Source organism: Candidatus Clostridium helianthi, assembly GCF_045310795.1.
Taxonomy (GTDB): Bacteria; Bacillota; Clostridia; order Clostridiales; family Clostridiaceae; genus Clostridium; species Clostridium helianthi.
This window is the reverse complement of record NZ_JBJIAB010000014.1, coordinates 1-57671: the sequence shown is the minus strand read 5'-3', so window position 1 is coordinate 57671 and position 57671 is coordinate 1. Positions and strand designations below refer to the sequence as shown.

General features: G+C 30.2%; 56 protein-coding genes, 1 pseudogene and 1 riboswitch (1 of these 58 running past the window's edge). Of the genes and pseudogenes, 11 read left to right on the top strand and 46 right to left on the bottom strand.

From position 1 onward, the window contains the following. The 9 genes from ACJDTP_RS12515 to ACJDTP_RS12475 all read right to left on the bottom strand — a co-directional run. Positions 1–427, bottom strand: partial view of a molybdenum cofactor guanylyltransferase gene (locus ACJDTP_RS12515; protein WP_406761376.1) — the 5' portion only. The gene continues 185 nt to the left of window position 1, outside the view; 427 of the gene's 612 nt are visible here — the first part of the coding sequence; it begins with the start codon at positions 425–427; its stop codon lies off the left edge, out of view. A gap of 4 nt (positions 428–431) precedes the next feature. Then, complete coding sequence (locus tag ACJDTP_RS12510; protein ID WP_406761375.1) at positions 432–1001, bottom strand: 4Fe-4S dicluster domain-containing protein; 570 nt, start codon at positions 999–1001, stop codon at positions 432–434. Continuing rightward, the gene (locus ACJDTP_RS12505; protein WP_406761374.1) at positions 1002–2387 is read right to left on the bottom strand and encodes a [FeFe] hydrogenase, group A; all 1386 of its coding nucleotides are present in this window, start codon (positions 2385–2387) and stop codon (positions 1002–1004) included. It abuts the gene before it with no gap. Between the two features lie 367 nt (positions 2388–2754). Next, positions 2755–3309, bottom strand: a complete 555-nt coding sequence (locus tag ACJDTP_RS12500) for a 4Fe-4S dicluster domain-containing protein (RefSeq protein ID WP_023975235.1) — start codon at positions 3307–3309, stop codon at positions 2755–2757. A gap of 423 nt (positions 3310–3732) precedes the next feature. Continuing rightward, positions 3733–4524 carry a formate dehydrogenase accessory sulfurtransferase FdhD gene (gene fdhD / locus ACJDTP_RS12495; RefSeq protein WP_406761373.1) on the bottom strand — a complete coding sequence of 264 codons (792 nt, stop codon included), beginning with the start codon at positions 4522–4524 and terminating at the stop codon, positions 3733–3735. Next, the gene (gene mobB / locus ACJDTP_RS12490; RefSeq protein WP_406761372.1) at positions 4502–5080 is read right to left on the bottom strand and encodes a molybdopterin-guanine dinucleotide biosynthesis protein B; all 579 of its coding nucleotides are present in this window, start codon (positions 5078–5080) and stop codon (positions 4502–4504) included. The genes fdhD and mobB overlap by 23 nt, the downstream gene beginning before the upstream one ends. Further along, positions 5058–6269, bottom strand: a complete 1212-nt coding sequence (locus ACJDTP_RS12485; RefSeq protein WP_023975238.1) for a molybdopterin molybdotransferase MoeA — start codon at positions 6267–6269, stop codon at positions 5058–5060. Before ACJDTP_RS12485 ends, mobB begins: the two co-directional genes overlap by 23 nt. A gap of 225 nt (positions 6270–6494) precedes the next feature. Continuing rightward, positions 6495–8636, bottom strand: a complete 2142-nt coding sequence (gene fdhF, locus ACJDTP_RS12480) for a formate dehydrogenase subunit alpha (protein ID WP_406761371.1) — start codon at positions 8634–8636, stop codon at positions 6495–6497. 273 nt (positions 8637–8909) lie between these two features. Then, the gene (locus tag ACJDTP_RS12475; protein WP_023975240.1) at positions 8910–9260 is read right to left on the bottom strand and encodes a Na-translocating system protein MpsC family protein; all 351 of its coding nucleotides are present in this window, start codon (positions 9258–9260) and stop codon (positions 8910–8912) included. A gap of 276 nt (positions 9261–9536) precedes the next feature. Here ACJDTP_RS12475 and ACJDTP_RS12470 point away from each other — a divergent pair, with 276 nt between their 5' ends. Then, positions 9537–10025, top strand: a complete 489-nt coding sequence (locus tag ACJDTP_RS12470) for a MogA/MoaB family molybdenum cofactor biosynthesis protein (RefSeq protein ID WP_406761370.1) — start codon at positions 9537–9539, stop codon at positions 10023–10025. A 179-nt stretch (positions 10026–10204) separates the two neighbouring features. Here the strand turns inward: ACJDTP_RS12470 and ACJDTP_RS12465 are convergent, their stop codons facing one another. Next, positions 10205–11896, bottom strand: a complete 1692-nt coding sequence (locus ACJDTP_RS12465; RefSeq protein ID WP_406761369.1) for a methyl-accepting chemotaxis protein — start codon at positions 11894–11896, stop codon at positions 10205–10207. A gap of 84 nt (positions 11897–11980) precedes the next feature. Further along, positions 11981–12064: riboswitch (cyclic di-GMP riboswitch) on the bottom strand. Positions 12065–12594: 530 nt separating this feature from the next. Between ACJDTP_RS12465 and ACJDTP_RS12460 the strand changes: the two genes are divergently transcribed. Both ACJDTP_RS12460 and ACJDTP_RS12455 read left to right on the top strand, forming a co-directional pair. Next, a complete protein-coding gene (locus ACJDTP_RS12460; protein WP_406761368.1) occupies positions 12595–14046 on the top strand; it encodes a hypothetical protein in 1452 nt (483 codons plus the stop codon). A 323-nt stretch (positions 14047–14369) separates the two neighbouring features. Next, positions 14370–15905, top strand: coding sequence for a methyl-accepting chemotaxis protein (locus tag ACJDTP_RS12455; RefSeq protein ID WP_051144948.1), 1536 nt, complete (start codon positions 14370–14372; stop codon positions 15903–15905). Positions 15906–16299: 394 nt separating this feature from the next. On the opposite strand, the gene ACJDTP_RS12450 is transcribed toward ACJDTP_RS12455, so the two are convergent. The 5 genes from ACJDTP_RS12450 to ACJDTP_RS12430 form a co-directional block, all read right to left on the bottom strand. Further along, complete coding sequence (locus tag ACJDTP_RS12450) at positions 16300–17193, bottom strand: ROK family protein (RefSeq protein ID WP_023975626.1); 894 nt, start codon at positions 17191–17193, stop codon at positions 16300–16302. A 157-nt stretch (positions 17194–17350) separates the two neighbouring features. Next, on the bottom strand, positions 17351–17674 hold the full coding sequence (locus ACJDTP_RS12445) for a PTS sugar transporter subunit IIA (protein ID WP_023975627.1): 324 nt from the start codon (positions 17672–17674) through the stop codon (positions 17351–17353). Positions 17675–17685: 11 nt separating this feature from the next. Next, entirely contained in the window at positions 17686–17988 is a 303-nt protein-coding gene (locus tag ACJDTP_RS12440; protein WP_041898798.1) for a PTS sugar transporter subunit IIB, read from the bottom strand. A 38-nt stretch (positions 17989–18026) separates the two neighbouring features. Continuing rightward, positions 18027–19328 carry a PTS sugar transporter subunit IIC gene (locus tag ACJDTP_RS12435; RefSeq protein WP_023975629.1) on the bottom strand — a complete coding sequence of 434 codons (1302 nt, stop codon included), beginning with the start codon at positions 19326–19328 and terminating at the stop codon, positions 18027–18029. A gap of 16 nt (positions 19329–19344) precedes the next feature. Beyond that, on the bottom strand, positions 19345–20733 hold the full coding sequence (locus ACJDTP_RS12430; RefSeq protein ID WP_023975630.1) for a glycoside hydrolase family 1 protein: 1389 nt from the start codon (positions 20731–20733) through the stop codon (positions 19345–19347). Between the two features lie 210 nt (positions 20734–20943). Between ACJDTP_RS12430 and ACJDTP_RS12425 the strand changes: the two genes are divergently transcribed. From ACJDTP_RS12425 to ACJDTP_RS12395, 7 genes are all read left to right on the top strand, one after another. After that, on the top strand, positions 20944–21654 hold the full coding sequence (locus tag ACJDTP_RS12425) for a GntR family transcriptional regulator (RefSeq protein ID WP_012059980.1): 711 nt from the start codon (positions 20944–20946) through the stop codon (positions 21652–21654). A gap of 271 nt (positions 21655–21925) precedes the next feature. Beyond that, positions 21926–23581, top strand: coding sequence for a sensor histidine kinase (locus tag ACJDTP_RS12420; RefSeq protein ID WP_171780461.1), 1656 nt, complete (start codon positions 21926–21928; stop codon positions 23579–23581). A gap of 4 nt (positions 23582–23585) precedes the next feature. Continuing rightward, positions 23586–24308, top strand: coding sequence for a LytR/AlgR family response regulator transcription factor (locus ACJDTP_RS12415; protein WP_039773735.1), 723 nt, complete (start codon positions 23586–23588; stop codon positions 24306–24308). A gap of 173 nt (positions 24309–24481) precedes the next feature. Further along, positions 24482–25708 carry an L-lactate MFS transporter gene (locus tag ACJDTP_RS12410; protein ID WP_039773734.1) on the top strand — a complete coding sequence of 409 codons (1227 nt, stop codon included), beginning with the start codon at positions 24482–24484 and terminating at the stop codon, positions 25706–25708. A 288-nt stretch (positions 25709–25996) separates the two neighbouring features. After that, on the top strand, positions 25997–26677 hold the full coding sequence (locus tag ACJDTP_RS12405) for a helix-turn-helix domain-containing protein (protein WP_406761367.1): 681 nt from the start codon (positions 25997–25999) through the stop codon (positions 26675–26677). After that, positions 26650–27246: an IS3 family transposase gene (locus tag ACJDTP_RS12400; RefSeq protein ID WP_105411306.1), complete on the top strand. Its 597-nt coding sequence runs from the start codon at positions 26650–26652 to the stop codon at positions 27244–27246. The genes ACJDTP_RS12405 and ACJDTP_RS12400 overlap by 28 nt, the downstream gene beginning before the upstream one ends. Before the next feature lie 28 nt (positions 27247–27274). After that, the gene (locus ACJDTP_RS12395; protein WP_077836902.1) at positions 27275–27490 is read left to right on the top strand and encodes an IS3 family transposase; all 216 of its coding nucleotides are present in this window, start codon (positions 27275–27277) and stop codon (positions 27488–27490) included. Positions 27491–27638: 148 nt separating this feature from the next. Here the strand turns inward: ACJDTP_RS12395 and ACJDTP_RS12390 are convergent, their stop codons facing one another. The 27 genes and pseudogenes from ACJDTP_RS12390 to ACJDTP_RS12260 all read right to left on the bottom strand — a co-directional run bounded on the left by ACJDTP_RS12390 (position 27639) and on the right by ACJDTP_RS12260 (position 54283). Then, on the bottom strand, positions 27639–29057 hold the full coding sequence (locus tag ACJDTP_RS12390; RefSeq protein ID WP_105411308.1) for a sigma-54-dependent transcriptional regulator: 1419 nt from the start codon (positions 29055–29057) through the stop codon (positions 27639–27641). A gap of 154 nt (positions 29058–29211) precedes the next feature. Further along, positions 29212–31182, bottom strand: a complete 1971-nt coding sequence (locus ACJDTP_RS12385; RefSeq protein ID WP_031276040.1) for a methyl-accepting chemotaxis protein — start codon at positions 31180–31182, stop codon at positions 29212–29214. Between the two features lie 346 nt (positions 31183–31528). After that, positions 31529–33352 carry a two-component system sensor histidine kinase AtoS gene (gene atoS, locus ACJDTP_RS12380; protein WP_406761366.1) on the bottom strand — a complete coding sequence of 608 codons (1824 nt, stop codon included), beginning with the start codon at positions 33350–33352 and terminating at the stop codon, positions 31529–31531. Between the two features lie 210 nt (positions 33353–33562). Then, entirely contained in the window at positions 33563–35089 is a 1527-nt protein-coding gene (locus tag ACJDTP_RS12375) for an acyl CoA:acetate/3-ketoacid CoA transferase (RefSeq protein ID WP_406761365.1), read from the bottom strand. Between the two features lie 58 nt (positions 35090–35147). Further along, positions 35148–36086 (bottom strand): 3-hydroxyacyl-CoA dehydrogenase family protein, encoded by a 939-nt coding sequence (locus tag ACJDTP_RS12370; RefSeq protein ID WP_406761364.1) that lies wholly within the window; start codon positions 36084–36086, stop codon positions 35148–35150. Positions 36087–36273: 187 nt separating this feature from the next. Further along, positions 36274–37599: a TIGR00366 family protein gene (locus ACJDTP_RS12365; protein ID WP_406761363.1), complete on the bottom strand. Its 1326-nt coding sequence runs from the start codon at positions 37597–37599 to the stop codon at positions 36274–36276. A gap of 380 nt (positions 37600–37979) precedes the next feature. Continuing rightward, positions 37980–38333, bottom strand: a complete 354-nt coding sequence (locus tag ACJDTP_RS12360) for a hypothetical protein (protein WP_406761362.1) — start codon at positions 38331–38333, stop codon at positions 37980–37982. A 577-nt stretch (positions 38334–38910) separates the two neighbouring features. Beyond that, positions 38911–39756 (bottom strand): methyl-accepting chemotaxis protein, encoded by an 846-nt coding sequence (locus ACJDTP_RS12355; RefSeq protein WP_406761361.1) that lies wholly within the window; start codon positions 39754–39756, stop codon positions 38911–38913. Between the two features lie 413 nt (positions 39757–40169). Next, positions 40170–40718, bottom strand: a complete 549-nt coding sequence (locus tag ACJDTP_RS12350) for a GNAT family N-acetyltransferase (RefSeq protein ID WP_406761360.1) — start codon at positions 40716–40718, stop codon at positions 40170–40172. Between the two features lie 329 nt (positions 40719–41047). Continuing rightward, a complete protein-coding gene (locus tag ACJDTP_RS12345; protein WP_406761359.1) occupies positions 41048–41842 on the bottom strand; it encodes an ABC transporter permease subunit in 795 nt (264 codons plus the stop codon). Between the two features lie 18 nt (positions 41843–41860). Further along, entirely contained in the window at positions 41861–42778 is a 918-nt protein-coding gene (locus ACJDTP_RS12340; protein ID WP_406761422.1) for an ABC transporter ATP-binding protein, read from the bottom strand. A 1-nt stretch (position 42779) separates the two neighbouring features. Then, positions 42780–43895 (bottom strand): helix-turn-helix domain-containing protein, encoded by a 1116-nt coding sequence (locus ACJDTP_RS12335; protein WP_406761358.1) that lies wholly within the window; start codon positions 43893–43895, stop codon positions 42780–42782. A 531-nt stretch (positions 43896–44426) separates the two neighbouring features. Then, positions 44427–44678, bottom strand: coding sequence for a kinase to dihydroxyacetone kinase (locus ACJDTP_RS12330; protein WP_406761357.1), 252 nt, complete (start codon positions 44676–44678; stop codon positions 44427–44429). Positions 44679–44971: 293 nt separating this feature from the next. Then, positions 44972–45550, bottom strand: coding sequence for a DJ-1/PfpI family protein (locus ACJDTP_RS12325; protein WP_406761356.1), 579 nt, complete (start codon positions 45548–45550; stop codon positions 44972–44974). Positions 45551–45800: 250 nt separating this feature from the next. Next, complete coding sequence (locus tag ACJDTP_RS12320; RefSeq protein ID WP_406761355.1) at positions 45801–46193, bottom strand: hypothetical protein; 393 nt, start codon at positions 46191–46193, stop codon at positions 45801–45803. Positions 46194–46849: 656 nt separating this feature from the next. After that, positions 46850–47494 carry a tRNA-uridine aminocarboxypropyltransferase gene (locus ACJDTP_RS12315; RefSeq protein ID WP_406761354.1) on the bottom strand — a complete coding sequence of 215 codons (645 nt, stop codon included), beginning with the start codon at positions 47492–47494 and terminating at the stop codon, positions 46850–46852. Continuing rightward, entirely contained in the window at positions 47484–47930 is a 447-nt protein-coding gene (locus ACJDTP_RS12310; protein WP_270562840.1) for a GNAT family N-acetyltransferase, read from the bottom strand. Before ACJDTP_RS12310 ends, ACJDTP_RS12315 begins: the two co-directional genes overlap by 11 nt. A gap of 61 nt (positions 47931–47991) precedes the next feature. Beyond that, positions 47992–48651 (bottom strand): DUF975 family protein, encoded by a 660-nt coding sequence (locus ACJDTP_RS12305; RefSeq protein WP_406761353.1) that lies wholly within the window; start codon positions 48649–48651, stop codon positions 47992–47994. Positions 48652–48894: 243 nt separating this feature from the next. Then, positions 48895–49350 (bottom strand): GNAT family N-acetyltransferase, encoded by a 456-nt coding sequence (locus tag ACJDTP_RS12300; protein ID WP_406761352.1) that lies wholly within the window; start codon positions 49348–49350, stop codon positions 48895–48897. A 117-nt stretch (positions 49351–49467) separates the two neighbouring features. Next, complete coding sequence (gene plsY, locus ACJDTP_RS12295) at positions 49468–50061, bottom strand: glycerol-3-phosphate 1-O-acyltransferase PlsY (protein WP_406761351.1); 594 nt, start codon at positions 50059–50061, stop codon at positions 49468–49470. Between the two features lie 57 nt (positions 50062–50118). Beyond that, complete coding sequence (locus ACJDTP_RS12290; protein ID WP_406761350.1) at positions 50119–50430, bottom strand: DUF3784 domain-containing protein; 312 nt, start codon at positions 50428–50430, stop codon at positions 50119–50121. 317 nt (positions 50431–50747) lie between these two features. Beyond that, the gene (locus tag ACJDTP_RS12285) at positions 50748–51035 is read right to left on the bottom strand and encodes a YciI family protein (protein WP_406761349.1); all 288 of its coding nucleotides are present in this window, start codon (positions 51033–51035) and stop codon (positions 50748–50750) included. A gap of 151 nt (positions 51036–51186) precedes the next feature. Next, positions 51187–51624 (bottom strand): annotated as a pseudogene (locus ACJDTP_RS12280) (sugar O-acetyltransferase); the annotation flags it as partial. Continuing rightward, on the bottom strand, positions 51606–52079 hold the full coding sequence (locus ACJDTP_RS12275) for a GNAT family N-acetyltransferase (protein ID WP_406761348.1): 474 nt from the start codon (positions 52077–52079) through the stop codon (positions 51606–51608). The pseudogene ACJDTP_RS12280 and the gene ACJDTP_RS12275, both read right to left, overlap by 19 nt. 107 nt (positions 52080–52186) lie before the next feature. After that, complete coding sequence (locus ACJDTP_RS12270; RefSeq protein WP_406761347.1) at positions 52187–53095, bottom strand: hypothetical protein; 909 nt, start codon at positions 53093–53095, stop codon at positions 52187–52189. A gap of 118 nt (positions 53096–53213) precedes the next feature. Next, positions 53214–53495 (bottom strand): hypothetical protein, encoded by a 282-nt coding sequence (locus ACJDTP_RS12265; protein WP_406761346.1) that lies wholly within the window; start codon positions 53493–53495, stop codon positions 53214–53216. A gap of 371 nt (positions 53496–53866) precedes the next feature. Further along, entirely contained in the window at positions 53867–54283 is a 417-nt protein-coding gene (locus ACJDTP_RS12260) for a DUF5673 domain-containing protein (RefSeq protein WP_406761345.1), read from the bottom strand. A gap of 132 nt (positions 54284–54415) precedes the next feature. Between ACJDTP_RS12260 and ACJDTP_RS12255 the strand changes: the two genes are divergently transcribed. Next, the gene (locus ACJDTP_RS12255) at positions 54416–54661 is read left to right on the top strand and encodes a hypothetical protein (protein WP_406761344.1); all 246 of its coding nucleotides are present in this window, start codon (positions 54416–54418) and stop codon (positions 54659–54661) included. Between the two features lie 243 nt (positions 54662–54904). Here the strand turns inward: ACJDTP_RS12255 and ACJDTP_RS12250 are convergent, their stop codons facing one another. From ACJDTP_RS12250 to ACJDTP_RS12235, 4 genes are all read right to left on the bottom strand, one after another. Next, positions 54905–55762 carry an AraC family transcriptional regulator gene (locus ACJDTP_RS12250; protein ID WP_406761343.1) on the bottom strand — a complete coding sequence of 286 codons (858 nt, stop codon included), beginning with the start codon at positions 55760–55762 and terminating at the stop codon, positions 54905–54907. A 200-nt stretch (positions 55763–55962) separates the two neighbouring features. Then, the gene (locus ACJDTP_RS12245; protein WP_406761342.1) at positions 55963–56781 is read right to left on the bottom strand and encodes an EFR1 family ferrodoxin; all 819 of its coding nucleotides are present in this window, start codon (positions 56779–56781) and stop codon (positions 55963–55965) included. Between the two features lie 18 nt (positions 56782–56799). After that, on the bottom strand, positions 56800–56976 hold the full coding sequence (locus ACJDTP_RS12240; RefSeq protein WP_406761341.1) for an HAD hydrolase-like protein: 177 nt from the start codon (positions 56974–56976) through the stop codon (positions 56800–56802). Between the two features lie 137 nt (positions 56977–57113). Then, positions 57114–57569 (bottom strand): hypothetical protein, encoded by a 456-nt coding sequence (locus tag ACJDTP_RS12235; protein ID WP_078117205.1) that lies wholly within the window; start codon positions 57567–57569, stop codon positions 57114–57116. Positions 57570–57671 lie beyond the last annotated feature (102 nt).

Here is a 57671-nt window from a genome sequence, read left to right as displayed (position 1 = left end):
TATCTACAGAATAAAAAGCATTAAAAGGCTCAAACTTACTCTCCCTTTTAGCAACACAAGCATTTGCTTTACTATTTGTAAGCACTTTCTTAATATACTTAATATACTTTAAGTTTACATTAGGCATATCACAAGCTATAAAGTATACATATTGGCTCTTACTTTCTTTAAGCCCACCATAGATTCCAGATAGAGGACCAATATCTTTTATTTCATCGCTAATTATTCTTATTCCGTTTTCTGCTGTTTTATACTCTTCTGGCTTATTTGTGACAATAATTATGTCTTCAAATTCTTTACTTAGTTCATGAATTAAGCTTTCCATAATTCTTACTTCATTAATTTTTAAAAACTGCTTATCAAAACCCATTCGTGAACTTTTTCCACCTGCAAGTATCACTGCTGTTTTAAAACTTTCCACATTCATACACTTATAATATATTTACTAAATTAGCTGCAGCATTTTTTCTCTTTTCCGAAATGTCTTCATCTATAATTTTAGATTCAACTAATCTTAATGCTTCTGTAGGACATACCTCTACGCAAGCAGGACCATTTTCCCTACCTATACATAAATCGCATTTGTTTGCAACTAATCTTTCTTTATGTTCTAGCTTTCCGTCTTTATCACACATTAACCCCTTTTGAATAACTTTCTCTCCAGCTTTATGTTCAACTATTATATCTATGGCACCAAAAGGACAAACTATTGCGCAAGATTTGCATCCTATGCAAGTATCTTTATTTATTAACACTACTCCGTCTTTATTTATAATTGAACCATTTGGACATGCATTAGCACACGGAGCATTTTCACAATGTCTACATTGAATTGGAGCACTCACCTCTGCTGTTTTAATAACTTTTAAGCGAGGATTAAAATTAACCTTATCTTTACTTTGCACTAGTATATTTTCTTCAGAGTGTGCAACAACACATGCAGCCTCACAAGTTCTACAGCCTATACATCTTTTGGGATTTGCTATAACAAAATTATTCATTTATATTTCCTCCTTTTTTCTTGAAACGAACTTTGTATGTAGTAGATGATGAGATTTTTCACCAAGAGGTTCTATTAAAAACTCTTCATATAATTTTTTTATAAAAGGATTTTCATGAGATTTTCTTATTTCAAGTTCAGAATCATGTTTATAAATACCTTTTTTTCTGCTCACCAAAGCATTTCTTCTATCTGTATCCAAGATAAACTTAGGTTGCCCACCACCGCTTACACAGCCTTCTGGGCAAGTCATAACTTCAATAAAATCAAATTCACAGTTTCCTTCTTTTATATCTTCAAGTATTTGAACTACATTTTTCAAACCTGAAACTACTGCTACCTTTAATGTTATCTTTGGCAATTTCACTTCTGCAACCCTAATTCCTTCACTGCCTCGTACAAAGTTAAGCTCCAAATTAGGAATAGATTTCTTTGTAAGCATCTCATAGCCGCTTCTAAGTGCTGCTTCCATTACACCACCAGTTACTCCAAAAATATTACCAGCTCCAGTATAACTTCCAAGTGGTAAATCGAACTCTTCATCCTTTAAATTTTTAAAATCTATGCCCTTATCTCTTATAAGCTGAGCAAATTCCCTTGTAGTAATAACTATATCTACATCCTTAAAACCACTATCTTGCATTTCTTCTCTATCACATTCAAATTGCTTGCAAGTACATGGCATTATAGCTACATTATATATTTTCTTAGGGTCAACCTTGTCTATTTTAGCACCATAAGTTTTGAAAATTGTTCCAGCCATTTGTTGTGGTGATTTACAGCTTGAAAGATGATTCAAAAGCTCTGGATAGCTTTGTTCCATAAATTTCACCCAGGCAGGACAACAAGAAGTAAACATTGGTAATTTTCCACCTTCTGTTACCCTTTTTATAAGTTCACTGCCTTCTTCCATTATAGTTAAATCCGCACCAAAGTTAGTATCGTAAACCCTGTTAAAACCTAATCTTCGTAATGCTGCTGCCATTTTACCAGCCGTTAAACTACCAGGCTTAAGCCCAAATTCTTCACCTAAAGAAACTCTTACAGCTGGTGCACATTGAACTATAGTAAATAATTCTTCATTATGTAAAGCCTCTTTCACTTTAGCTGTATTTCCTTTGTTAAACGCTGCAAAAACCGGTTCCTTTACACTTTCAAGTAAGCCTCTAGCTCTTCTTTTTTCTTCTATTGCATAGCTGTTTTCTCTATTTTCAAATGCATAAGAATTACATACCTGTATGCATTGTCCACAAGAAACACAAACATCATAATCAATCTCTTGAGGTTGTCCCGCTTTACCTTGTATTGCATTTACAGGGCATACTTCAACACATTGCTGACACCCAGTACATAACTCTTTATCAATATTTACAAAACCAATATCCATAAACTAAATTCCTTTCTTTTATAATATATATCAAAAACTTTATATTTCCTTAAATATATATCTACACTAGAAATAAGTGACATGTTGTGTGTAGTGTTTCATTGAAATTTAAAATCACCCATTTAAATTCCAAACTAATTTTTCGACTTATACCTAAAAATATATCTCGCCTAGAAATTGAATACATGTTTGTGAAGTTGGCATTAGAAAATGAACTGCCAATGTCACTTAATGGCTGGTTGTTCCATTTTGGTTTGTCCTAAGCTTGTCTTAGGAGCAAACTGAAATGGATGCAACCTGACATTTAGTGACATTCAGTGAAATTTTCTTAGTCCAACGGAATAAACATGTATTCAATTTCGGTTAGTTATATATTTAAGTTGCTCACCGCTCTTATGTTTCTTATTCTTTTTTCTTCTATGACATCGAATAATTTAAGAGCATCTTTAGGACAGGCTTTTACACAAGCTGGTTCACCTTGTTCCTTACATAAATCACATTTATATGCAACCTTTGTTTCTTTCTCTTCTAGCACTTCTTCAAATAATTCCTTTTGCAAATTTTGCATAACTGCTTTTCCAGCCTTATATTTAGTTCCCATTTCAATAGCTCCAAACGGGCAAGCTACTGCACATGCTTTGCAACCTATACAAATTTCTTCATCAATTATTATTGCATTATCTTCATTTTTAATTGCATTTATAGGACAGACCTTTGCGCAAGGTGCATTTTCACAATGTCTACATTGAACCGGAACTGTAAAGTCCTTCTCTTTAATAACATGTATTCTAGAAATTATTGGTGTTTGTATATTTCCAACAGTGACTGATTCATTATGAGCCTTAAAGCAAGCTATTTCACAAGCCTTACACCCAACGCACTTATTAGCATCTCCCACAATAAAAGAATTGTAATTTTCCATATTAATTTCACTCCTTTGTACGCTCAAGGCACTCCCAAGAAAATAATAGACCACCCAAACGCCGTATGACATAAAATAGCAAACATATTGATCTAATATTCCTGGGGTTTGTACCTAATACTTATAGCTATCCAAATTTAAACATAGACTTATGTAGTATCTTCCCAAAATCATAAATATACCCACAACTTAAATTTCACTTATATTTTGAAATATACACATACCAGAAATGAGAGGTACTCTTTTGTGTAGTGTTACATTAGAGAACAAGTTGCTGGCATTTCTTCTGTAGAAGTTGTTCCATTTTCGCTTGTCCTGAAGCTTGTCTTTAGGAGCATGCAGAAATGGTGCAACTTCTACTGTTAGAAATCCTCAACTTATTCTCAGTAACCGAAACAACTGAGTACCTGTCATTTCGGTGAATTATTTCATAATTCTATATCCATTAGCATATATATTCATTTTATTCCCTCTTACAAATCCAACTAAGGTAATATTTAATCTTTTTGCAAGAGCTACAGAAAGACTTGTAGGCGCTGATTTAGATATAATTATTGGTATCTCTAGCTTTGCCGCCTTTAGTATCATTTCAAGAGAGACTCTTCCGCTAAGTATAACCGCTTTATCCTTAAGGAATATTCCTTTCATAAGTGATTCTCCAATAACCTTGTCCAAGGCATTATGTCTAGCTACATCTTCATACACTACAAGCATTTCATTGCTATCACATAATGCAACGCAGTGAACTCCTCCTGTGTTCTTAAAAACATCCGAATAATCTAAATTTGTTCTCATAAATTCGAATATCTTTTCAGTATGCATTTTAGCATCACTTTCAACAGGCTTGCAGTTTAAGGAATCTAAGAAATTATCAATTCCATCAATTGATTGATCCTTTATACTTTCTAAATCAATTTTCTTAGAGAAAAAGCTTTCGCGAGCAGCATCTTTATTCTTAGTCTCAACCTCTGCAATTCCTTTTTCTTCATTTAAATTAAAAGATATTATATCTTCACTAGTATTTATTAAACCTTCTGTTCTTAAAAAGCCAACTGACAATGCTTTTAAGTTTTCTGGGCTACATAAAAGTGTAGCTAATTTTTTTCCATTAAGAAAAATTGTTAGTGGGTATTCTCTAACTAGAAGTTCATCTACATCTGCTTTACAAATGCCGTCTTCTATTTTAAAAACTTTACATTCTAATGTTTTTTCCATTATTTATTTCTCCTTTGCGCACTTTAAAAATAACTTTGTCCTCAATAAATTCAGCTATCTTATTCACATCATTGATATCTAATTGTTCTATGTCTAGATTTAGCTTTTCGTCAGTAGCTACCGCTAAAAATTTCGTTCTATCCGAACTTTCATTTTCACATAGAAGCTTTGAATCAACTTCTTTTCTATGAACTTCTATTTTAGGGTATCCATTATTTTTATATCCCTCTATGATTACCAAATCCATACCTACAAATAGTTCTAGTATTTCTTCAAGATCTTTTTCTTCCTTTAGCTTTTCTATCATAGCTATTTTTTCTTTTGATGAAATAACCATTTTGTCTGCTCCAGCTTTTACAAACCTATAACTGTCTTTTCCCTCTTTATCAATTTCAAATTTATGAGCATCATGTTTTAGGACTCCTATGTTATAGTTTTTTTCTTTTAATATAGGTATTAATGCTTCTATGAGCGTTGTCTTCCCTGTTCCAGATTTAGTTGCAACTATAGATATTACTTTAAGTTTACTTGATTTATTTAAAGATGAATTTTCCACTTAAAACTTCTCCTGCCTTTTTATATCCAATTCCTGCTGGCATTATTATTATTCCATTTGCCTTACTCATAGTAATTAACTGGTTAGAACTTTGAGATCCAACCTTATATGCATATAACTTTCCGTTCTCAGCTTTTATATTTACATATATGTATTTACTTCTGCCTTCTTTTTCTTTAAAGTCTTCAGCTAGTATAACTTGGAGAGTATCATCACTCTCCATATTTTTACCAAGCATTTTTTCACAAGCTGGCTTTACGAATTCTTCAAAGGTAGTTATTGCAGATAATGGATTACCTGGTAAGCTAAAAAATAGTTTTTTATCAATGACTGCAAAACTTATTGGCTTCCCTGGCTTTATAGCTACAGATTGAAATTTTATATCAGCATTTATTTCATTCAACACTTGTTCTACAAAATCAAAATCACCAACAGAAGCACCACCTGAAGTTATAACTATATCTGATTTTTCTAATGCTTCTTTAACTTTACTTTTTAACGTATCTTTTTTATCTTCAACAATTCCTAGGCATAAAGCTTCTAATCCTAAATTCTGAATTAATGCTTTTAGTGAATATTCATTGCTATTTCTTATTTGTCCAAACTTAGGAGTTTCATTTATATCCACAAGTTCATCACCTGTTGTAAGTATTGATATTACCGGATCTCTATGAACTTTAATTTTGCTATAACCTAAAGAAGCTAAAACTCCAATTTCAGTTGGCCTAATCATTGTTCCTTTTCTTAAAGCAATATCTCCTACTTTAATTTCTTCACCAAGTTTTATTACATTGCATCCATCTTTAACTTTCTCAGAAATATAAAGAGTATCTTCACGAACTTCTACTTTCTCAATTTGTATTACTGCATTTGCACCTTTAGGCACTGGTGCTCCTGTCATTATCTTCATTGCTTGCCCGTTTTTTAATTCTTTATCACTAAACTCTCCAGCTTTTATAAGATCAACTATCTCAAGCTCTATTGAAACTCCATCTTCATATAAATCAGTATCCTCACTTTTTATGGCATATCCATCCATTGCTGATTTATCAAATGGTGGAAGATTATCTCTAGAATATATATCTTCTGCTAATGCCTTATTTAAACAAGATAAAATATCCTTCTCTTCACATTCTAAGGCCTTAGATTCTTCCGAAATTATTCTTAAAGCTTCTTCTACACTAATCATTGCTGTTTCCTCCCTATAATGTTCACCTGATTGGCCCTATTTGGTAAACATCTCTCATCATATGAAGTAAAATATACAAGCATACTTATCTATTTTTTTGCTTGTGCCTTATCATTTTCTTTTAAATTCCTAATATATATATTGATATTGCAAAAATAATTCTTCAGCATAATTTTAAAAATATTAAAAGAATTTTAGCTGTAATTGTGAATTGCAACATATATACTATTTTTCAGATGTTATTCTCATTTTCTTTCTTATGTTTTCATATTCAGTTATTATATATTCCTCAGCTGATTTTTGATCTTCGATTCTTTCAACCTTAATTGCACAATATTTAAATTCAGGAGTTTTTGAAATAGGATCAAGACTATCATTAGTTAACTCATTACATGCACCAATCCACCATTGATATGTCATAAAAGTAGAACCCTTTTTAACTCTTTCAGTAATAAGTGCTCTTGATAATACACTTCCTCTTCTAGATGTTATTCTTACAAGTTCTTGATCTTTTATATTTAACTCCTCTGCATCTTCAATACTCATTTGTATAAAGCCTGGTTCATCTGCAAGCTTTTGAAGGGCACGACAATTTCCTGTCATTGTTCTTACTGAATAATGTCCAACTTCTCTTACTGTTGATAAACTTAAAGGATATTCTTCATCTGTTAATTCAACTGGTGGTCTCCATTCACAAGCAAATAATCTTCCTTTACCGCTAGGAGTAGTAAATTTATTTCCTTCATATAAATAAGAAGTTCCTTTGTGATCTTTTGTAGGACAAGGCCATCTAACAATTCCTTGTTCTTCAATCTTTTTATAACTTGCTCCTGCAAACTTAGGACATAGACTTCTCATTTCATCCCATATTTCTTCTGTATTTTTATAATTCATTGGGTAACCCATAGCTGTTGCTACTGCACTTATTATTTCCCAATCAGTTTTTACATCCCCTAAAGGTTCTACTGCTTTTCTTATTCTTTGGAATCCTCTATCTGCTGAACTATAAACTCCATCATGTTCCCCCCAAGAAGTCGAAGGTAAAATAACATCTGCATGAAGAGCTGTTTTATTCATAAATATATCTTGTACCACTATAAATTCAATTTTATCTAAAGCTTCTCTAAGTTCTGCTGCATTTGGATCACTTTGAACCGGATCTTCTCCAAATATATAGTAGGCTTTTATTTTATCTTCCTTAAGAACTAACTCAGGCACTTGAGTTAAGAAATATCCATTTTTATCTGAAAGTTCAACACCCCAAGCCTTTTCAAATTTTTCTTGTACTTTCTTATCTGTTACAAGTTGATATCCTGGATAATTATTAGGGATTGTCCCCATATCACAAGTTCCTTGTACATTATTTTGTCCACGAACTGGTCCAATTCCAACACTCGGTCTTGCAAAGTTTCCTGTTAAAAGGGCAATAGATGCAAGGCCCCTTACTACATCAACAGCTTGTGAGAATTGACAAACACCCATACCATATAATATTGTGGAATTTTTAGCCTTTGCATAAGTTCTCATTGCTTTTCTTATATAGTCAGCTTTTACACCTGTTATTTTTTCAGCATATTCCGGAGTATATTTTTCTACTTCTGCTTTATACTTTTCAAAGTCTTCAGTATATTTTTCTACATAATCATGATCATATAAATCTTCATTTATTAACACATTTCCAAAGGCATTAACTAGAGCCATATTAGTTCCACCCTTTAGTTGAAGCCATAAATCAGATAATCTTACAACATCTGTCTTTCTAGGATCTGTCACAATTATTTTTGCACCCTTTTCTTTAGCTTTAACTATTCTTCTTGCTACTATAGGATGAGTTTCTGCTGGATTATATCCAAATACAAATAAAACGTCTGAATCTTCAATTTCTGGAATCGAATTTGACATAGCGCCATCACCTAGTGAATAAGTAAGTCCTGCAACCGATGGTCCATGGCATACTCTAGCACAATGATCTATATTGTTAGTTCCAATAACTGCTCTCATAAATTTTTGCATTACATAGTTTGGTTCATTTCCTGGACCTCTAGCTGAGCCTGTCCCCATAATTGCATCAGGTCCATATTTAGCTTTTATCTTCATAAGGTTTTCCGCTGTAAATTTAATAGCTTCATCCCATGAAACTTCCTCTAATTCTCCATTTTTTCTTATCATAGGCTTTTTAATTCTAGAAGTTAATATTTGAGGATCATTTAAGAAATCCCAGCCATAATATCCTTTTAAACATAATTTTCCTTCATTATTATCACCATTTGCAGGTTCCGCTCTTACAATCTTTCCATCATTAACTACAAGATATAAATTGCACCCACTTCCACAATAAGGACACACCGTTAACACTTTCTTTTCCATATTCTAATACACTCCTTTTTAGGCATAATCAAAAAATAATAAATCATCATATGCCTTAATTATTCAATCACTAAATCAAATATTATCTAAAAAAAACAAAAAACCAGTACAAAGACTGTTTGTTTCAACGGTCCTTAGTACTGGTTTATTTAAAAGCTAAAACATAAACTCGGCACTATCAAAAAATAACAAGTAAGTATACTAGCATATTTTCTTTCTAGTGCCTAATATTTTTCTTTTCAATCCAACCTTAATTTATTAACTTTTCTAATTTTAATCTATTAATTTTATTGTTATAACAACTGTTCTATTATCGTTTTCTATATTACAAATTTTCCAGCTATAAGTAAAGTCTTTTTTTAATATATCTTTCACTTCCTGAAGGAAATTTTTTTCAAGATGGGGCTTCATTATCTTCCAATAATCTGCTACCATATTGACAGCACCTTCATTAACCAAAATTTCACTAAGATTTGAAAGTATCCCTTTTATCTCTAAAGTTATTGTGTCAAGGGAATCAACCTTCACTTTAACATATTCTGGCCCTCTACCTCTATAATGCTTTATAATTTTAACTGTAACTTTTTTAATTTGTTCTTGCAATTCAAGATTTATAGCACTCATTTTCTATTTAAATCTCCTATTTTATTAACAAAATCCAGTTCTATAAATTTTACCTTGTCATAATATTTTAGTCAACTCTGAATGTTGATTGAATTTTTTATTTAAAGCTTTATTTCGACATATTTCTAACTGATCATCGTTTATTTTAAGTCTTTCATTTTTTCTTCAATGAGCTTATAATTGATATTATTAATTTAATCTCTAACTAAACTATAGTATAATATTTAAATTCAAATGTTTATTAATATAAATTTTCCCGCAGGAGGTAAATATAAAATGATAAGTACAGCTATATTAACTATAAGTGATAAAGGCTACAACAATCAACGAGAAGATCTAACTGGTCCAGCTATAAAAGATATTCTACCAAGTGATAAGTTTTCTGTAGATTATTATAAAATAATCCCTGATGAAGTTGAAATGATAAAAGAAGAACTAATATATCTTTGCGATTCCTTAGGTATTAATATGATCTTAACAAATGGTGGAACAGGTTTTTCAAAGAGAGATGTTACTCCAGAAGCCACAACAAGTGTTATCGAAAAATTAGTGCCTGGTATCCCTGAAGCAATGAGAAGTGCTTCACTAAAAATAACTCCTAAAGCTATGCTTTCAAGAGCTGTTAGCGGAATTAGGAAAAGTACCTTAATAGTAAATTTACCTGGAAGTCCAAAAGGCGCTGTAGAAAATCTAGAAGTTATACTGCCAGCCCTTCCTCATGGAATTGCTATTCTAACAGGTGAAGCTTCTGAATGCAGTAGATAATATTGAATTTAGATTTATACGATAATCCACCGAAAGTAGAAACATTCTTATTTCGCAGGACTATGAAAATTTTGCTGAAAGTGATAACTTGCACAACAGTGTAATAGCAAAACTATGTTATAAAATAAAACACCCATGAAAATCCTAATTTCAGATTTTTGTGGGTGTTGTCATATTTTTTAAATTTTAAATTTAAATACCTCTTGTTTTAGTTTTTCCGAACTTGTTTTAGATTTTAATGCCTCTTCCAATACATCATTAGATTGAGTAGTTATATTTCCGACTTTATTTGCTATATCTGAAACTCCCCTTGCACCTTCATTAGATGCATCTGCTACATTTTCTATGGTTTCTAGTATATTTTCTACAGATAATAAAAGTTCTTTCGAAGTTATACCTAACTCAGAGGAAAATTCTTTATAATATAACGCATCATTATTATATTCATGACTTGCATTAACTAAAGTTTCGTAATCTTTTAATATTCTGTTTTCCATGAAACTAAGCATATTATTAGAATTATTAGTTAAATCTTCAACCGAAGATAATATAATTGACGTTGTATTTTGCATCTTATTTATAGTTTCATTAGATTGTTCTGCCAGCCTTCTTATTTCTTCTGCTACTACGCTAAATCCTTTGCCAGCTTCTCCAGCTCTTGCTGCCTCTATTGCTGCATTAAGTGCAAGTAAGTTAATTTGTGAAGTTATTTGAAGTATAGATTCCGATAATACATTTATTTTCTCCACAGCTTTAGCTTTTTCAACGGATTGCTTCAATTTAATACCTGTTTCTTTAAACACTTTTTCAGTTTCCTTTTGATTATTTTTTGAAGTTCCCATAATATTTTTAGCTTTTTCACTTACTTGATTTGATTTCTCTTCAATGTATTGTGATTTTTCAGCTATAGAATTAACTATAATTCCTATTTCCTTTGAAGTTCTTGACATCTCTTCTGCAGATACTGCACTCTCTTCTATACTCGCTGAAATTTCTTCTGTAATTGCTGAAACTTCTTCAACATCATTATTTAGATGCTTCACTTTATCATTTACTGTATCATTAACAGTATTCATATCTTTAGATACAATTGCTACATCGTTTATCAGAGCTTTTAAAGAATTCTGAACCTTATCTATTGATATAGCTATATCCTCAATCTCATCCTTTGTTCTTATATTTATATTACTAGTTAAATCACCATCACTCATTTTACCTAAGACACTTTGTATTTTTACAATATTATTACTTAATTTCTTAGAGTATAAATAAATCATAACAAAAGCTAAAATACTCACAATAACTATTGTTAGAATTGTTGCATTTAGCAATGCACTTCTCATGCCTTCAAACATGCTTGAGTCTACATCTACACCAGCAATAGCTATAATCTTTCCTTCTGAATTTTTAATTGGTGCATAAGCAGAAATAAAAGTACCATACTCATTTGTAAACGATTCATTTGTTACTATAACTTTATCATTAAAAGCTTCTTTCATCACGCTATCCATAGTATAGTCTTCTAAAAATTCAGATGCATCAACTGAAACATCTACTAAAAACTTAGCTTGTGTCCCTTGAACTCTTTCAAGTGTATAAAAATTCCTTGCAACACTTTTTGATTTAGCCAAACTCATTGATTTCAATACATCTTGATATTCTACACTGTCATCCGATTGCTCTTTTATAAGCTTTTCAAGCTTGTCTCTATCAATAGAAACAGTTAAATCTGAAATACATTGAGTAACTGTTTGCCTAAGTTCCTTTTTAAATTTTTCAAACATAATCAGATTTACTGAAACTAATATTATAGCTATAGATGATAAAATAACCAACATCATTCCTAATATTTTCTTCCCAAATTTACTCATACTCCACCCCTAAAAATATTGTTCTTTATATAATTTTTATAAATAATAAAGGCCAATTTAAACTAATCAAAAAAGAACTTATTAGTTTAAATTGGTCGACTGCACAGATAGCTCGAAATTCTTAAAATATCCACATAAAAAGAATTCTTCATAGCTCTCAATTACTATATTTCATTAATAATTGTCATTTTTTTAATATATATGTCATGTTATCATATAGATATTAAAAAATCAATAATTTAAATATATTGGTTAGCTGTCCAAATATTTAAATTTCCAAAAAATAGTTTAAACGTATTCTAAAGCTCATAATTTTTAACTGAACATCTTCAAAATACAAAAATAAACTAACGAAAATCCAAATTGTAGTTTCCATTGGTTTCATGATGGAGGCGAAATGCTACCTTTAAAATCCAACACTGAATTTAATCTCATTTTGATCCTCAATATATTACATATTAATGCCTTTGTTTATAAAATTAACTTTTCTTTATTTCACTACAATAATCGCATTTCAATTTGAATTGGCCATTACTTATATCCTTGCATTTCATAACTTTTTTTATTTCTGCACTGGCATTGTATCTAATTTTATTTGGTCAGTTACAATCCTGTCTGTTATGGCACCCACTTTAAACATTCAGCATATAATAATAAATAACAAATGAAAAGAATCAAAGAAAAAAGGGAGTAGCAAAATGCATAAAGATTATAATTATTGTAATTGTGATAAGAACAATGAAAAAAAAGTTAAGGAATTCATTAATTCATTAGAGCATCAAGGTTGTATAGTTCAAGAAGGAGAATTAAAATATGTAGATATTTTAAAATATTGCAGCGAAGGTTTAGTCAATACTGCTTTGGGAAATAATGCAGGTGCTCCATATGCTCTTGCTCTAATCCCACCTTCTCCTAATCAAGAGTCTTCTATAGAATTTATAGAAGAAGGAGTTTCCTACAAATTACGTCCTGATGAGGCTATTGTTTTAATCGGAAAAACACCACCTAAAGCATATTACTACAGTTTCAGAAGTTTTCTTTTCTTTGCCAAAAACAAAATAGGAAAAGATTATAGTGATAATACTACTGTAGGTAATAATCAAACCGGAAAATACCATATAATATTTGGCAGCCTAGGTGATACTATTAATAACTATAATATTAACACTGAAAATACACCTGATGGAACACTAGGATATCCCTATGATAGTTCTACAATTATTATTACAACTGCTGACCAATATATTAACCACCAAGTGCGGAAGGCTTTAATTAATTCTGGATTTAGTTCCGATATCATGAATAATGATAATATACCAGAGGGTCTTGTCAACTTAGGACTTGAAAGAGGTAAGGATACCTTTGCAATACTCATGAGAGCATCAATATGGGAAAATAGAGACATTGGACAAGAGTATTTAGATAATTTGGACAAATACTGGCATGTACTTCGAATTACACCTAAAAAGCCAATTAAAAACAACTATCCTTGGCCAGTACCTACACTTAAAATCCGTGAAACATGCGAAACAGAATTTAATCTACTACCACATGCTAGAGATGATTTAAATTATTTAAGGTATAAGATTCTTGAAAAATATTATAGTAATGACTATGAAGCTATAGATCTTAAAACTAATATTTGGGTTATGGAAAGCTTTGAAGGAATTCTAATGGATGTGAATGTACTAGGCGAAAGTAGAGATGCCTTGTACCTCCGAACAAACAATTTCGAATTAACATCTGATGATGATTTTGTAATCACCTACGGAGTTAATCACACCCAAACTGGAAAAGCAGTTTACTATAATTCTAGTTTCTATGGTGCTAAAAAACTTAACGGTGTTAGTGTTATTTACTCGCCTGATTGTGAAGGATCAGCAAATGAATTTTTTCCTAAAGATTGCGAAGTATCAAATAATTATTATGTGTATAAAATGGCCAGAAAAGGTTGTGGCGATTGTGTAGCTATTATCCCTTATAGTACAGGAAATCCAAAAGGGGCATGCTACGGAGTTAATAACTATCAAGAAGCATTTATAGCCTTTAGACTATATTTAAATCAAGAAACATTAGTTGGTCCAGCACCTTATGATGTCATTTGGGATCAGGCTATTTTATTTAGGAAAAAGAAAAAGAATCAATATTAAATAGTAATATAAAAGTTAGAAATGTATATTAATTTGCATTTCTAATTTTTTAGTTGAACTGCCTCCGATTTCGTGCAAAATGGAGGGCAATTTTAATTTACTCTTAATCATTTCATCAATTTATATATATAATTTTTCAATGTAATTCTAATACACGCTTTAATCGTTCGATATTTTGACACAAAATTTACTATATACTATTTCCTCACTTTATTTAAAGTAAAATGATTTAAGAAAAATATGTTTACAATTTCCAATATTTATTATAATATATATTAAACATATAGTTTTAGTCGGATATTATTACATAAGGGGGCATTAGTATGTTTATAGTTACTATAATTACATCAGTATTAATAACCTTAATACTAGTCGCAATAATTTTTAAATCAAATACTCAAAAATTATATACAATAAGTAATCATTTAGAAAAGATATCTAAAGGTGATTTAACAAAAACATTAACTTTAAACAGAATGGGGATTTTTAAAAAGTTTTCTTTAAATATAAATACATTTATCTTATATATAAGAAAATTTATAAATGAAACCGCAACACTTAATGATAAGTTAATAGATTATTGCAAAGATTTAGGAAAATATTCAAAAGAGGTTGAATTCGCTGCCAATAATACGACAACAGTAATAAATCAAATATCTACTGTTGTTGAAAATCAAACCAATGATATAGTACAAGCCAAGAATTTTATCGCAGAAATCGTTGAAGAAAATAAATCTATAATAAATAACGGAAGTTCAATTGAAGATATGTCTTATTACATGACACTTGAAATAAATAAAACAAATGAAATTTATGATCAACTAATACAAAAACTTAATAATTCTGCACTTTCTAATGAAAATTTAGCACATAAAACTAAATTACTATACGACAAAGTGTATACAATTCAAAGTATTTCAGATGCAGTAAACAGTATTAGTGAAAATACAACTTTGTTAGCGCTAAACGCATCCATTGAAGCAGCACGAGCAGGAGAACAAGGAAAAGGATTTGCAGTTGTGGCAACCGAAATACAAAAACTTGCTAAAATATCCTCTGAACAATCAAAGGATATAAAAAATATAATAAGTGACATAAATAACATAATAAAAGATATATCCGAATCAATGGCTACTGAGGTAAAAGTAATAAATGATAATATTGAATTTTCAAGTATAACAAAAGATAAATTGAAAACTATTAAAGATAAAAATGAAGCTACGCTAATTTCAGTAAAAAATATAAATAAAATAATTGATATTCAAGGAAACAAGATAGATAAAATAGGTAGATTCATTGATGATATCGAAATTGTTTCCACTGCTATATCAGATTCTACAAAAAAAGTTGCTGCTGCTTCCGAAGAGCAATTAAACTCTATAATCAATATTTCCACTTCTGCATCCGCTTTAGCTGATATGAATAGCAATTTAAAAGGACATATTGATTCCTTTGCAAAAGATTATACTATAGATGATAAAACAAACCAGTATATAAATAATGGATTAGAAATTCTCATAAACTTATCTAAAAATGATATTTTACGGGATATGGACTATAATAGTGCTACAAAAATACTAAAAGAAAAGATAGCTGAGTATCCATATTTTGATCTTTTTGCTTTAATGCAAAAAGATGGTTTAAGAAAAGCTATAACTTTAGATTATACTGAAAATGAAGTTTACGTAAACTTTTCTCATAGGCCATACTTTAAAGAAGCAATTGAAGGAAATTTTTTCAAATCAGAGCCTTATATTTCTGTAGATACAAATAATTATTGTATCGCAATATCTGTACCTGTTCTAAATTCTCAAAAGCAAATTGTAGGAATATTAATGGGAGACCTAATACTCGGCTAAGGTTCTTTAAAAATCATTTATCCCCTAACTTAATTTTCACATTTATTTTCATTAATTCAATGTCATCTTAAAATAAATTGTAATATTTAAATTTATACTCTTATCATTCCCACTATTAATTTTATCTTTTGACACTTAAAATAACCCACGACAATGAACTGCTACCTGTCAAGTAGATAGGGCGCAGTTCGTTGTCGTGGATTTTATGATGAAGGCGAAGCATAATCTTTAAAATCCACCACCTGCACTTAATATAAAATTCTTAACTTGTCCATAATAAAAATTTTTATCTAACTGTCTACCTTAAGGAGAACATATCATTAATCCCTAGTAGATTCTTTTATATACTTCTTCTCTTTAATCTTCAATACTGCATTTATTTTTATTATATCTATCATTTTAAACAAGATGCTAGAATCCCCGCTCCAAGCAATCCTGCATCATCACCTATTTTAGCCAATTTAATATTTACATTAATATTGTTAAATACTCTTAGCTTAACTTCATTAATTAATTTTTCTAAGTAATTAGAATTGTTTAATATAACTGATCCGCCAAGTACTATAACTTCTGGATCTACAATAGTTATTATATTAGCAATTGCTTTAGATAAATTTATAGACCACTCATTTAAAACCTCTCTGCAATTTACTTCTCCATCCTTAGCTCTGTCAAAAACATCTTTGGCCGTGAGTTCCTGTCCTAACTTCTTACTAGCAATTCTAGAAATACTTACTCCACTGCACTGCCCTTCTAATCCCCCAGCGTTTAAGCCCGCATGACTATATTCATCTTCATTTATTATCATGTTGCATACTTCTCCAGCTATGTTATTAAAACCATTAATTATCTCATTTTTATAAACAAATCCTCCACCTACTCCTGTTGATAGAGTAATATAATATGCACTTTCAGCATTTTTAGCTGTTCCTATCTTAGCTTCACAATATCCAGCCACATTTGCATCATTATTTACAGTTGTAGGTAATTTAAAACGCTCTTCAAAGTATTTTTTTATTTCAAATCCTTCCCATCCTTTTAAATTAGGCGGATTAATTATTACTCCATTTCTTATATCTAAAGGACCTGGACATGCCACACCAATAGCCTGAATGTTATATGTATTCCACTTTTCCCTAATTATTTTTATTAAATTATCTACATTATAGTCCGCACCTTTTTCAACGATATTATCTATTTTAAATTTATCTATTAAATTATATTCATTATCTAAAATAGCGGCTCTTAAGTTGGTACCTCCTATATCAATTCCCAAATAATAATTCATCTTGACCTCCTAAAATATTAACAAAACTATTTGATTAAATAAAATCTTCTATGATATTTTTTAATTGCGCGCTTACTTAAAATTGTTATTTCTTATTCGTTCCAAACTTTTTATAAGCTTATTTTATTAAAAGCCGGGATAAATCCTCGGCTTTTTACTATTTTTTCTTTAAATCATTTATTTCTTTCTGCATATATAACATCTCTTTAGCTAAAGATAAAATTATTTCTGCTGCCATTAATTGATCTTCAGCATGCATAAGTATTAATGAAAACTCTTGCTTATTTCCTTTTGCTTCTTCTTGTATAAGTTGTGCATGTGACTTATGTCCTTCTCTCATAAACACGGATGCATCTTCAAGTAATTTTTCTGCCTCTTCTACATTTCCGCCTCTTCCTTTAATTAAAGCCTGGATTCCCATACTCTTTGCCGTTCCAACATTACTAATAATATTGAAAGCTATTAACTCCATTCCTTCCATTTTAAACCACCTTATTTCATTAAATCTATAGCGAAAGTTAAAACTTTGTCAGCATTCATTCTGCCATAATCAACCATACTAATAACTTCTACTGATATCTTATTTTCTACTGTCTCTTTTACACTGTCTTTCATAAATCCAATTTGAGGTCCTAGTAAAATTACATCAGCACTTTGCCAACATTGAGATAAATCTGTCGAAGGTATAGCTTCTATTGTTACTTCTATACCCTTTTCTTTTGCCACTCTAATCATCTTTTGTACAAGCATTGATGTTGACATTCCTGCATTACATACTAATAATATTTTTTTCATAACAAAACATCTCCCTTTTATTTTTATATTCTTTCTATTTATTCTTCAATCTGTTTTTTCTCTGCAACCTTTAAAAAAGGAATATATAGTAAGACTGTAAGTGCAATCATAATTATTTGAAATACTGAAGCTCTCCAATCTCCACCGGTTGCTAGAAATCCTGATAAAATTGGTGGAGTCGTCCAAGGTGTTTGAATTACTACTGGTGACATCCATCCTGCCTCAGTCACTAAGTATGCAACAGTTAAGCAAATTGGTGAAGCTAATACAAATGGAATCATTAGTGTTAAATCAAATACTATTGGTAAACCAAATATAACTGGCTCATTAATATTAAATATACCTGGTGCTGTGGAAAGTTTAGCAATATCTCTATAATCCTTTCTCTTTGAGAATAAGAATATAGCAATTAATAACGCAATAGTATTACCTGATCCACCCATTACTCCAAATGTGTCCTTAAATGACATGCTAATTATGTGAGGGATAGGTTGACCTTGAGCAAAAGCAGTCATATTTTCATTCATAGCTGTGTATAATACTGGATCCATAATTGGCGCAATTACCCCTCCTGGATGTATCCCTATTGCAAATAATAAATTAGACAACAGCATTAATATTATAAATCCTGGTAAACTAGTAACTAGAGCTACCAATGGTCGTTGTATTGTTTTTAAGATCAGTGAATTTATATCTGTCCCAAAAAGTTGTTTTATTGCAAATGACACTACAGCAAAAATTAGAATAGTAATCATTATAGGTATTAAACTATTAAAAGACTTTGTAACGGCTGGAGGTACTGCTTCTCCACCTATATTAATCTTAAGTTTTTCATTTTTAGATAACCACATAAATAATTCAGTTGATAATAGTGACGTTATAATACCTACGAACATCCCACCTGAATTAGTGGAACTATAAGAAATAACTCCTGCAACTTTAACTGCCTCTTTAACTCCTACAGGTGTAGTTGAAATCACAAATGGTAATAAAACAACAAATATTGAAATAGCTAGAAGCGCTGGTGCTATTGGATTTTCAAATTTCCTATTTATTGCTAGATGATATGCACATGCACCCGCTAGCAATACTGCTAAGAAATTTAAAGTACCATTATTAATAGATGTTCCAACATCTTGCCAAGTAGTTAATGTTGCTGGATTAATTATTTTAGACATAAATCCTGTTGGTTCAATAACAACATAGTTAATGAAAATCATTAAGCCTGCAATAATAATGAATGGAATTAGTGATGCAAATGCATCTCTAAGTGATCTCAAGTGTATTTCTCCACCTAACTTTTGCGATGCTTTCCCTAGTTTTTCAAAAAATTTGTTCATCAATATTCCCCCTTTTTTATTCTTCAAAACCATTATTTGTAGCTAACAGTTTATAAAACTCTCCACTTTTCTTTACTGTTCTCTTTTGAGTTTTTAAATCTAAACTAACTAAACCATACCTATTTTTATATGCATTCATCCATGACCAACAATCAATGAATGTCCATAGATGATATCCTTTTATATTACATCCCTCTTCAATTGCTTTATGAACATATTTTAAATGTCCCTTAATAAAATTAATTCTGTATTCATCATTAATTTGTCCATTTTCAAGAAAACGTTCTTCATCAGTGACACCCATACCATTTTCGGATATAAAAGCTTCTATATTTCCATAATTTTCTTTAACATCATTACAAAGATCTAGTATTCCTTTCTCGTATATTTCCCATCCTCTATAATTATTAAACTTTCTTCCTGGCATTATATATGGATCAAAAAACCATTCTGGCATAAATGGAGAATTAGGATTAACAGCATTTTCTCTCGCCTTTGCTCTTCTTGGTTCATAATAATTTATTCCTAAAATTTGAGCTGTATTTTCTTTAATTATTTTTAGCTCATCATCTGTATATATAGGAATTTGATTATATTTTTTAAGAGTATCAACTAACTTCTTAGGAAATTCGCCTTTTACACAAGGATCTAAGAAGCTTCTATTATAAAATAAGTCACAATATTCTGCTGCCTCCACATCATACTTATTTGAACTTCTTGGATAAGTAGGACTAAGATTTAATATTACTCCAATTTTAGATTTTAGATTGTGTTTTTTAAATCTTTCAATGGCTTTTGCATGTGCAAGAATTGTATTAAAAGCTACTTGTGCACCCCTCTTAAAATCTATTATGTTTGGATAGTGAAAATCTTGTAAGTACCCTCCAAGTACTGGTCCTAAAGGTTCATTAAATGTAAACCAATGCTCAGCTCTGTCTCCAAATAATTCAAAACACTTATCTGCATAGTTCACATATGCCTCAACGACCTCTTTACTTTCCCATCCTCCCTTTTCCTGCATTACTAACGGCATATCAAAGTGATATAAGTTAATAAAAGGCTTTACATCATTAGCTATAAATGAATTAATTACATTATTATAAAATTCAACTGCTTTTTCATTAACTTCTCCATCTCCATTTGGAAATAATCGAGCCCACGAAATAGACATTCTAAATGAATTATGTCCAAGTTCCTTCATTAATTTGATATCATCTTCATACCTATAGAAGAAATCTGAAGTAATATCTGGTCCAACTTCATCATAGAATCTGTTTTTTTCTAATTGAAACCAATGATCCCAAATAGTTTTTCCTTTATCAGTATTACCTTTGCCTTCTGATTGCTCTGCTGATGAGGCACTCCCCCACCAGAATCCTTCTGGAAATTCATAAAATTTTTTCATAAGTAACTCCCATCTTAATATATATTATGTTTCTCGTCTCGAGCAGAAAACATTTTCAATTATGATTATATATGTCCTTTCAAAAATAATCAATACCTTTTTTAAAAAGATATATACCTTTTATAAAAAGATATATAAATACCAGTATATTTTTATTTATATCTGATATATAATATATGTGTGGAAACAATTGAGAAAGGAAGATTATATATGCCGCCTAAATACAAAGTAGTATATGAAGATATAAAGAATAAGATAAATAACTATATTTATAAAACCAATGAAAAAATTCCAGATGGAGATTCTTTAGCTGAATGCTATAATTGCAGTAAACTTACAATAGCTAAAGCATTAGATTTATTAGTTCAAGAAGGTATGCTAATAAGACGACAGGGCTCTGGTACTTACGTTAAAGAAAATCTGTCCAACAGGACTACTATAGAATTAGATAATATTTCAGGTTATTCTAAAAAATTTAGTACAGAGCATCTAAAATCAACTGTGATAGATTTTTCTATTATCACACCACCTAAAGAAATTGCAGAAAAACTTAACATCACCGATGAATATATATATAAAATTTTACGATTACGATCTGTGGATAATGACCCACAAATACTAGAAGAAACTTATATGCCTATTTATGTTATACCTGGACTAAAAGAACACCATTTAGAAGGCTCTATTTATGATTACATAACAAATGAACTTGGATTTAAAATTCAAAGCGCCCACATCTCTATAAAAGGTGATGAGGCTAACTCTAACGATAAACTTTATTTAAATTTGACAGAGTCTGACTTTATTATAGAGCTTGAGAAAATATGTTATTTAGAAAATGGTAAGATTTTCGAATATTCGAAAACGCACCATAGATATGACGTTTTCAAATTCAATACTGTTTTAGTAAATAATATTTAAATTAATTCCTTCTTCTGTGTAGCTTATTGTATTATCATCTAATTAAAATTCATGATTTATGGACTACCAGTGACAATAAAAACCCACGACCAACTGTAAGCAGCTATTTAAGCCACATACAATTGGTCGTGGGTTTCATGTTGGAGGTGATACACCACCTTTTAAATCCACCATAAATTTTATTTTTCGACTGCTTCCTTATTCTATATTATAATTAAAATGATATTACTTATTCTATACTAATTAATGAATGAATGGAGATGAATTCTAGTTGAATTACGTATATAACATATTAGTTCAATTCGTAGATAGAGTCGCACTACTGCTTATGTGTTTATTTGTTATAACAAGATTTGGAGGCTTTAGAGAAATATTTAGTAGGGACAATTATAGCAAAAGAGACTATTTAATTGCTTGTATAGTATTTTCTCTATTTGCCATAATAGCTAATTATACAGGACTTAATGTTGAAGGCTCTCTCGTAAATGTTCGGACAATAACTATAGTATCTGGAGGTATAATATTTGGACCAGTAGTTGGAATTGTAGCCGGAGTACTATCTGGTGTACATAGATATTTAATAGATGTAGGGGGTATAACTTCAATCCCATGTCTTATAAGCAGTATAACAGCAGGAATAATATCTGGATATATTAACAGAAAGATTCAACGAAACTATAGATGGATATCTGGAATAATAGCAGGGGTGTTTTCTGAAACCATTACAATGATTCTTATACTTTTATTAAGCAGACCTTTTTCTTTAGGCATTGATATAGTATCTAAAATAGCATTACCAATGATACTAGGTCAAATTAGTGTAGGCTTTATTGTTCAATTAATTCAAAGTATAGAGGACGATAAAGAGAAAATAGCTGCTAGACAAGCAAAACTGGCACTTGATATAGCTAATAAGACTCTCCCTTACTTTAGAAATATAAATAGTGATTCTCTAAATAAGATATGCACTGTCATAAGAGATGATATTGATGCTGACGCAGTATCAATAACTGATACAAAAAATATATTAGCTTATATCGGAGTTGGAAAAGAATATTACAACATTGGACACGAAATAATAACTGAAGTAACTAAAGAGGCAATAAATAGCGATAAAATAATTATAAGAAATAATGGACTGCAAGATAAAAGCTTAATGTTAAAGTCTGCAATTATAATACCTCTTAAAGTGAAGAACGAAGTTATAGGAGCCTTAAAAATATATTATAAAACCTCTCATAGAATAACTTATTCTCTACAAGCTCTTGCTGTTGGACTTTCTCAAATTATATCAACATTAATGGAAGTATCAAAGGTTGAACAAATGAAAACAATGGCTAATAAAGCAGAGCTTAAAGCTCTTCAGAGGCAGATAAACCCACACTTTTTATTTAATGCCCTAAACGCTATAACTTCCTTTATTAGAATAGATCCAAATAAAGCAAGAGAACTTATAATAAACCTAGCTAGTTATTTGAGATATAATTTAGAGATAAACAGTGAATTTATAGATATTAAGAAAGAATTAAAACAAGTTAAAGATTATATAGAAATTGAGAAGGCGAGATTTGGAAATAAATTAAATATAGTCTATGATGTAGATAATGTAGATATCGATATACCAAGTCTTACAATACAGCCTCTAGTAGAAAATGCTATAATTCATGGTATTTTAAAAGATAAGGGAGCGGGCACAGTAAAAATAATTGTAAAGGATAGAGGTGAAAAAGTAAAAATCTCTATAATAGATAGTGGTGTTGGCATAAGTGAAGAGGCAATTAAAAATATATATAAAGATGCAGTGCCTGAAAATAAAATAGGACTTTACAATGTACATTTAAGAATTAAACTTATTTATGGGGAAGGACTTATTATAGAAAGATTAGAAAAGGGAACTAAAATAGAATTTTACATAAAGAGAAGGTGATCATATGAAAGCTATAATAGTTGAAGATGAGTTTTTAGCACGAGAAGAGCTTAAATATTTTATTACAAATTATAGCAATATAGAAATAATAGATGAATTTGAGGACGGAATAGATGTACTTAAATTTATCCAAAATAACGAAGTTGATGTTATATTCATGGATATAAATATCCCCTCATTGGATGGTGTGTTACTTGCTAAAAGTATAAGCAAGTTTTCTAAAAAACCATATATAGTTTTTATAACAGCCTACAAGGAACATGCGGCAGAAGCTTTCGAAATAGAAGCTTTTGACTATATACTAAAGCCTTATTCAGAATCCAGAATTGTATCTATGCTAAAAAAATTGGAGGACCTTAATAAATATAAAGAAAACAACTTAAATAAAGTTAACATACAAAATAAGATAAATTTATGGAAAAACGAAAAAATAATTGTAGTAAATATAGATGATATATATTACTGCGTTGCTGAAGAAAGAATAACCCATGTTTTTACGAAGAAAGACGAGTATTCAGTAAGCTTAGGTATAGCTGAATTTTATGACAGCCTGCCAAAAGATATTTTCTTTAGATGCCATAGATCTTATATTGTTAATATAAATAAAATAAGAGAAATAATACCTTGGTTTAATAATACTTATAATTTAAAACTTCAAGATATAGATTATCAAATACCTGTAAGCAGAAGTAACATAAAAGAGTTTAAACAGCTTATGAATATATAAATGTATTCTATGTAATTTTCTATGCATTTCGTTCAATAAAGAATAATTTTATATTACACCGATTTATAATGATGGTAATGAAACAGACAACATAAAAAGTTAAATTTCAATAGTGTTGTAAATACCTTCTAAAATCTACTTGTTAATATATTAATTAAGGAGCGATGAACGATATGAATGAAAAACATGAAAACCGTTGGTTAATAGTTTTAGGTACAGTAATTGCCCAATTGGGACTCGGAACAATTTATACTTGGAGTTTATTTAATCAGCCTCTAGTAGACAAATTTGGATGGCAGTTAAATAAAGTAACTATTACTTTCTCTATAACTAGTTTTGCTTTAGCATTCGCTACATTAGCTGGAGGTAAACTTCAAGAAAAACTAGGAATTAGAAAACTTATATCAATTTCAGGTTTAATCTTAGGGATTGGTCTAATATTAACATCTAAAGTAACTTCACTAACAATGTTATATGTTACAGCTGGCATAATAGTTGGAGCCGCAGATGGTATTGCATATCTTACATCACTTTCAAATTGTATTAAGTGGTTTCCAGAAAAAAAAGGACTTATCTCAGGAATATCAGTTGGAGCCTATGGAACTGGAAGTTTAATATTTAAATATATTAATGGAAGTTTAATATATAGTAATGGTGTTTCAGAAGCATTTTTATATTGGGGAATTATAGCTATGATATTGGTTGTTATTGGTGCCCAGTTATTAAAAGATGCTCCAATAGTAAGTTCTATTATTAATAACACTAATAATAATTCAAATGAAAAAGATTTTTCAGTAAAAGAAATGCTTAAGACTAAAGATGCGTACTTTTTATTTTTAATATTCTTCACATCTTGCATGAGCGGTCTTTATTTAATAGGAATTGTTAAAGATATCGGTGTTCAATTAGCTGGACTTACACCTGCTGTGGCAGCAAATGCAGTAGCTATGGTTGCAATCTTTAATACAGCTGGAAGAATTATATTAGGAGCTTTATCAGATAAACTTGGCAGATTAAACGTACTAATTTTTACCCTTACTGTTACAACTGCTTCAGTATTTGTTTTAAGCTTTGTACATTTAGATTTTATAATTTTCTTTATATGTGTTGCTTCAATTGCATTTTGCTTCGGCGGAAATATTACAGTATTTCCTACTATCGTAGGTGATTTCTTCGGTTCTAAAAATCAAACTAAAAACTATGGAATTATATATCAAGGATTTGGTTTTGGAGCTCTTTCGGGTTCGTTCATTGCAACATTAGCAGGAGGCTTTATACCTACCTTTATAATTGTTGGAGGTTTATGCATAGTATCGATAATTTTAACTTATATGATGAACCCAACAAAATTTAATACTTATTTTGAACGAACTCATAGATTAGTAGAAGAAATTTCATAAACATTGCCCAATTAACACATATATTGCATCTTCTCAACCATGAATAAATTTGTTAACAATTATTTCTTAAAAATTAAATATATTAGCGATATCTTGTAGGTATTTTTATTTTCTTTCTAATTTACTGCTTTCTATCAATTAAAATATTCTATGTTACTTATAGCGCGATTCACTATTAATAATTCTAAATATACAAAATAAAAGACCCACGAAAATCCAAATTTGATATGCTCCCTTTATAGTAAACAGTTAAAATAATAAAACTGTTTCTATAAAGGGAGTATTTTAATGTCAAGAAAAACGAAATGTTCTCTGGAAGAGAAATTGAAAGTAATTAAAGAATACCTATCAGGAGAAAAAGCAGTTATACAGATATGCGATGAGATGGGAATTCATAGTGCCACATTTTATGACTGGTTGAAAATATATAATGATGTTGGTGAAGCAAATTTAATAGTTTCTACAAAAAACAAATATTATTGCGATTCGCTTAAACTTAATGCAGTTAAAGATTATCTAGCTGGAAAAGGCTCTTTAAGAAATATATGCTGCACATATGAAATTTCATCTCCTCGTGTTCTCAGCGATTGGATTAAGAAGTATAATGGTCATAAAACAATTAAATCTCATAATAAGCAAGGGAATAGAATTATGACTAATGGAAGAAAGACTACTTATGAAGAAAGAATTGAGATTGTTGCATTCTGCATTTCGAATAATGATGATTATCAAGCTACTGCTGATAAATTTAATGTTTCTTATCAACAAGTTTATACCTGGGTAAGAAAATACAAAGCTAATGGATATGAAGAGCTAATAGATCGTCGCGGTAAGCGTAAAGATACTGATGAGATTACTGAGTCTGATAAATTATCCGCACAATTAAAACTTATTGAAGCAGAAAATAGACGTTTAAAGATGGAGATTGATTTCTTAAAAAAATTGAAAGAAGTAGAAAGAAGGCGATAAGCACTAAAAGACTCCAAGAATATAAATATATTTCTATAAAAGAATTACATGAAAAAAATGGCTATCCAATAGCTGATCTATGCAATTTAGCTGGGATTGCACGATCATCTTACTACAAATGGATTAACCGTTCAGAGACTGAATTAGATAAGGAAAATTCAATAATACTAAAAGAGATTGTTAAGCTTTATGAAGATGTAAATGGTATCTATGGATACCGTCGGATAACAATGAATATAAATAGACTCCTGGATAAACAGTATAATCATAAACGAATTTATAGATTAATGAAATCTATTAACATGAGATCAGTTATAAGAAAAAAGAGAAAGCATTATATTCAAAGTACTCCACAAATTACAGCAGAAAACAAATTAAATAGAGAATTTTATGCAAAGAAACCAAATGAAAAATGGTTAACAGATGTTACTGAATTTAAACTACTTAATGGTAAAAAGGCTTACCTTAGCGCAATATTTGATTTAGCAGTAAGTGCTAATCCGACTGCAAAGCCACTGTTTCATAGTGACAGAGGATTTCAGTATACTAATAAGGACTTTCAAAGCTAAACTTGATAAAATCAAAGCAACTCAAAGCATGTCACGTGTCAGCAGATGTATCGACAACGGACCAATGGAAGGTTTTTGGGGAACTCTAAAATGTGAGATGTACTATTTGCAAAAATTTTATACATATGAAGAATTGAGACAAGCAATTGATGAATACATAGTTTTCTATAATACAAAAAGACTACAGAAAAACTTAAAAGGTCTGACTCCAATTGAATATCGAAATCAGACCTTGGTTTCATAATTTTTTGTTTTTTCATCTGTCTACTTGACAGGGGGCAGTTCAATTTTAGATTTTCGTGGGATTCATAATGTAGGCGAGGCATGGCCCTTAAAATCCAAAAAAGAATTATTTATTAACGCGAACTCAATCCATGTTTACATATAATGATTTAATCGATATTATTCTCATTAATTTTATACAGAAGGGCTCTCCGTGAAATCTGAAGGAGCTTTGCAGCCTGTGTGCGGTTTCCACCTGTTCGTTCTATAGCTTCGGATATATGACGCTTTTCAACTTCTAGCAATACTTCTCGCAAAGGTTTGAAAGAATCATCTCCCAGAATAATGGTACCATCCGCTTCTACATCTTCTACTTTTATGCTAAGTGGAAGATTTTCCGGCAAAATAACACGGGTGTTGCTCATAATAATAGCGTGTTCTACTGCATTTTCTAATTCCCTGATATTTCCTGGCCAAGAATAGTTACGAAAAATATCCAAAACCTCTGGAGCGAAAAACATACCATTCCGTCCTACTTCTACAGAAAAACGTTTTAAAAAGTAATCAGCTAGTAAAACAATATCTTCTCCCCTTTCGCAAAGTGGAGGTAAACATATTGAAACAACATTAAGTCGATAATATAGATCCTTCCGAAAAGACTTTTCAGATATCTCTTTATTCAGATCACGGTTTGTTGCTGCAATAATACGTACATTTGTATGAAATGTTTTTGTACCACCAACACGTTCAAACTCTTTTTCTTGCAACACCCTAAGAAGTTTTACCTGAAGATTTGGACTCATCTCCGCAATCTCATCTAAAAAAAGTGTCCCTCCTTCAGCCAGTTCAAATTTCCCTGGTTTTTGAAAAAATGCACTTGTAAATGCTCCCTTCTCATGTCCAAATATCTCACTCTCTAATAAACCTTCTGGAATCGAACCACAATTCACTTGAATGAATGGCTTTTCTCTCCTGTCACTCGCATAGTGAATAGCCTTAGCAACCATTCCTTTACCTGTCCCACTTTCGCCTGTTAGCAATACCGTAGCTTTTGAATTCGCTACTCGTCCAATTATTTTATATACTTCTTGGATTTTAGAGCTTTCCCCAACAATTTTACCTGGGGTCATTGCTGTCATTCCCATTTCTTTTACTTCCTGCGTAAGGTATACAACTTCTTTAGTCAATTGTTGCATGCGAATAGCTCTACTTACAATAATTTTAACTTCATCAAGGTTAAAAGGCTTTAATATATAGTCATAAGCACCGTGTTTCATAGCATTAACTGCAGTTTCCGAACTTCCAAATGCAGTCATAAGAATAATTGGCAAGCTAGGCTTAATTTTATGAATTTCATAAAATGCCTGCAACCCATCCACTTCTGGCATACGGATATCAAGGATAGCGACATCATAGTGATTTTCCTGCGCCATACAAAGTGCCTCTTTTCCATTTTTAACAGTATCTACTTCATATCCAGCCTTATTTAATGCTGTTTGAAGTACCATTCTCAAGCTTAGCTCATCATCAGCTACTAAAACACGAACACTTTCTGTCATATTGTAATCAGCCTTTCTTTTTATAAACATAATTATTAATCTACTTTAGTTATACAACATTTTACAGTATATATCAATATTCAACCAAATTCCATATTTAAATCAAATATTTAAAATATGGAATTTAGTTGAATATAATAATAAACTTTTCACAAAAAACTTTTCATTTTTAAAAGAAAAGTATCTATAATTTAAATTTACTTATAGCTTCATGCAAGTCTTCAGATAGTTTTAGTAAGTTCTGGCTTGATCCAGCAATTTCATACATTGATGCAGATTGTTCTTCCGTTGTTGCAGTTACTGTTTGTGTTTTCTCTGCAGTGTCACCCCCAATTTTTTCTATCTTATGGATTGAAGTAACAATCTTATTACTGTTTGATGATATTTGTCCTACCGTCTCAGATACACTTCTTACTTGGGCTGCTACACACTCAACTGCCTGTGATATTTGACTAAATGCCTTACCTGTTGAATTTACAACATCAGTTCCATTTTTTACTTCTTGAGTTCCTTCTTTCATTACAATTATAACATCGTCAGTTTCTCTTTGAATATCGCCAATAAGTTTTGCTATCCGCATTGATGCTATACTAGACTCCTCAGAAAGTTTTCGTACTTCTTCTGCCACTACGGCAAATCCTTTTCCTGCTTCTCCTGCGCATGCTGCTTCTATTGCTGCATTTAGTGCCAAAAGATTTGTTTGTTTAGCTATAGTAGATATTGTATCTACTATCTGTCCTATTTCCTTTGAGCTTTCACCTAATATTTCAACTACATTTGCTGAGCTGTTAACAGCTTTTTCAATCTTAGCCATCTGGACAATTACTTCACTAACAGCTTTACTTCCTAATTGTGCAGCATTTGCAGTTTCTCCTACTGTTTCTATCATGCTGTCTGTGTTCTCTGCCATATTCTTTATTTTTTTATCCATCTCTTTAATTTCAGAAGAAGTTTCATTTACAACTTCCATTTGTTTATTAGCACCTTCTGATATATTCATAATAGTTGTTGCTATATGATTTGATGCATCCGAAGTTTGCTCAGAACTTTCAGTTAACAGCTTTGAGGCAGTTGCTACATTATCAGATGATATTGAAACTTGTTCAATTAATCCTCTCAAATTTATTATCATATTTTCAAAAGTTTTAGCGAGTCTGCCAAATTCATTTTTTGAATTAACTCTCACCTTTGCAACACTAAGATCACCATCTGAGATACATAACGCCATATCTTCTATAGCCTTTAATGGTTTTAGAATTTTATTTAACATAAATAGAAATAAAATTATTACTATTACTAAAGTGATTATTAAAGTTAAAGCTGATTTATAAATTTGTTGTGTAAGTGGTCCAGTAAATTCACTTTTAGACACTATCAGACTAACTGTCCAATTAATTCCTGAAACAGGCTTATATGATATATATTGCTTATTAAAGCCATAATATTCAACATTAGTTTCACCTTTGAACATATTTTCATATATTTCTTTTAGTTTTGGTTCAATTTTCTCATCTTTTAATGGATTATATTTAAGAATTAAATCTTTATTAGGATTTGCAATTACTGTTCCATCTGTTAAATTAAGTGAAGCATAACCATTTTGTTTTACTTTTATAGAAGATATGTATTGTACTAATTCATCAAGTTTTACATTACCACCCCAGATAGCTTTAATAGTACCATTAACCTTTATCGGAACAGCAACAACTACAGCCATTTTTCCATCTGCCTTACCAAGTAAAGGATCTGATATCACTGTTTTTCCTGTAGCTAGTAATTCTTTATAATAAGGTCTTTCGCTTATGCTCCCTGTTGTACCTGTAGCCGAATACCAATCTCCATTAGCATCTGAAAGCCAAAATGCACTATATAGAGGAAGACGACTTGTTTCAGAAGACATATAATCTATTATATCCTGCCTACTCCCATTCACAAAAACTGGGCAACTTGCAATACTTTCCATCTCCGACTTTCTAATATCAAGCCACAATCCAATTTCTTTAGCTGTTGATTGAGTGGTAGAAGTCATGCTTGTCTTCACTTCTGTTTCAACCATCTGTTTCGTTTCTATATAACTTGTAACCTCCAGTACGGTCATAGATAAACAAATAATAATTATACTAACAACCGTGAGTAAAGTCTTAATACTTTTCATAAAATCATCCCATCTTTTTATAATTAATATAACGTAATAAATTACTTTTCTTAATGCATAAATACTTCAGACATTTTTTGTATTTCAAATGATACTTTTAAAATTTTATATTACAGTTGAAATCCCTATACCAAAAAGCGACATTAAAGAGTGAGATTATTTTTTGTGAACTCAATGATGAAATTCTATTTATTTTGAGCTACTTTACCATCAGTGCAATATTAATAGCATTAGCTTGTCATACTATTAATATTAACGTGCTCTGTTATGCAACATAATTTTATCTATTTTTAAGATTACAAGTCTTAAATTGTATTTAATATATTTTTCTATATTTAAATTTACACTATACTTCCTTAATTCCACTTTCATAAGGCAAGTATATTGTAAATGTACTTCCAATACCAACTATACTTTCGGCTCGAATGTATCCTTGGTGAATTTCTATGATTTTGTTACTAACAGCAAGTCCTAGTCCCGTACCTGTATCCTTTGTAGTAAAAAAAGGATCAAAAATCCTAGGTAAACTTTCCTGATCAATCCCTTTTCCATTGTCTTCTATGATAATCTCAATCCCTTTAATCACCCTTTGTGTTGTAACTGTAATTTTTCCGTTTTCTTGAGGCATAGCTTGTGTCGCATTTAGTAATAGGTTAACTAAAACTTGTTTAATAAGCTGAGCATCAACTGAAATAGCTTCAATTGATTGATCAAAATGTGTTTCTAAAACAACAATCTCCTTTTTTATACTCGGTAAAAGTAAAAAAAGAGAATTTTCCACAAGTTCGTTGATATTGATTGATGTCACATAGTGTTTTGAAGGTTTAGCAAAATACAAGAGATCTTCAATAACGCCGTTAAGACGATCAACCTCTTTCAATACAACGTTTCCAAAAATCCGTGTCGAATTATCCTTTGGCAATTCATCCACCAAAATTTGCACACTCCCTGAAATAGCTGATAGAGGATTACGTATTTCATGAGCTACACCGGCAGCAAGCTCTCCAACTGCGGCAAGACGATCTAATCTCCTTACATAATCCTCAAAAGCCTTATGCTCTGATAAATCTTTGAAAACTAAAACTACACCCAATACATTATTATTATTACATAGCATAGATGTGCTGACACTAATTGGAATAATTGCACCGTCCGAACGAGTAAATTCTGCTTCATATCCCATAATTTTTTTACCGACACGTAAAGTTTCTAGCACTATGTCAAGAACTTTAGCATTCCCGGAAAATAGATCTTTATAATTAACTCCAATCACATCTTTATTTAATCCCATAATAGACCAAGCAGCAGCGTTTATCTCTGTTATCTTTTCATCATTATCAATTGTAATAATTCCATCTACCATACTCTCCATAATAATTTCTGTATGTGAACGTGTATTCATTAGACTTTGAGCCATTCCATTAATGGCAGAAGCAATCTTTCCAAATTCACCATTAATTTCTGGCAATCGTTGACTTAAATCATTGCCCAAACTAGATAGTCCGTTAATAATACCATTAACGGAATTAGAAACTCTATTTGCTAAAGTCATACTTATACTTAGCCCAACAACTAAAGCAATAGCCAACCCTTCGTACATCACAATTTCCATCTCATTTATTTGACGCTCTATGCTTTCAGTCATTTCATTAGCCCATACGTATCCGATTACATTATTATTTCGAATGATCGGAACCATGGCATTTAGTATATTTCCTCTAACCATCTTACCACTTGCAGTCAAAGGTATCCCCTTTTCCATTACTTCCCGGCCCAAATGTTCTTGACTTATTGATTGTCCAACCGTAGTGTCATATTCAGAACCTGGTCCATATGTAATAATACAATCGAGATCTTTAGAATAATACCCAGCTCCTACTCCGGGATTTCCCGAAACAATTTTTTCCGTAACTCCTGATAGTCTTTGATTAAGTAGTCGTACCTTTTCGTCATGCGAAGCACTCTTAGCTTCTATATATAATAAGGATTCAAAATCACCTTCCATACTAGCATCTAAAGTTCTTGCTATTCCATAGAGCTTGCTTTCCTTCTCTGAATTCATAGCTTTTTCCGCACTATAAATTAGTATATAGCCACTTCCAATAAGCGGTACTACCACCGCAAGTGCAAGAATAATTATAAGCTTATAACGCATACTAAGAAGCCTCATCAGGATACCCCCATAAATATTAATATTTTATACATATATCTCATTTATAATTATGATATTTCTACATTTTCGTGTCAAGCAAGGGCAAATCCTTGCGGCATAATAATTAGATTACCCCACTAAGTAAGCGTTTGTGTTGAAATCTACTTAGCAGGGTATTTATGGACAAGGTATATTCTTCGAATTGCAATTAAGAACTTATTAAATCAACTATTTAAACATATTTTCATCCATAAGCTTTAATTCAGGAGATATTATTGGCTTAAAATCCATATTATCTAGAATATCCTTTTCTAAATTTATTCCTGGAGCTATTTCTTCTAAAAGTAACCCCTCTTTAGTTAACTTAAATACGGCTCTTTCTGTAACATAAAGGACAGTTTGTCCAATACTTGATGCATATTCACCACTAAAAGTAATTTGCTCGACAGCATCCACAAATTTCTTAGCCTTACCTTCATTTTCTATTATTAATTTACCTTCTCCAATTTTTACTTTTAAACCACCAGCTGTAAATGTGCCACAATATATTAACTTCTTAGCATTTTGAGTTATATTAATAAACCCACCACAACCTGCAATCTTAGGTCCAAACTTACTAACATTTATATTACCCGATTTGTCACATTGTGCTAATCCCAAGAAAGCTACATCAAGACCGCCTCCATCATAAAAATCAAATTGACTGGATTGGTCCAGTATGCAAACTGGATTTGTTGAAGCTCCAAAACTTAGCCCACCTGCTGGTACGCCACCTACTCCACCTGGCTCTACAGTTAAAGTCATTTGATCTGCAATACCTTCTTCATTAGCAACTATAGCTATTCCTTCTGGTATGCCAATACCTAAATTAGTAACAGCATTTGGTACTAGTTCCTTAGCACATCTTCTTGCTATTACCTTCCTTTCATTAAGTGGTAATGGTTCTATTGAATCCACTGGTACCTTAGTATCTCCACAATATGCTGGATTAAAGCTTTCACTAAAAGTTTGCATTTGGTTTTCTGTTGATGCAACAACTATAGCATCAACATATATTCCTGGGATTTTAACTTTTCTTGGATCAAGTGAACCTTTAGCTACAACCTTTTCAACTTGTAGTATTACTATTCCCCCTGAATTTTTAGCAGCTTGAGCCATTGCTGTTGCATCAAGTGTTAAAGCCTCTTTTTCCATTGTTGCATTTCCGTCTTCATCTGCATAAGTAGCCCTTAAAAGTACAACATCTATCGGAAATGCTTTATATAGCAAATATTCCTTCTCTTCAATATTAACTACCTTTACAATATCCTCTTTTGTAATTTCATTAAGTTTACCACCTTCAATTCTAGGATCTATAAATGTTTTCAATCCAACATGAGTAATTGTTCCCGGCTTTCCAGCTGCAATGTCTCTATACAAATGTGATATAACTCCTTGAGGTAAATTATATGCTTCTACTTTATTTTCTAAAGCTAGTTTTTGAAGCTTTGGTGTCAATGCCCAATGTCCCCCTATTATTCTGTGAACTAACCCCTCATAACCAAGATGATTTAATCCTCTATCTTTACCATCACCTTGACCAGCTGCAAAAACTAATGTTAAATTGTTAGGAACATGCCTTTTTAAATATTGTTTTTCTATTTCTAATGTAATTTGTTCTGGATGGGCACATCCAACAAATCCACCTACTGCAACAGTAGCTCCATTTTTTATTAAATCAACCGATTGTTCTATAGAGATTACCTTTGACTTCATAATTAATCCCTCCCACTTTATCTTACTTTATTTATTCAACAGCCTTAATTTCTTCAGGTTACTTTTTAGCATCTCTATCTAAGAAATATAAAAGTACTTCCGCACGCTCTTTTTCTTTACTTTCTATAAATTCTGGTAACCAATTATAGAATCCTTGTTTACTCTTCTTTCCACAATTCCCTGATTCAACCATACCTTGCAATAACTTAGATGGCTCAGTATAACTGCACAAATCTTTAAATAAGTATGAAGAAATATTATTGAATATATCTAAACCTCCTAAATCTGCACTACATAATGGTCCAGTAACAGGAAGCCTTCTTCCATGACCATACTCCATAGCTTTATCTACTTCCTCAGGCTTTGCCCAGCCTTTTTCTACTATATATAAAGCTTCTCTAAGCAACGCTAATTGTAGGCGATTTCCTATAAACCCCAAACATTCCTTTTCCATACGAACAGATTTTTTTCCTATAAAATCAACCCATTTCATAACTTTTACTATTGTATCCTCTGATGTTTTTTCTCCTGGAACTACCTCAACTAAAGGAATTAATTGTGGTGGATTCCAAAAATGCGCAACTGCTATTCTCTCTGGATTTTTTGTATATTTAGCTATATCTGTTGGACTTAATCCTGACGTATTAGTTGCTAAAATTACACTTGGTGGACAAAGCTCATCTAATTGCTTAAATATTTCTTGTTTAAGCTCTAAATCTTCTGCCAACGATTCTATTATAAGGTCAACATTTTTAGTAGCTTCTTCAATACTTTTAACTCCTTTTATTTTATTTAGGATTTCTTTATACCCACTATCTTCTAACTTTCCTTCAGCTTTCAAAAGATTTAAACTAGCCTTTATACTATTAAAGCCTCGTTCTAAACTTGCATCTGACCTACCATACATAACTACATTTAACCCAGCCTTGGCAGAAAATAATGCTATACCATGTCCCATAGTTCCGGTACCTAATACTGCTATATTCTTTATATCCATTTTTATCATCCTTTCTCTCCATATATTTAATTTTCCATATAATAATGTTAGTATAATCAAACTTTAACCTTGCAGATTTCAGACTATAGTCTGATACTATTAACTGATAAAAATACGTATAAAATCCGCAAGTATTAAATAAGTTATAAGGGCTAGATTTAAACGTACTTTTTACTTTTTTCAATTGTTAAAATAAAGCTAATCCAACACCAAATATTAAAGCACCTACAATTAAGGTTGTTACACAAAATCCCATAATATCACGAACTTTAAGACCTGCTATAGCTAAAGCTGGTAGTGCCCAGAATGGTTGCGCCATATTCATCCAAGCCTCACCATATGCAATTGCCATAGCTGCTTTCCCCATATCTGCACCAAGTGCTTGCGCAGCTGGCATTATAAATGGCCCTTGTACAACCCAATGTCCACCACCAGATGGAACAAAGAAGTTAATTATTCCTGAACTTAAAAACGCAAAAATTGGGAATGTATGAGTATTTGATATACTAACAAAGCCACTTGTAATCATTCCACCTAATCCTGACAAATCCATCATGCCTTGTATACCCGCATAGAAAGGAAATTGTACCATTATACCAGCTGTTCCTTTTGCTCCATCAACTATAGCCTGCATATAAGATACAGGACTACCATGAAGAATGATACCTGCAAAGAACATAATCATATTTACAGCGTTTACATCCATAGAACCACCATTCATGAAGTAATAAACCATATAGCAAACCCCAAGAATACCAATTAGCCATGCAATAATTCTGCTGTTTTCAACGCGTACTGCAAATGTTTTTTCAGTTATAGTATCAGTACTAGTCTCATTTGCTGCCTCTGCTGCTAATAATGCTGGGTCAATCTCCACAACATCCTCATCTTTAGGCATCATCATTCTTGTCATTAAAGGTAATATTATTATTAAAGTAACAGTTATAAAGATATTAAACGGAGCAAAAATAGTATCACCTAGCGGAATTAATCCGATTGTCGCTTCCATTGGATTCCCTTTAGTTGCTGCCAAAAGTGGAATTGAACCAGATAAGCCTCCATGCCAAGTCATAAAGCCAATATAGGCACACGCAATCAATAAACGATAATCTGTATGTCTCACCTTTTTTGCAACTTCTTTTGCAAGTAAAGCACCAACGATTAGACCAAATCCCCAATTAATAATATTAGCAACCGCTGCAACAAATGTAACAAGCATAATAGCTTGAGCTGGTGTTTTAGGCACTCCTGCAATCTTTTGCAGAATACGTTTAACAGGCGGTGAACTAGCCAATGCATTACCAGTGACTAAAATTAACGCCATTTGCATACCAAATGCTAGAAGATTCCAAAAGCTCTTACCCCAAAATCCTATCATATCAATTGGAGTATGGCCAGTAAATATAATACCTGAAATAAACATAATCAATGTTAAAATCATTGCAAAAACAAGTGGGTCTGGAAGAAATTTTTGAACAATAGCTGTAAAAAATTTAGATAATCCTTTTATCATTTTTTTGCCTCCCTATGTTTAATATTTAACAAACAAGCTTGCTTTGTTACTACACCTTATTTAATAAGCAAAGCATATGCCAAATTCATATTTCTAAGAATTAAAAATAACTTTTAAACAATTAATGTCGTTAAAAAACAAATTTTGCCTTATTAAGACACTTTGACGATTTTATGTTAAGAAAATTTTTTCAAAAATTAAAACATAAAAAAGCGAAAAAGTTCACACTTATATTTATTTCCAAAAATAAGTGTAAACTTTTTATACAATATCTGTGCAAAACTATGCGCACTTTCTATTTTAATGTTTATTCTTCAAAAATACTTAATTACTACTGGTCAAGAATAATTTTTTGATCAGTAGCGCATTTATTTTAATCTTTAGTATCCTTGCGAATTAAATATTTTTCTATCTTTCTCATAAATCTGCTTCTTATCAAATAGAAATAAGCAAAATAAATTACAATATATATACATTGAAATCTGGTATCTGTACTTGTCAGCATAAAGTGAAATTAAAACACCTGCATAAAGAATAATAGCTGAATATAAATTTAATTTTCCTAAATTACTTAAATACTCATCAACATCTGTAATTTCATATATCCTTTTTGTTTTCGATAATTTTTTATTAATTATAGCTTCTGGTTTTTTCAATATGTAAAATACACCATTAAGAGCATATATTAAAAATATTATTGAACATATAGCTAAAGTAAAAATATAAAAATTCATGACTATCTCCTTCCATATATATATTGTAATTAATTTTCTACATTATATGTTTAATTGAGCATTTGACTTGCTAGAGTTCAAGTGCAAATTTATTATTTCAGCGTATATACAGATAAATAACTTAGGAATTTTATTTATTAGATGAACATATTTACAAGGTTTCTAAAACTTTAAGTTCGTGTCTTCACTAGAAATCATAAATATATTTGTGAAGAAAACATTTGAAAATGAGCTGTTAAAGGTTCTTAGCTGTAGGTTGCTCCATTTTAGCTTGTGAAGTGAGAGTCCAAAATTTTATTTTGGGTTCTCGAACTTCCTCAGTGAATGTAATGAGTCGATCTTCCCTAGGAAAGTTGGAGCATGCTAAAGTGGCTACAACCTGCTGCTTAGAACCTTCAGCGATATTTTCATAGCTTTTCGGAATCAAAATATTTATGATTTCGGTAAGTTATCACATAAATGCAGTTTTAAATTTAGGTATCTATATATTATAAAATTACTAAATAAAAAATATCGCAAATTCATATGAATACAGCGATATTTTACTATCTATATTATTTATTATTATTGCTTAAACTTATGCAAATCTTTCAATAAATTCATTTAATCTTTTTAAATTAGCATTTATACTTTCAATAGTAGCGCTTATTTCTTCAATAGCTGCTGCTTGTTCTTCACTTTCTGATGCTGATTCATTTACAGCTCCAATTATAGTATTTATTGACTGATTCATATTCATAACAATATCATTTATTGTTTTAGTTGATTCCTTACTTTGGCTTGCAAGCTTTCTGATTTCAGTTGATACAACATTAAATCCTTTGCCATGTTCACCAGCTCTTGCAGATTCAATAGCTGCATTTAACCCTAGTAAATTCGTTTGATCAGCGATACTCTTAATAATTTCTATAGCGTCTGATGTTTTCTTTGAAGTCTCCATAACATCTTGAGCCTGCTTTAGAGTCTTTTGTCCAGTTAGAGCAAAATTTGAGGCAGAATTAGCTAATTCACTAACACTTGTAGAAACTTGGTCTAATGATTCTGATATTTCTGAAACACTATTTACCAATCTAGTAGTATCATCTAAATCAATTCCATCACTAATTGTTCCAATGATCTTCCCTTTTGAATTTCTAATAGGTATTGATATAACTTTTATTTCTTTCCCTGATACATTTGTATCACCTTTTTCAAGTTTTCCACTTCTTAAAGAATCTTTTATAACATCTAATGGTTCAGAGCCAGCTCTAAGTTGCAACTGAAATCCTTTAGGATCTTCATATTCTATATATTTTTCAGTATCTGTTAATCCAAACGCTGTATCATCTCTTGATAGATCGTTAAGATATGGCAAAACAATAGAAAATGCCCTTAAAATTTCCTCGTCTGTTAAATTCTCAGTTAAATGTTCTTTATATCCCATGATAATCCTCCTCAAATATTTATATTCACCTATACTATCTTCTTAATAATATTAATTATTCTACATAAGTAGTCAAATTCCTTTATTATTTTGCAAATATCAATCTATTTTCATTAATATAATTAAACAATAAACTATAAATAATATTGCTTTAATCTCAAATAAATCTCTAAGTTATCTTTATAATTTGAATGTAAATAAATTATAGATTTCATCTTCTATTTAGTTTGTTAGTAAAGCTTATAATATTTTTCTATTAACCCCAGATTCTGTAACATTACACCACTGTGCCTAGCAGAATTTTATCTAAACAAAAACTGCGATTTCATTTTTTTATTATATAACTTAAAATACTCACACAACAAAAATAACGCTTTATTAAGAATAAGCGAATAATATTAAATCTTGAATACCTATAAATTTTTCATCATTAAATATTCTGTGTAATATGATCCATCTTTTAATTTAAAAGAGTTGCTTCTTGTCCCATACTTTTTAAAACCAAATTCTTCATATAAGTTTATTGCCTTATAGTTATCACTTGCTACCTCTAATTCAACTTGTTCAAATCCTACTTTTTTTGCATATTTTAAGATTTCAGTTAACAAAGCTTTTCCAACTCCAAGATTCCAAGCTTCTTTAATAACTGCTATTCCAAAATTTGCTCTGTGTGAAACTTTAATCATATTTCCAATAGTACATATGCTTGAATTTCCAACAAGTTTATCATCAATAAATGCTGAAATCATTGCATCCTTATTACTTTCATTAATGTCATTGATGAATTTTTCTTCATCTTCTATAGTCATAGTAATTTCTTCTGTATACCTAAGCATATAGTCTGTTTCTGATGATGCCTTTCTTAAGTAATCAATTAATTTTTCTGCATCCTTTACATCAGGACTTCTTAATATGCATTCTTCTCCATTTTTCAATTTTACTTTTTTGTCTTCAAATATCATAATTAACAACTCCACTCATTATAACATAAGTCTGTCCAAATTTTATATAACATTTTGAAACCTTACCATATTATAACACAAATTTAAAACATCACATTAATTTACAAGAAAATCTCCTTCTCAGGTTATGTATTTCTTATACTTTTAAAAGTTATGCTTAGTTTCACTCCAATATAAATTCCTATAGAATAAAATAATGGTGAAAAAGTACTATAAGAAATTTGTTTTAAAACAGATCTTATCACAGTATTTTTTCACCAAGATATCACTCTATTAAATTTTAAATAAATACTTTCATTATGGAATCTAATCTTATAAATTTTCTTACTTTAGATTAACTTTTCTGGGATGAATTTAGATGAAATTCTCTTTATTAGAAAATAATCAAGTATTAGAAGAACTCCTCCTGCTACAATAATTATAAAATTACTAAGTAATAGCACTCCTGTCATCTGACCAATTAATACAAGAATAACTGGGATTACAAGAAGTCCGCTTATTTGTTGTGCTTCTTGGAAAGTTTCCGACTTTGCTGACACCATAACTGTAAGTATCAACGATAGCAAATTAATTGCAGGTGAAAGCCAAAGTATAATTATCAGCCATTTTATATCTGGAAAGATAAGTTCTCCAAAGTATATAAAGCCACCTATATTAAATATTATTCCAATTGCTATAAATGAGATCAAAGTCACAATATACGATGGAATAAATACACCTAAAATTTTAGCTCTAAGTAATTGCTCCATTGATGTTGGAGTATAAAGCAAGGACTCTAAAGTTTTATGTTCCTTTTCTCCTACAAAACTACTAGCCCCAATAACTGCTGAACACATTATAGGTATTATAAGAAAATATGATGGAAACATGAAGTTTATGGCTACTTTTACTAGTAATTGAGCTGGAGTGTATGTTGTATATTCATAAGGTAATTTCCTTATAAGAGGAGCCATTTTTGTAATAGTGCTTGAGTCACTTCCTATAAAATTTGCACCTATGAGTATTCCAAGAGGCACTATTATTGTCAAGATAATTGGAACAATAGTCATAGGAAGAATTACTCGTTTTGAACTTACTAACTCATTTATATCTTTATATATAAGTGCTTTTTCATTACTCTTCATATTCTAATCACTCCTGATTTATAAAGACACATCATCAGATGTACCTTTTATATATTTGAAATACAGCTGCTCCAAAGACCATTTTTGCTGCATCGCCTCATAAATTTCTCCATCATCTTTCGTTATGCTTTGTATTAGAGTATTTACCTCTTGGTCTCCTGAAATAGGTTTGCTATATATGCCATTGCCTTCATAGATAAATCCAAATTTATCAGAAATATTCTTTCCTCTAATTTTTAGTTGAAGTTTTGCATTTTTCTTTGAAGCAAGTTCATCAAAGGTGCCTACCCCAAGGATATTCCCATTGTTTATAAAACCATACTGAGTACATATATCTTCAGCATATTTTAATTGATGTGTACAAAGAAATATTGTAACTTCATTTTCTTCTGCAAGTTCCTTTACAAGCTTTGTAACATTTAATGCGTTTTCTGGATCTAAACCAGACGTTGGTTCATCAAGAAATAAAATTTGGGGATTATGAACTAATGCTATAGCTAATGAAACTCTCTTTCTCATTCCTGTACTAAAAGATTTAACCTTCTTATCTTTCACCTCTAGCAGCTCTAACCTTTTTAATATAGAATCAGTACGTTCATTAAGTAAATTTTCTTCAACTCCGTGCATTTTTCCAAAGAACATTAAGTTTTGTTTTCCAGTGAGATTCTCATAACAGCTGGAGCTTTCAGTCATAACTCCACATAATCTATGAATTTCAATGTTATTTTCCAAAACAGGAATCCCTAAAATTTCGGCATGACCAGATGTCGCTGAAAGAATTCCATTCAGAATTCTAACTGTTGTAGTTTTTCCTGAACCATTAGGTCCAAGAAAGCCAAATATCTCGCCTTTTGGTATGCTCAAATTTATATCATTCAAAGCATTAGTCTTTCCATCATAAGACTTGTTGAGATTCTCTATATTTATTGCATTCATTTTATTCATCCAACTTTCTCTTCAGTTTTTTAACAAGGAATTTGTATGCTTCCTCTTCTCTTAATGATACAAATGCCAGATTTTCAGTAATTGTAGCAACAAGATTTTTCTTTATTGTTATCTCATCTACAGGAGTGCTCGTTCCAATATAGCTATTATCCTCAAGCCATTTATCAACCTTAGTAAAATAATCGTTTCCTTTAAATTTCAATGGAAACTTTATTTTGCAGACAGTATTTACATACTTCTCTAAGGCACATATGGCCTTTTCCTTCTCTTTGTGCATTGAATAACCTTGTGCTGCAACAATATGAATTCCTAAAACATCATTTGTCAAAATCTCATTAAGATTAAAAGACTCAATGATCTGAACACCTTGAGAATAGATCTTTTCAAACAAAACTGGCTCCATAATATTTATTGAAAGATAGTTGTTTAAAAGTGTTAACATGTTTATTACATTATTAAATACAAGTATTTGATTAACCTCATTTGCTTTATCAATTTCTCCTTGCATCTTGTATGCATTAATTAGTATTGCATCTTCACCACTATACGGTATTAATTTATTATTCAATAATCGAATAACTTCTTCGCTATTTCCTAATGACATTTGTGCCAATGCTTCCATGGTATTTGAAATCTTTATTTCAGAAATATTATTTGATTCTTCTTTTATTCTCTTGCTTAATAATATACATTTCTGAAAAATTTCATTTTTTATATCATCAGTTTTTGCTAATATAGAATAATTTATTAATAATTGAATCATAGAAATCAAAAAAGGAAAGCAAGAATAGTATTTTTTTATTAACTTCTCACATTTATTTATTACTTCATCAAATGGATTTATAGCAAATTCATTTGAAAGTTCCTTATAAATCTTTTTAATGTCTTCTTTTGTAAGCTGCGGGGAATATCCTAATAATTCATCAACCGAAATATTAAAGTAAGTCGCAAGCTCAGGAAGAAGTAAGATATCTGGATAACTTAATCCAGATTCCCATTTAGAAACAGATGCTTTAGAAACTCCAATATAATCTGCTAATTGCTCCTGAGTTATTCCCTTCTCTTTCCTCTTATAAGCAATACATTCTCCTATATTTAACTTTTTCATATTCCTCACCTCTAATAATATTTTATGTGTTTCTATATTTTCCGTAAATGGATTCCTAGTTGATATTAGTAGAAAAAGTTAACCTACAAGAAACTTAATTATAGATAAACAATATATAAGCTAGACTTATGCAATAATCCACCGAAAGTAAAAACATTGTTATTTCACAGGACTATGAAAATTTCGCTGAAAGTGCTAAATTGCAGGTTGTTCAACTAATGCTTGCTCCCAATTTCATTGTGACAAGCATTAGTTGAACAACCTACGATTAAGATCTTTTAACAGCTCATTTTCAATGCCTGCTGCATAAAAATGTTTCTACTTTCTAGTATGATATTTATTGCAAATTATAAATCAAATTCTTAAGTTGTTTATCTATACTAACTTTAAACTTCACATTTTTAGATATAAAAATACTCCCATTAAAATAACAGATTTTTATTTTTTATCTGTTTACCTTAAAGGGAGCATATCATCTTCTTTGAATAATACGATTTTTCAGCATTATATTTAATTTCAATAATTTACCATTTAGCCTTTGAGTCCATTTGCTTGTCGCTCCATATTCTCTATGACAACATCATATATTTCTCCTAGAGAAGCACAATACTCAAGTACTTGCCATGGAACATTTGTGTGGAAATGAATCTTAATTAATTCCTCATCTCCAACTGCAAGCAGAGAATCTCCCTCAATGTTTTTTGTTATATATTCATTTATTTCATCTTCTGAAAGATTTTTTCCTTCAATTAATAATTGCGTATCAAATTTATATTCAAGCATATTTTTCCTCCTCTTCCTCTTTAAATAAATAATCTTAAAAATATAATAAACTTTACTGCAGATATTTCTTATAATCTCCTTAATTTATGATATTATTAATGATCTTAATTGGACAAGAACTTATTGCTTTATCTCAGCATACTTTTTAATTATTGCCAATTTCTTTAGTCCAAAATTCATAATCCAAAAAATTAATACGGTAATGAACGGGAGAACTAATTTAATTGAGTCTAACTGAGGAACTTGCGTAAGACATGCTCCAATTATTAAGTCTCTTTTTTAAAATTATCCATTTATAATCCCTTAATTTCTTTTTCGAAATTATCTCTATCTTCTTGGCTTTCAAATAATTTGAACCAATCACATATTTCTATTGCAAAGTCAATAAAAGCTGTTCCCTGAGCCGTTATTACATTTTTATCTCTCACTGCTCTTTTAGGCACAAAATTCTCTCTTGGAAATGGGTCATTTTCTCCATATATATCAATATGTTTTTGTGTCCATTGATTAATAGGCGTAGTATACTTAACATTATTTAAAACTCCAGACTTTGCTAAGAAAACTGTTCCTGCTCCACATATACCGCCTACTAATTTCCCCTCTAAATATATTTTATTGATAAGTTCTAGTAATTCTGGTTTTACATCACCATACCATCCTCCAGTAATAATTAATCCATCTACGTCATAATTTAAGACCTCTTTAACTAATTTATCTGATTTATATAAGAAACCAGAGCGTCCTTTAATCATTTTATCTTCATAGGAGATTGTAATTATTTCTTTACCTGCCTCTGAACTTAGTAAATGACTGATAAATGTAACTTCATAGTCTGTCATTTCATCAAAAATGAAAAATAATATTTTATCCATATAATCCCCTTCCCTATGTTCATATTCATAAACTTTCCTATAATCTTGTTAGTTAGAAGTATGTATTTCAAACCAATTACTTCTCGAATTAACATAGTCTACCACTTTTACCTCTCATAAATTTTCATGATATATAATCTACATATTAGCTTATGTATTGTCACTTTCAATTTGATTCTTACATTACCATTTCTATCTTAACCTTTGGTTTACCAGAATTTTAAATATAAATATATTACGTGAATATATATTACGAATTATATTCCTCTTTAAAAAAATATCTCTTGGATGGAAATGCAATTATGAGTCCTAACAGTGATTCTATAATATTTGGAGTATTATATGGATTGCTTGTCTTCATGGCTATAAAGAACATAGATACTACTAAAAAAAATACATTATAAATTATGATTTCTAAGTATGCCCATTTCTTAAGCTTAAAATATCCATAGGCTATTGTTAATAGAACTATAACGCTTAATACTCTAAGCGCACCATCTAAAAAATTATATACTGGAATTGGATAAACTCCAATCTTCTCCATAATGCTTTTCATAGGTGAAATTGATATTATAATTAAGGCTGCATAAATCAAACTCATATCTCCAATAAATATAACTATCATAGGTAGTTTTCTTTTCACGTGCACTCACTCCCCCGTATTCTATAATAATTTACAATAAACTTCCATCACAAATAAATTATAACATATATTGTAAATGTAGTTTTATTATTCGCATATTTATAGATAAACAATATATAACTTAGACTTATGTAATAACCTGCCGAAAGTAAAAACATTGTTATTTCACAGGACTATGAAAATTTCGCTGAAAGTACTAAATTGCAGGTTGCACCACTAATGCTTGCTCCCAATTTCATTGTGACAAGCATTAGTTGAACAACCTACAATTAAGAGCTTTTAACAGCTCATTTTCAATACCTGTTGCATAAAAATGTTTCTACTTTCTAATATGGTATTTATTGCAAAGTATAAATCAAATTCTTAAGTTGTTTATCTATATAGGATTCCATATTGATAACAATACATATCTACTGTTAAATTTCATGAATACCAGCGATATTGAAATTTTATAAGTTTGAATATCATTGTGGAACCCTACATATCAAATACAATCTCAAAATTATATAAAAAGATCCCAACTTCACAATATGAATTTGAGATCTTCTATCTTAACTTCTTCAATATTTTTAAGATTATTTATACTGCGTGCAAATCTTCTATAAGTATCAATTATCAGCTATGTACATTGATAGTGGACTTGTAATCTGAATATCTTATATATTTATATCTTTAAGCTCTACGCCACTAACCCCTGCTTTAAAACTTCTCATAAATAAATCGAAAGTACTTTTAATTAGTTGTGCATTCTCAAATTCAGAATTTAACTTAAGCACTTCAATTGCTGCTTCAATGGTGCAAAGTTCTCCTTCTGAAGCACCTTTTCTCAATGTATATTCTGATTTATTAATTGGATTTAATGAAATTCTTGGAAGCTTCTTTAAGTAGTCACTCTTTCTTAGTATCTTCTCTGCTTCTTTCCATGTGCCATCTAAGATAATAAATGCTGGAATTTTTTCTGAATCTTTGCATTTAGACTTTCTTTCTAGAGGCTCATCATCATCCATAGGAAATAATATATGTATTTCATAATCATCGCTATTAATATATTCTATTAATTTTTCAGGAGTCTTTACTCTCTCCCAAAGAATTAACTCAGTTGATTCTGGATTCACCAATTTCAATAATCTAGCGGTATTTGAAGGCCTACTAAATTCTCTTTCTGTTGATAATATCAATATCTTTGCTTTTGTCTTTATTTTAGGCACAATATCGCAGATACAATTTATTATTGGCAACCCACATTTATTGCAACTTTCATATAACTTAGTAATTTGCTTAACTTTAAATTCAGACTCCATTCTTCCTCCTATGTTGATCATATACTTTCCTAAATCCTCTCACTTCATCTACAAAACCAGACTTTTCATAAAACTTGTGTGCAGCGTCCCTATGTGCTGAGGATACTAAAATTGAATAAGCACAGTTCTTAGCTTTTGAAAATTCATCAAGAGCTTCCATTAATCTTTTTCCTACACCTTTTCCTCTCAATCCATCTTTAACAACTACATCTTCAATTACTAAAAAAGATACTTCCAATGATCTACAGCATATCCCAAGAGCAGTTCCAATTATTTTAGTATCTTCTTTAGCAACTGCCAAATAATAGTTCTCGTCCATCAGCATTTTCTCATATGTTTCAATAGATTTACTGATAGGAGTTTCAAACGGAGTAAGATTATTATATAATTCTAAAACCTGCGGAAGGTCATCTATATTCAACTTCTCTATAATCATAAAACTCCCACCTTATATTTAATTATTAATTCATAATTTATATTTATCATTCAGCGCAAAATTAATATGCTTCTAAATCTCTCTGCCCTTCTTGAAGCAACTTAGTGTATAAAGATCCAAAAGATACATTAACATACACATTTACAAAAATCATTCCAAAAGACATAAATACATCAAAATATTCGGGATGCCAATATTTTATAGCTGCTGCTGGAGCTATTACTAGTAAGCTCCAGCCTATAAAACTTATATATAACCAAAATATTTCTGAAATGTGTCCATCTGTCATTTTAATACTTCTATCAATTGCTTCTTGAATGCTTATATTAGGATTATCAGCCCATATATAGTATGTCATAGAATATTTTACAGCTGCTATTATCCCTGGGATTATTAATAATAATGACCATAATAGTGTAAGAATATTTACTGCTAACGTCATTCCTAATGCTTTAGTGAATTTCTTTGTGCCAGTAAATATATCTGAAAAATTAACATTCTCGCCTCTAACGATGTTTAATATTATACTAAAATATCCAAATGTAAATAATGCACCAAATATAATTTCTAATATCAAATTCCATATAACACTAGAATCTTGAAATAAGCCTCCTATAATACCTGCACAACTGTACACTAGCGTACTTAATATTCCAATTTTCCAATTGCCTTTCAAACTGTATCTTGCACTTTTTCTTATTTCTTTGCTCTCAATATCCATATATCTCCCTCTAAACTTCTCTCAAATTAATAATAAACTAGACCTGTTATCGATCTCCATAAAATATTTTTCTACTAACTTGCTATTGATTGAGTTCAAATTTAATTATTTCTAGTGCTACTAATACTAGTACATATTCTGAAATTTTGTCTAAGATATCATATTCCTAATTTCACTCAATGTGATATATAAATTTACAATCCAATTATACTTTTATAAATATAAAACTATAATTTTCTATAATTATGTCCTTTTTAAAATGTAATTTCCAATTTTAAAACCATAATTACTGTAGAAAGGTAACGCTTCATCATTGGCATATACCACATTAATTTGAATATCTGTTATAGCGTTAGATTCAAACCAGCTTAAAGCATTTGTCATAAGCTTGTCTCCTAACTTAAGCTTTCTATACTTTTTATCAATAAATATCGATTCTATCTCTCCTAAATTGTCTTCAATTGAGCTTAAACAATATCCTACATAATTTTCTGTTTCATTGTCTAGAAGCATATCTAACTTAATAACACCATTTTTAGCCTTTTTACAAATAGATTCTATTCTTTTGTCAAAAGTAAATCTGTCATATTTATCCTTAAAGTGTACAGATTTATTATAGTGAATAGAATTAAGTTGCTCCCATAATGGTTTCATTAACTCAATTTCTTTTATTCCCTTTTCAACAATAGAAATATTCATAACCCCTCCACTACTCAATTAATATTTAATACAAACTAACTTGCTATATAAACAAATTATAACAGTATTGTAAATAGTGGTAAATCCATTCTCTAATTAATTAATGATAATTTAAGATTATTTTTCTTCATTATTTAAAAGTCTTATTAAATTATCTTTATGTTTATATATCATTAAAACACATGCTATTAAACTACTTACTATTATTGAAACAGGTGCTTTCATAATTATACACATTAAAGGTATTGTTACCCCTATTGCAATTGACCTTATAGAAACTATACTTGTAAATAAACGCAATATAAAATGAACTGCAACTCCAACCAATGTTGGAATTGGTACAATTACAAAGAATGCACCAATAGTTGTATTAACGCCCTTCCCACCATTAAATCCTAGGAATGGAGTAAAATCGTGTCCCAAAATTACCGCTATAGCAATAATCGAAACATAAGTATCTATTGATATTTGTAGTTCAAAAATCTTTGCTAAACAAATTCCTAAGGCTACAGGAATTATACCTTTTGAAATATCCACTATTTGCGTAATAATAGATATTTTACGTCCTGCTACTCTATTAACATTGGTAGATCCTATATTCCCACTGCCTTTGGTCCTTATATCAATTCCGTGCAACTTTTTGATAATTAAGTATCCTGTTGGAATTGAACCACATAAAAAAGATACTATAATTGATAAAATAATAATCATATATTCACCCTAACTTTGTTCTATTTTTTAAATTTATAATAGTGAGATGCCCTAAAATTAGAACAATCCCCCATTATATTTCTTTTGTGCTCTAAACATCATCCTAAACCCCAATACAGCAAATATTACAAAACATATCCATCCATATTTTGTGTTTCCTATTAAATTAATAATGCCTGTCAGTATAATTCCAATTCCTATGATAATGCATCCTTTTCCAACTTCCTCAGTATAAGGTTTCTTATCACTTTCAGCAACCCTTGCATAATGATAATCATGAATCAATGTTATCTGCTCTTTTTTCCAAATACGCCATCCTAAAAATATAGAAATTAGTCCTAATGGGATTATTAATATCAAATTAATCACGTGCTCATCTCCCAATTAAATTATTATTTTTTATATTTATCAAATGCTTTTTCTGGATTAAAATGTATATTTTTAGAAAGATATATGAGCCAAACTAGAAAAGCAATCCAAAAATAGCTGACATAATAAAGCCAATAATCATCATTTTCCATCTCCTCAAGTAAAAATAGAAAATATCTAGTTTCTAACTAATTTCTATTGTAATTAATTCTAACATAAATAGTAAATATCACATTACCCATTTATTATTTTGAATAATGTGATATTTAAAATTCTTATTTATTTTTTAGGAGTTATATTAATCTATAAAGCAAACTTTACTCAACAAACTCTTTAAAACCTTCAGAATACTTTGTTGGTTGGAATTCTATTACATCATAATTAGCAACTCCATTTTTATAAAATGGATCTTCACTAATAATCTCATTTACCTCTTCTTTGCTTTTTGCGCTGCATAAAATTATTCCACCATCTCTAGGATTTTTTCTCCCTGAGCAGATAAAGTTGTTACTAGCATAGTATTTATTTAAGAATGTAATGTGATCTTCCAAATGCTTTTCAACCTCTTCTAGTGGTTTAACATAAGTTAAATTTACTATAAACATTTTCTTTCCCCCAAGTCTAAATTACAATTTGTTTTATAAATTATAACATACTTGTAAATATCGCACTATTAACTTTTCAAATTACATTATTTAAACTTCTACCTGCACATTTTGCTTTATTATTGCAAAAAAATATAGTAAACTCTACAAATTAGAAATTGCCTTGCTCAACTGACAAGTTAATTATGTCTTCTTCTGTAATCTTCCGTAATACTCTGCAAGGATTACCTACTGCAATTACCCCTGCTGGAATATCTTTATTTACTACGCTTCCTGCCCCAATAATGCTACCTTTTCCTATAGTAACTCCACTGCATACAGTTGAATTAGCACCAATCCATACGTCATCTTCTATTGTAATAGGTTTTGAGGTTCCAATCCCTTCTGCCCTTTGTGTTGAAAATATGGCATGTCCTGAGCAAGCCAAACAAACTCCAGGAGCTATAAATGCATTTGCACCAATGTAAACTGGCGATGTATCTAATATTACACAATTATAGTTAATCACAGCAAGCCCATGGGTATGTATATTAAAACCATAATCGCAACGAAATGACGGCTCAATAAATGTTAGGGGATGGCAAGTTCCATTCTTATAAATTCACCGTACCCAATAGGAGTATCTTTTTTATATATTTCCTTTACTATAAATCCTGCTCTTTTATAGCATTTAACTGCCCGCTCGTTGAAAGATCGCACCTCTAAAGCAATTATTTTCCTTGGATATAAATTAGCGCATTGCTGTTTTACTATCTCCATTAATGTGTTTCCTAGTCTTTGTCCACATAGAGATGGTTTTAATCCAACTCCAACAAGAATACATTCATTTTTCTCTTGTAGTCTTATATATCCACATAACTTATATTCCTCATCAATTACAGCAAAAAATTCCTTTTTTCTTTTCTCTTCTATTGTTATAGCCCATTTATTATCAAGTACTTTAGTCCACGATGGATAATTATATATAGAATATTCTCCATCATATTTCCAATTACAAATTTCTTTCGCATATAATTCTGTAAATTCTCCCAATATAAATCTCATTTCATATGCCTCTATCCCACTCACCCTATTTTAGAATTGCATAGTACTTGTACAACAAAAAATACCCCAAATTCGTTTTTGAACAATGAGATATTTTATAGATATATTTATTTTTTTCTCCAATTTTGTACTACCTCATTTGGATTTGGTCCTATATTATCATGTTCAACAATACAAGAATCTTGTTCTGCTTTTTTAAACCAGTCATCTAGGGGCTTTACTTTTTCTGCATATTCATCTGACATTTTGTTACCATAATAATCTGCATCCAATTTATTGTGTTCCCCAACTTTTTTTATATATTCTTCTTTGTCTTTCTTAGATACAATAAGGAAATGTTCCTGAAAAAATGTGTCATGTGGATATAAATTTTTTGACTGACTAGAATCACCTGGTTTTCTACGAATACCATCATCTATTTTCTTTAAAACATTATTATTCTCACGAACACTGTCTGTATTATCCACAAATATTGCATAGTCTATATATATTGATGGTGCAGAATAATCAAAAAGTTCGTCTAGATATTCTTCTGCAGTCATTCCAACTTTTGATGGAGTTCTGTTTCTTACAAAATGTAATTCCTTTAAATAACCATCACTACAATATTCACCAATCCGCTTTGCGTAATAATCTGATATCTCTTTGTTCCAATCCCTACCTTCAATATTTTCTTCAACTTGTTCATTTGAATTGGGATATTTTATATCTTCTGAATCTTTTGTCCACGAGTAATATTTTATATTATTTTCATAAAAAACATTATATTTTTTCCCATTACTTACGGCTTCAAGTTTAAAATATGTGGGTAATGTAACTCCAACATAATCTGCTTTATTATATTCCATTACATTCACAGTAAAGTCTTGTCCATATTTGTTATATAAGAAAGCCTTCACATTTTGTTCTGCTTCACGAGAAGCTAACTTATGATTACTACAACCTGTTATAACAAAAATAGCTACACCTATAAAAAGCGACACAATAGTTAGCTTTAGCGCATACTTCTTATTCATTATCCTTATTCCTTTATAAAAATATTTTAATAATCTATACCAGAATTCTCTAACCAAATTCTAAAATAAAAAAGGACTGTTTTATAAGTAAATTATAACATTACTTTACGGATACATATTACATATTCTCAAGTTGCTTATTTATTATATAGTGAAAATACTGACTGTAAATAAAAAATACAGATATCATTATTATAAAACTAACCATTATGATCATTTTTTTCTTCTTGTCTAGACAAACCCCATTGTCAATAATTTTTCTATTTAAAATTCCTACTGAAACAAGTGCTATGCTTAGTAATGAAACACTATACTTAATTGCATATATACTTAAACACATAGAAAATAAGTTAAGTATTATTCCTGATTTTACTGGATTTTTATAAATTATCGATTTCAAAATACACCTCCAATATTTACTCTATATCATCATGTCTAATATAAATTATAGTATATATTCTCAATAGAATATTATTTGATCCCCAAAAATTTTCTGTATAAAAATTACTATTCTGATTAATTGCAACATATTTTGTAAACATCACATTATTCAATTTTTAAAAAACATATTTTATATCAATTGCTGAATCAAATCTACAAATCAAATATAAAAAATGCCCCATTCTTCTATTCAACTAATGCGACATCTAAATCTAATGTATATTTTGTTTTTATTAATCTAAAAAACTATAACGCAATATTTCTTTGAATCACTTCTTCCACTTTTGCTTTATATTCTTCATTTATTGTAAACTTAAGACTTGAATTACTTTAAAAAAAACTACTAACTTTAAATTCGATTGTATTTGATGTTGTCCAATTATAACTCTTAATCTTAGACCACTTATAAAAATATCCCGACTTATATATTCCATTTTCTCTTATTTCTGAACTTCTTAACGATTTTATTATATTAGAGATTGAGAATTCTATCCAAAATATATTAGTAACAATATTATTAATAATACCGTTATTTCCATGTCTAACATAAAACTTTACATTTTGCCACAATAACAAGCACCAAACTATTATTAATACCAACCAAAAAATAGCTAATCCTATTCCTTTTTCTACTTTTAGAATACTTCTACCATGAATACATAATGTATATAAATCTTTTAATAATATTCCTGTTGTAAAAATAAAGAACACTATACCCAAAATTGAAAATCCATAAAACCCACTCAAGTGATTCACCTCACCATTTAAAATTAAACATTACTAATCTATTATAACATATATTGTAAATGTTTCATTATTATATATTTATTTCCTAAATATATGGTATAATTTCGTAAAAGGGTATTTAGGAGAAGAGCTATGTCAAATATTAAAGTAGTTTTTATAGTACTTTTAAATGTATTTTTTATTTCACTCGATTTAATAACAGATTACAATAAGAGCAGATATTTCATCTTCATATTTCCATTTCTTGGAGCAATCAATTATAAATATGTATTTTTAAATTCCAAATTAACTAATAACCAGAAATTCTTTGCTCAATTCTCTATTATAAGTGCTTTTATATTAGCTATTTTTTATACTTCTTATTTTATGGAATTTTAGTATTGCATATAAAAAAATCGCAAATTCAATTATTTGAACTGCTCCTCTTCAAGTAACATATTTTTTATTTGTCTATCTTAAAGGAAACATATCAACTTTTGAATAATGCGATTTTATAATTTTCTATTTATTTTTAGTGATTTATAGCTTATGAAAATGTGACAGAACTAGATTTAAAACTATTCTGCATCAAGCTTACAAACTTGGAATCTGATTAGCTTCAAATCATACTCTTTTACGTTACTATTTTTTCTTAACAGGAATCCAGATTTCGCTGTAGTAATTTTCATCTTGATTACCATTAGGATAATCAGCTATATCAGTGTACATTTCAATATTATAACCTGCTGCAATTTCATAATCCTTGCAATTAGGCAGCCATTCTGAAAAGATTTTTCTATTCATATCTTGCAACGATTTTGGCATTGCACCCTTGCAAGCAAAAACAGCCCATGTGTGTTTAGGAATAATCTTTGTGACAAAACCATTAGGTATTTCCATGGATGGATTATAATTATCTGCAATCAAATATTCAAACTCATCTGATCCCATGTTCTCATCTATGGATATTCCATACATTCCGCACACAAATTTTCCCTTCCCAGCTTCATAATGCTCTGTCCAAAACGGTGGAATTTCTGCAAATGCATTCTCATACTTAAACACCTTTGATACACCCATGACAGTAAACGAATCTTTTTCAACAATTTTGTAATCCATAATATAACCGCCTTCCAATAAAAACTTGATTTTCAGCGGAGCAAATGACTTAATCATCGCTCCATCTTTTCTAACAGCAGTAGGTGTGACACCATGAAATCGAGTAAAAGCTTTTGTGAAACTATCTGGTGATGCATATCCATATTTTAATGCAATATCAATGATTTTTTCATCAGTAGAAACGAGGTCACTGCCAGCAAGAGTAAGCCTGCGTTGTCTGATATACTCTCCAACCGTAAACCCACAAAGCATTGCAAAGCCTTTCTGGAAATAGAATGGAGACATAAATGTTTTTTCTGAAATATTTTTTATTGTTATTTCTTCAGTGATATTCTCCTCAATATAGCTGATAGCTTCACCAATTCCTTCAATCCATTTCATAATTATCCCCCTGTCTGTACATATATCTTATCTCTTTTCAAACGGTTATTCCCGACTTTTTGTGTTATGTTTTGTCCTTATAGAAATATTGTCCTTTAACCCTTTTTGCTTAGATATATACTAAGTGCCTTCATTTACGCTCTTTATATAAATCATTTTCTAAAAACATTCCCTTATTCACGAATCTCATTTGATAAATTTTACAGATATATTTTGGGTTCCTTTATAATTCTGTTTTTTATTGTTAACACTTTTGAAACCAGTAATTTCGGTTTATAAATAATTTTTCTTGCCTTTTTAGGGCACATTTTAACACAGCAAAAGCAACGTAAACATTGTTTTTCATTTATTTCTAAAGTTCCTTTGTCAATTGCACTCACAGGACATAGTTTTACACATATATTACAATGACTGCATTTGCTCATATCTGCAAAAGGAGTCTTTGTAAATAATCTGGCACTATTTTTAGGTACTATTTTTGCCATTAATGGTAACTTTCCTTGAGGAATTTTAAATGAAACATCCTCTAAACTATTTATATTTTCAATTTTTTTAATTATATTTTTTCCAAATTCTTCAGCCTTATTTAAATCATCATTGTTAGGACGATTTTGCGCAATAGGTATTTCTTCTGTGGAAAATGAATGTTCTCCTATAAATGAACCTGCTGCTACCACCTTAAAACCTGACTTTTGAGCTATAAAATCGAGCTGATTTAAGACTATTCCATCGCCAATATTTCCATAAACACTAACTAACACAACTGGGCTCCCATTCCCTTTTAAGTTTGCTAGAAAAGGATATACTATTTCAGGAATTTTTTCCTCATAAACAGGCACTCCAATTAATACTATTTCTCCATCAATTAAAGGAATGCCATCATCTCTTCTTGCTTTAGGTAATGTTAAATCAACTATCTTATCATTAACTATTCCCATTCCTTTTACGATTGAATTAATAATTTTTTTAGTTGTACCTGTTGGTGAAAAATATATTGTTGTTACTGAATTAATTAACATAATTATTCAACCCCATATTTACTTAATATGTTTATTTAATGTTACTTCTCCAGGAATACCTAAAGCGAATCTTAATTCATCAAAACTCAAATTTTCATTGAGTTCTTCAAATACTAATTTTTGAAGTGATGAAAGAACTGCAATTTCAGTGTCTAAAAGCGTACCATCAATATCAAATATAATACAATTATACATACCAACCTCCAGTATTAAAATTTATTATTCAGCATTTTACTATTACAAGTTAATCATAACATAAATTGTAAATGCCAGATTGCTCAATTTTTGAAGAACCCCTTTTAACTTGCTACGTCAAATACGAATATTATGTCTTAACGCTTATTTGTCTCGACAATAACTGGTGTACAAGTTGAAACAATATTAACGATGTGATTTAAGCACACGATCCCATAATGCGTTAAGGTTGGGTACACATCTCCACAAACTTGATGTGCAAAGGTATGTTCCTTAATAAAATCCAAATATCTTGATTTTGTATAAATCCTGAATGCATTTCCCTCAAATACCTCATAATCGTCCCATGAAGTAAATGACTCATTTGTTATTGAATAAGCGATATAAGATTCAAAATCCAGTTGTAAAGTTGGCAAATGCGCATCAATATTGATTGGATAACAGTCCGTAATAATCTTATCTACAATTACAAAATCTTCAGGTGTATCACTTACTTTGCAGCGATCAAAATACATTCTTAAACTATTTGTATAAGGTTCAGTTAATCCATAAAATTCTATGTCTTTAAGGCACATTAAACTAAAGTAATCCATGTAACCATCCCCTTTATTAATGCGTAATATGAGTTGTGTTGATTGCGATGTTGAGACCTAAAAATAGCACATAATTAAAATAAATCTATACTTAATTTTATA

Bases quoted from the DNA above. Each gene is read 5' to 3' on its own strand.
- ACJDTP_RS12475 (WP_023975240.1), bottom strand. From the start codon at position 9,260: ATGAGTGCTATAAATCTTGAATTGCAAGAACAAATTAAAAAAGTTACA.
- fdhD (WP_406761373.1), bottom strand. From the start codon at position 4,524: ATGGAAAAAACATTAGAATGTAAAGTTTTTAAAATAGAAGACGGCATT.
- ACJDTP_RS12335 (WP_406761358.1), bottom strand. From the start codon at position 43,895: ATGAAAAAGTTAAATATAGGAGAATGTATTGCTTATAAGAGGAAAGAG.
- ACJDTP_RS12410 (WP_039773734.1), top strand. From the start codon at position 24,482: ATGAATGAAAAACATGAAAACCGTTGGTTAATAGTTTTAGGTACAGTA.
- ACJDTP_RS12310 (WP_270562840.1), bottom strand. From the start codon at position 47,930: ATGATTATAGAGAAGTTGAATATAGATGACCTTCCGCAGGTTTTAGAA.
- ACJDTP_RS12430 (WP_023975630.1), bottom strand. From the start codon at position 20,733: ATGAAAAAATTTTATGAATTTCCAGAAGGATTCTGGTGGGGGAGTGCC.
- ACJDTP_RS12505 (WP_406761374.1), bottom strand. From the start codon at position 2,387: ATGGATATTGGTTTTGTAAATATTGATAAAGAGTTATGTACTGGGTGT.
- ACJDTP_RS12350 (WP_406761360.1), bottom strand. From the start codon at position 40,718: ATGATATTTGAAGACAAAAAAGTAAAATTGAAAAATGGAGAAGAATGC.
- ACJDTP_RS12425 (WP_012059980.1), top strand. From the start codon at position 20,944: ATGCCGCCTAAATACAAAGTAGTATATGAAGATATAAAGAATAAGATA.
- ACJDTP_RS12300 (WP_406761352.1), bottom strand. From the start codon at position 49,350: ATGAATATTTCTATTGTTGAAAAGGGAATAAAAGAAATTGAGTTAATG.
- ACJDTP_RS12465 (WP_406761369.1), bottom strand. From the start codon at position 11,896: ATGAGTAAATTTGGGAAGAAAATATTAGGAATGATGTTGGTTATTTTA.
- ACJDTP_RS12270 (WP_406761347.1), bottom strand. From the start codon at position 53,095: ATGAATAAGAAGTATGCGCTAAAGCTAACTATTGTGTCGCTTTTTATA.
- fdhF (WP_406761371.1), bottom strand. From the start codon at position 8,636: ATGGAAAAGAAAGTGTTAACGGTGTGTCCTTATTGTGGAAGTGGGTGC.
- ACJDTP_RS12395 (WP_077836902.1), top strand. From the start codon at position 27,275: ATGTCACGTGTCAGCAGATGTATCGACAACGGACCAATGGAAGGTTTT.
- ACJDTP_RS12440 (WP_041898798.1), bottom strand. From the start codon at position 17,988: ATGAAAAAAATATTATTAGTATGTAATGCAGGAATGTCAACATCAATG.
- ACJDTP_RS12245 (WP_406761342.1), bottom strand. From the start codon at position 56,781: ATGTTAATTAATTCAGTAACAACAATATATTTTTCACCAACAGGTACA.
- ACJDTP_RS12330 (WP_406761357.1), bottom strand. From the start codon at position 44,678: ATGCTTGAATATAAATTTGATACGCAATTATTAATTGAAGGAAAAAAT.
- ACJDTP_RS12500 (WP_023975235.1), bottom strand. From the start codon at position 3,309: ATGGAAAATTACAATTCTTTTATTGTGGGAGATGCTAATAAGTGCGTT.
- ACJDTP_RS12325 (WP_406761356.1), bottom strand. From the start codon at position 45,550: ATGGATAAAATATTATTTTTCATTTTTGATGAAATGACAGACTATGAA.
- ACJDTP_RS12275 (WP_406761348.1), bottom strand. From the start codon at position 52,079: ATGAGATTTATATTGGGAGAATTTACAGAATTATATGCGAAAGAAATT.
- ACJDTP_RS12250 (WP_406761343.1), bottom strand. From the start codon at position 55,762: ATGAAATGGATTGAAGGAATTGGTGAAGCTATCAGCTATATTGAGGAG.
- ACJDTP_RS12315 (WP_406761354.1), bottom strand. From the start codon at position 47,494: ATGGAGTCTGAATTTAAAGTTAAGCAAATTACTAAGTTATATGAAAGT.
- ACJDTP_RS12445 (WP_023975627.1), bottom strand. From the start codon at position 17,674: ATGGAAGGAATGGAGTTAATAGCTTTCAATATTATTAGTAATGTTGGA.
- ACJDTP_RS12435 (WP_023975629.1), bottom strand. From the start codon at position 19,328: ATGAACAAATTTTTTGAAAAACTAGGGAAAGCATCGCAAAAGTTAGGT.
- ACJDTP_RS12510 (WP_406761375.1), bottom strand. From the start codon at position 1,001: ATGAATAATTTTGTTATAGCAAATCCCAAAAGATGTATAGGCTGTAGA.
- ACJDTP_RS12485 (WP_023975238.1), bottom strand. From the start codon at position 6,269: ATGATTAGTGTAGAAGAAGCTTTAAGAATAATTTCGGAAGAATCTAAG.
- ACJDTP_RS12355 (WP_406761361.1), bottom strand. From the start codon at position 39,756: ATGGGATATAAAGAACATTTAACTGAGAATTTAACAGACGAGGAAATT.
- ACJDTP_RS12340 (WP_406761422.1), bottom strand. From the start codon at position 42,778: ATGAATGCAATAAATATAGAGAATCTCAACAAGTCTTATGATGGAAAG.
- ACJDTP_RS12345 (WP_406761359.1), bottom strand. From the start codon at position 41,842: ATGAAGAGTAATGAAAAAGCACTTATATATAAAGATATAAATGAGTTA.
- ACJDTP_RS12455 (WP_051144948.1), top strand. From the start codon at position 14,370: ATGTTTATAGTTACTATAATTACATCAGTATTAATAACCTTAATACTA.
- ACJDTP_RS12385 (WP_031276040.1), bottom strand. From the start codon at position 31,182: ATGAAAAGTATTAAGACTTTACTCACGGTTGTTAGTATAATTATTATT.
- ACJDTP_RS12390 (WP_105411308.1), bottom strand. From the start codon at position 29,057: ATGTTTATAAAAAGAAAGGCTGATTACAATATGACAGAAAGTGTTCGT.
- ACJDTP_RS12375 (WP_406761365.1), bottom strand. From the start codon at position 35,089: ATGAAGTCAAAGGTAATCTCTATAGAACAATCGGTTGATTTAATAAAA.
- ACJDTP_RS12305 (WP_406761353.1), bottom strand. From the start codon at position 48,651: ATGGATATTGAGAGCAAAGAAATAAGAAAAAGTGCAAGATACAGTTTG.
- ACJDTP_RS12240 (WP_406761341.1), bottom strand. From the start codon at position 56,976: ATGTATAATTGTATTATATTTGATATTGATGGTACGCTTTTAGACACT.
- plsY (WP_406761351.1), bottom strand. From the start codon at position 50,061: ATGATTATTATTTTATCAATTATAGTATCTTTTTTATGTGGTTCAATT.
- ACJDTP_RS12360 (WP_406761362.1), bottom strand. From the start codon at position 38,333: ATGAATTTTTATATTTTTACTTTAGCTATATGTTCAATAATATTTTTA.
- ACJDTP_RS12470 (WP_406761370.1), top strand. From the start codon at position 9,537: ATGATAAGTACAGCTATATTAACTATAAGTGATAAAGGCTACAACAAT.
- ACJDTP_RS12285 (WP_406761349.1), bottom strand. From the start codon at position 51,035: ATGTTTATAGTAAATTTAACTTATGTTAAACCACTAGAAGAGGTTGAA.
- ACJDTP_RS12255 (WP_406761344.1), top strand. From the start codon at position 54,416: ATGTCAAATATTAAAGTAGTTTTTATAGTACTTTTAAATGTATTTTTT.
- ACJDTP_RS12365 (WP_406761363.1), bottom strand. From the start codon at position 37,599: ATGATAAAAGGATTATCTAAATTTTTTACAGCTATTGTTCAAAAATTT.
- ACJDTP_RS12450 (WP_023975626.1), bottom strand. From the start codon at position 17,193: ATGAATTATTATTTGGGAATTGATATAGGAGGTACCAACTTAAGAGCC.
- ACJDTP_RS12370 (WP_406761364.1), bottom strand. From the start codon at position 36,086: ATGGATATAAAGAATATAGCAGTATTAGGTACCGGAACTATGGGACAT.
- ACJDTP_RS12460 (WP_406761368.1), top strand. From the start codon at position 12,595: ATGCATAAAGATTATAATTATTGTAATTGTGATAAGAACAATGAAAAA.
- atoS (WP_406761366.1), bottom strand. From the start codon at position 33,352: ATGAGGCTTCTTAGTATGCGTTATAAGCTTATAATTATTCTTGCACTT.
- ACJDTP_RS12235 (WP_078117205.1), bottom strand. From the start codon at position 57,569: ATGGATTACTTTAGTTTAATGTGCCTTAAAGACATAGAATTTTATGGA.
- ACJDTP_RS12415 (WP_039773735.1), top strand. From the start codon at position 23,586: ATGAAAGCTATAATAGTTGAAGATGAGTTTTTAGCACGAGAAGAGCTT.
- ACJDTP_RS12405 (WP_406761367.1), top strand. From the start codon at position 25,997: ATGTCAAGAAAAACGAAATGTTCTCTGGAAGAGAAATTGAAAGTAATT.